At 71.0% G+C, this 57671-nt stretch carries 51 protein-coding genes, 1 tRNA gene and 1 pseudogene (2 of these 53 only partly in view); 20 read left to right on the top strand and 33 right to left on the bottom strand.

The window, feature by feature from the left end; all coding sequences use genetic code 11:
- Window positions 1–1846, bottom strand: partial view of an excinuclease ABC subunit UvrB gene (gene uvrB / locus GA0070561_RS29715; RefSeq protein ID WP_091407946.1) — the 5' portion only. Its footprint begins 263 nt before the window's first position; the window shows 1846 of its 2109 coding nt (coding positions 1–1846); the start codon lies at window positions 1844–1846; the stop codon falls past the left edge of the window.
- A 206-nt stretch (window positions 1847–2052) separates the two neighbouring features.
- On the opposite strand from uvrB, the gene GA0070561_RS29710 reads away from it, so the two are divergent.
- Window positions 2053–4008, top strand: a complete 1956-nt coding sequence (locus tag GA0070561_RS29710; protein ID WP_091407943.1) for a hypothetical protein — start codon at window positions 2053–2055, stop codon at window positions 4006–4008.
- Window positions 4009–4016: 8 nt separating this feature from the next.
- On the opposite strand, the gene coaE is transcribed toward GA0070561_RS29710, so the two are convergent.
- Window positions 4017–5198, bottom strand: a complete 1182-nt coding sequence (gene coaE, locus GA0070561_RS29705) for a dephospho-CoA kinase (protein WP_091407941.1) — start codon at window positions 5196–5198, stop codon at window positions 4017–4019.
- A 598-nt stretch (window positions 5199–5796) separates the two neighbouring features.
- Window positions 5797–7308: a 30S ribosomal protein S1 gene (gene rpsA / locus GA0070561_RS29700; protein ID WP_091407939.1), complete on the bottom strand. Its 1512-nt coding sequence runs from the start codon at window positions 7306–7308 to the stop codon at window positions 5797–5799.
- A 483-nt stretch (window positions 7309–7791) separates the two neighbouring features.
- On the opposite strand from rpsA, the gene GA0070561_RS29695 reads away from it, so the two are divergent.
- The 4 genes and pseudogenes from GA0070561_RS29695 to GA0070561_RS29680 form a co-directional block, all read left to right on the top strand.
- The gene (locus GA0070561_RS29695; protein WP_091407936.1) at window positions 7792–8598 is read left to right on the top strand and encodes a class I SAM-dependent methyltransferase; all 807 of its coding nucleotides are present in this window, start codon (window positions 7792–7794) and stop codon (window positions 8596–8598) included.
- Window positions 8599–8652: 54 nt separating this feature from the next.
- Entirely contained in the window at window positions 8653–9258 is a 606-nt protein-coding gene (locus GA0070561_RS29690) for a Uma2 family endonuclease (RefSeq protein ID WP_091407934.1), read from the top strand.
- A 36-nt stretch (window positions 9259–9294) separates the two neighbouring features.
- Entirely contained in the window at window positions 9295–9513 is a 219-nt protein-coding gene (locus GA0070561_RS29685) for a hypervirulence associated TUDOR domain-containing protein (protein ID WP_091407932.1), read from the top strand.
- Window positions 9500–9844: pseudogene (locus GA0070561_RS29680) on the top strand (DUF3140 domain-containing protein); the annotation flags it as partial. The gene GA0070561_RS29685 and the pseudogene GA0070561_RS29680, both read left to right, overlap by 14 nt.
- 167 nt (window positions 9845–10011) lie before the next feature.
- Here the strand turns inward: GA0070561_RS29680 and polA are convergent.
- Entirely contained in the window at window positions 10012–12711 is a 2700-nt protein-coding gene (polA, locus tag GA0070561_RS29675; protein ID WP_091407926.1) for a DNA polymerase I, read from the bottom strand.
- A 218-nt stretch (window positions 12712–12929) separates the two neighbouring features.
- Here polA and GA0070561_RS29670 point away from each other — a divergent pair, with 218 nt between their 5' ends.
- On the top strand, window positions 12930–13241 hold the full coding sequence (locus GA0070561_RS29670; protein WP_091407924.1) for a hypothetical protein: 312 nt from the start codon (window positions 12930–12932) through the stop codon (window positions 13239–13241).
- 229 nt (window positions 13242–13470) lie between these two features.
- Here the strand turns inward: GA0070561_RS29670 and GA0070561_RS29665 are convergent, their stop codons facing one another.
- The 10 genes from GA0070561_RS29665 to GA0070561_RS29620 all read right to left on the bottom strand — a co-directional run bounded on the left by GA0070561_RS29665 (window position 13471) and on the right by GA0070561_RS29620 (window position 23132).
- Window positions 13471–14277: an amino acid ABC transporter ATP-binding protein gene (locus GA0070561_RS29665; RefSeq protein WP_091407922.1), complete on the bottom strand. Its 807-nt coding sequence runs from the start codon at window positions 14275–14277 to the stop codon at window positions 13471–13473.
- Window positions 14277–15254 (bottom strand): amino acid ABC transporter permease, encoded by a 978-nt coding sequence (locus tag GA0070561_RS29660; RefSeq protein ID WP_091407919.1) that lies wholly within the window; start codon window positions 15252–15254, stop codon window positions 14277–14279. Before GA0070561_RS29660 ends, GA0070561_RS29665 begins: the two co-directional genes overlap by 1 nt.
- 3 nt (window positions 15255–15257) lie before the next feature.
- A complete protein-coding gene (locus GA0070561_RS29655) occupies window positions 15258–16169 on the bottom strand; it encodes an ABC transporter substrate-binding protein (RefSeq protein ID WP_091407917.1) in 912 nt (303 codons plus the stop codon).
- Between the two features lie 37 nt (window positions 16170–16206).
- Window positions 16207–16917, bottom strand: coding sequence for an ABC transporter ATP-binding protein (locus GA0070561_RS29650; RefSeq protein ID WP_091407914.1), 711 nt, complete (start codon window positions 16915–16917; stop codon window positions 16207–16209).
- Complete coding sequence (locus GA0070561_RS29645) at window positions 16907–17698, bottom strand: ABC transporter ATP-binding protein (RefSeq protein WP_167362530.1); 792 nt, start codon at window positions 17696–17698, stop codon at window positions 16907–16909. Before GA0070561_RS29645 ends, GA0070561_RS29650 begins: the two co-directional genes overlap by 11 nt.
- 46 nt (window positions 17699–17744) lie before the next feature.
- Entirely contained in the window at window positions 17745–18854 is a 1110-nt protein-coding gene (locus GA0070561_RS29640) for a branched-chain amino acid ABC transporter permease (RefSeq protein WP_091407909.1), read from the bottom strand.
- Entirely contained in the window at window positions 18851–19801 is a 951-nt protein-coding gene (locus GA0070561_RS29635) for a branched-chain amino acid ABC transporter permease (RefSeq protein ID WP_091407906.1), read from the bottom strand. Before GA0070561_RS29635 ends, GA0070561_RS29640 begins: the two co-directional genes overlap by 4 nt.
- A 109-nt stretch (window positions 19802–19910) precedes the next feature.
- Window positions 19911–21071: a branched-chain amino acid ABC transporter substrate-binding protein gene (locus GA0070561_RS29630; RefSeq protein WP_091407903.1), complete on the bottom strand. Its 1161-nt coding sequence runs from the start codon at window positions 21069–21071 to the stop codon at window positions 19911–19913.
- Window positions 21072–21328: 257 nt separating this feature from the next.
- Entirely contained in the window at window positions 21329–22498 is a 1170-nt protein-coding gene (locus GA0070561_RS29625; RefSeq protein ID WP_244166488.1) for a Kelch repeat-containing protein, read from the bottom strand.
- A 13-nt stretch (window positions 22499–22511) separates the two neighbouring features.
- A complete protein-coding gene (locus tag GA0070561_RS29620; protein WP_091408093.1) occupies window positions 22512–23132 on the bottom strand; it encodes an ANTAR domain-containing response regulator in 621 nt (206 codons plus the stop codon).
- 97 nt (window positions 23133–23229) lie between these two features.
- On the opposite strand from GA0070561_RS29620, the gene GA0070561_RS29615 reads away from it, so the two are divergent.
- The 3 genes from GA0070561_RS29615 to GA0070561_RS29605 all read left to right on the top strand — a co-directional run bounded on the left by GA0070561_RS29615 (window position 23230) and on the right by GA0070561_RS29605 (window position 24840).
- Window positions 23230–23304 (top strand) — tRNA-Leu (locus tag GA0070561_RS29615).
- Between the two features lie 36 nt (window positions 23305–23340).
- Window positions 23341–24090 (top strand): transcriptional regulator, encoded by a 750-nt coding sequence (locus GA0070561_RS29610; RefSeq protein WP_091408091.1) that lies wholly within the window; start codon window positions 23341–23343, stop codon window positions 24088–24090.
- A 99-nt stretch (window positions 24091–24189) separates the two neighbouring features.
- Entirely contained in the window at window positions 24190–24840 is a 651-nt protein-coding gene (locus GA0070561_RS29605; protein ID WP_091408089.1) for an NAD-dependent epimerase/dehydratase family protein, read from the top strand.
- Window positions 24841–24843: 3 nt separating this feature from the next.
- On the opposite strand, the gene GA0070561_RS29600 is transcribed toward GA0070561_RS29605, so the two are convergent.
- On the bottom strand, window positions 24844–26022 hold the full coding sequence (locus tag GA0070561_RS29600; RefSeq protein WP_091407898.1) for a trans-sulfuration enzyme family protein: 1179 nt from the start codon (window positions 26020–26022) through the stop codon (window positions 24844–24846).
- Window positions 26023–26105: 83 nt separating this feature from the next.
- On the opposite strand from GA0070561_RS29600, the gene GA0070561_RS29595 reads away from it, so the two are divergent.
- Together GA0070561_RS29595 and GA0070561_RS29590 are read left to right on the top strand one after the other, a co-directional pair.
- A complete protein-coding gene (locus tag GA0070561_RS29595) occupies window positions 26106–26585 on the top strand; it encodes an Lrp/AsnC family transcriptional regulator (protein WP_091407895.1) in 480 nt (159 codons plus the stop codon).
- 72 nt (window positions 26586–26657) lie between these two features.
- Window positions 26658–27668 carry an LLM class flavin-dependent oxidoreductase gene (locus tag GA0070561_RS29590; protein WP_181539494.1) on the top strand — a complete coding sequence of 337 codons (1011 nt, stop codon included), beginning with the start codon at window positions 26658–26660 and terminating at the stop codon, window positions 27666–27668.
- Between the two features lie 200 nt (window positions 27669–27868).
- On the opposite strand, the gene GA0070561_RS29585 is transcribed toward GA0070561_RS29590, so the two are convergent.
- Complete coding sequence (locus GA0070561_RS29585; RefSeq protein WP_091407892.1) at window positions 27869–30115, bottom strand: rhamnogalacturonan lyase family protein; 2247 nt, start codon at window positions 30113–30115, stop codon at window positions 27869–27871.
- Between the two features lie 316 nt (window positions 30116–30431).
- Between GA0070561_RS29585 and GA0070561_RS29580 the strand changes: the two genes are divergently transcribed.
- Window positions 30432–31871: a pyridoxal-dependent decarboxylase gene (locus tag GA0070561_RS29580; protein WP_244166487.1), complete on the top strand. Its 1440-nt coding sequence runs from the start codon at window positions 30432–30434 to the stop codon at window positions 31869–31871.
- Window positions 31872–32400: 529 nt separating this feature from the next.
- On the opposite strand, the gene GA0070561_RS29575 is transcribed toward GA0070561_RS29580, so the two are convergent.
- Both GA0070561_RS29575 and GA0070561_RS29570 read right to left on the bottom strand, forming a co-directional pair.
- Window positions 32401–33393 (bottom strand): sulfite exporter TauE/SafE family protein, encoded by a 993-nt coding sequence (locus GA0070561_RS29575; protein WP_091407887.1) that lies wholly within the window; start codon window positions 33391–33393, stop codon window positions 32401–32403.
- A gap of 365 nt (window positions 33394–33758) precedes the next feature.
- Window positions 33759–34223: an RrF2 family transcriptional regulator gene (locus GA0070561_RS29570; RefSeq protein ID WP_091407884.1), complete on the bottom strand. Its 465-nt coding sequence runs from the start codon at window positions 34221–34223 to the stop codon at window positions 33759–33761.
- 292 nt (window positions 34224–34515) lie between these two features.
- Here GA0070561_RS29570 and GA0070561_RS29565 point away from each other — a divergent pair, with 292 nt between their 5' ends.
- On the top strand, window positions 34516–35184 hold the full coding sequence (locus GA0070561_RS29565; protein ID WP_091407882.1) for a YceI family protein: 669 nt from the start codon (window positions 34516–34518) through the stop codon (window positions 35182–35184).
- Window positions 35185–35300: 116 nt separating this feature from the next.
- Here GA0070561_RS29565 and GA0070561_RS29560 read toward each other — a convergent pair whose 3' ends face one another.
- The 4 genes from GA0070561_RS29560 to GA0070561_RS29545 form a co-directional block, all read right to left on the bottom strand.
- On the bottom strand, window positions 35301–36185 hold the full coding sequence (locus GA0070561_RS29560; RefSeq protein WP_091407879.1) for an acyl-CoA thioesterase: 885 nt from the start codon (window positions 36183–36185) through the stop codon (window positions 35301–35303).
- Window positions 36182–37630 (bottom strand): pyruvate kinase, encoded by a 1449-nt coding sequence (gene pyk, locus GA0070561_RS29555; protein WP_091407877.1) that lies wholly within the window; start codon window positions 37628–37630, stop codon window positions 36182–36184. Before pyk ends, GA0070561_RS29560 begins: the two co-directional genes overlap by 4 nt.
- A gap of 270 nt (window positions 37631–37900) precedes the next feature.
- A complete protein-coding gene (locus GA0070561_RS29550) occupies window positions 37901–39283 on the bottom strand; it encodes an FAD-binding oxidoreductase (protein ID WP_167362526.1) in 1383 nt (460 codons plus the stop codon).
- Window positions 39284–39415: 132 nt separating this feature from the next.
- Entirely contained in the window at window positions 39416–39778 is a 363-nt protein-coding gene (locus GA0070561_RS29545) for a YciI family protein (RefSeq protein ID WP_091407872.1), read from the bottom strand.
- A 242-nt stretch (window positions 39779–40020) separates the two neighbouring features.
- On the opposite strand from GA0070561_RS29545, the gene GA0070561_RS29540 reads away from it, so the two are divergent.
- Window positions 40021–40893, top strand: a complete 873-nt coding sequence (locus GA0070561_RS29540; RefSeq protein ID WP_091407870.1) for an aldo/keto reductase — start codon at window positions 40021–40023, stop codon at window positions 40891–40893.
- 109 nt (window positions 40894–41002) lie between these two features.
- Here the strand turns inward: GA0070561_RS29540 and GA0070561_RS29535 are convergent, their stop codons facing one another.
- The 3 genes from GA0070561_RS29535 to GA0070561_RS29525 all read right to left on the bottom strand — a co-directional run bounded on the left by GA0070561_RS29535 (window position 41003) and on the right by GA0070561_RS29525 (window position 44583).
- Window positions 41003–41395, bottom strand: coding sequence for an effector-associated constant component EACC1 (locus GA0070561_RS29535; protein WP_091407867.1), 393 nt, complete (start codon window positions 41393–41395; stop codon window positions 41003–41005).
- Window positions 41396–41409: 14 nt separating this feature from the next.
- Window positions 41410–43614, bottom strand: a complete 2205-nt coding sequence (locus GA0070561_RS29530; RefSeq protein WP_091407865.1) for a M48 family metalloprotease — start codon at window positions 43612–43614, stop codon at window positions 41410–41412.
- A gap of 174 nt (window positions 43615–43788) precedes the next feature.
- Window positions 43789–44583, bottom strand: a complete 795-nt coding sequence (locus GA0070561_RS29525) for an esterase/lipase family protein (protein ID WP_091407862.1) — start codon at window positions 44581–44583, stop codon at window positions 43789–43791.
- A gap of 204 nt (window positions 44584–44787) precedes the next feature.
- On the opposite strand from GA0070561_RS29525, the gene GA0070561_RS29520 reads away from it, so the two are divergent.
- Window positions 44788–46146, top strand: a complete 1359-nt coding sequence (locus tag GA0070561_RS29520) for a pentapeptide repeat-containing protein (protein WP_141710488.1) — start codon at window positions 44788–44790, stop codon at window positions 46144–46146.
- Window positions 46147–46213: 67 nt separating this feature from the next.
- Here the strand turns inward: GA0070561_RS29520 and GA0070561_RS29515 are convergent, their stop codons facing one another.
- Window positions 46214–46795: a TetR/AcrR family transcriptional regulator gene (locus GA0070561_RS29515; RefSeq protein WP_181541376.1), complete on the bottom strand. Its 582-nt coding sequence runs from the start codon at window positions 46793–46795 to the stop codon at window positions 46214–46216.
- 220 nt (window positions 46796–47015) lie between these two features.
- Between GA0070561_RS29515 and GA0070561_RS29510 the strand changes: the two genes are divergently transcribed.
- From GA0070561_RS29510 to GA0070561_RS29495, 4 genes are all read left to right on the top strand, one after another.
- A complete protein-coding gene (locus GA0070561_RS29510; RefSeq protein ID WP_091407855.1) occupies window positions 47016–48482 on the top strand; it encodes an MFS transporter in 1467 nt (488 codons plus the stop codon).
- A gap of 105 nt (window positions 48483–48587) precedes the next feature.
- Window positions 48588–49574 (top strand): SEC-C metal-binding domain-containing protein, encoded by a 987-nt coding sequence (locus tag GA0070561_RS29505; protein ID WP_091407851.1) that lies wholly within the window; start codon window positions 48588–48590, stop codon window positions 49572–49574.
- 69 nt (window positions 49575–49643) lie between these two features.
- Window positions 49644–50111, top strand: coding sequence for a nitroreductase family deazaflavin-dependent oxidoreductase (locus tag GA0070561_RS29500; protein ID WP_244166486.1), 468 nt, complete (start codon window positions 49644–49646; stop codon window positions 50109–50111).
- 68 nt (window positions 50112–50179) lie between these two features.
- On the top strand, window positions 50180–50587 hold the full coding sequence (locus GA0070561_RS29495) for a hypothetical protein (RefSeq protein ID WP_091407846.1): 408 nt from the start codon (window positions 50180–50182) through the stop codon (window positions 50585–50587).
- 142 nt (window positions 50588–50729) lie between these two features.
- Here the strand turns inward: GA0070561_RS29495 and GA0070561_RS33835 are convergent, their stop codons facing one another.
- The 3 genes from GA0070561_RS33835 to GA0070561_RS29480 form a co-directional block, all read right to left on the bottom strand.
- Window positions 50730–50888: a hypothetical protein gene (locus tag GA0070561_RS33835; RefSeq protein ID WP_167362525.1), complete on the bottom strand. Its 159-nt coding sequence runs from the start codon at window positions 50886–50888 to the stop codon at window positions 50730–50732.
- 205 nt (window positions 50889–51093) lie between these two features.
- The gene (locus GA0070561_RS29490; protein WP_030489032.1) at window positions 51094–51357 is read right to left on the bottom strand and encodes a DUF6244 family protein; all 264 of its coding nucleotides are present in this window, start codon (window positions 51355–51357) and stop codon (window positions 51094–51096) included.
- Between the two features lie 658 nt (window positions 51358–52015).
- A complete protein-coding gene (locus GA0070561_RS29480; protein WP_141710487.1) occupies window positions 52016–52666 on the bottom strand; it encodes a hypothetical protein in 651 nt (216 codons plus the stop codon).
- 306 nt (window positions 52667–52972) lie between these two features.
- Between GA0070561_RS29480 and GA0070561_RS29475 the strand changes: the two genes are divergently transcribed.
- Window positions 52973–53530, top strand: coding sequence for a hypothetical protein (locus GA0070561_RS29475; protein WP_091407838.1), 558 nt, complete (start codon window positions 52973–52975; stop codon window positions 53528–53530).
- Here GA0070561_RS29475 and GA0070561_RS29470 read toward each other — a convergent pair.
- The 4 genes from GA0070561_RS29470 to GA0070561_RS34405 form a co-directional block, all read right to left on the bottom strand.
- On the bottom strand, window positions 53511–53972 hold the full coding sequence (locus GA0070561_RS29470) for a hypothetical protein (RefSeq protein WP_091407835.1): 462 nt from the start codon (window positions 53970–53972) through the stop codon (window positions 53511–53513). The genes GA0070561_RS29475 and GA0070561_RS29470 overlap by 20 nt on opposite strands.
- Window positions 53972–54868 carry a hypothetical protein gene (locus GA0070561_RS34410; protein WP_244166485.1) on the bottom strand — a complete coding sequence of 299 codons (897 nt, stop codon included), beginning with the start codon at window positions 54866–54868 and terminating at the stop codon, window positions 53972–53974. Before GA0070561_RS34410 ends, GA0070561_RS29470 begins: the two co-directional genes overlap by 1 nt.
- Complete coding sequence (locus GA0070561_RS29460; protein ID WP_091407830.1) at window positions 54865–57411, bottom strand: FtsK/SpoIIIE domain-containing protein; 2547 nt, start codon at window positions 57409–57411, stop codon at window positions 54865–54867. Before GA0070561_RS29460 ends, GA0070561_RS34410 begins: the two co-directional genes overlap by 4 nt.
- 97 nt (window positions 57412–57508) lie before the next feature.
- Window positions 57509–57671, bottom strand: partial view of a hypothetical protein gene (locus tag GA0070561_RS34405; protein ID WP_244166484.1) — the 3' portion only. 146 nt of this gene lie beyond the right edge of the window; 163 of the gene's 309 nt are visible here — the last part of the coding sequence; its start codon lies beyond the right edge, outside the window; the stop codon is at window positions 57509–57511.

Genomic DNA, 57671 nt, shown 5'->3' with positions numbered 1-57671 from the left:
AGTTCTCGGTGTCCTCCGCCTCGCGGTAGATGTCGTCCAGGATGTCGTGGATCTTCTTACGCAGCGGCTCCGGGCTGATGCCGTGTGCCTCGTTGTGCGCGATCTGCTTGGCCCGACGCCGATCGGTCTCGTCGATCGCCGCCGCCATCGACGGGGTGATCTTGTCGGCGTACATGTGCACCTGGCCGGAGACGTTACGGGCCGCCCGCCCGATGGTCTGGATCAGCGACCGACCGCTGCGCAGGAAGCCCTCCTTGTCGGCGTCGAGAATCGCCACCAGCGACACCTCGGGCAGGTCCAGACCTTCGCGGAGCAGGTTGATGCCGACGAGCACGTCGTAGTCGCCCTTGCGCAGCTCGCGCAGCAGCTCCACCCGGCGCAGCGTGTCGACCTCCGAGTGCAGGTAGCGCACCCGGATGCCGTTCTCCAGGAGGTAGTCGGACAGGTCCTCGGCCATCTTCTTGGTCAGCGTGGTGACCAGCACCCGCTCGTCCCGGTCGGTCCGCAGCTTGATCTCGTGCATCAGGTCGTCGATCTGGCCCTTGGTCGGCTTGATCACGACCTCCGGGTCGACCAGACCGGTGGGTCGGATCACCTGCTCGACGAACTCGCCCTGGGCCTGCTCCATCTCCCAGGTGCCGGGGGTCGCGGAGAGGTAGACCATCTGGCCGACCCGCTCCAGGAACTCGTCGAAGCGCAGCGGCCGGTTGTCGGCCGCGCTGGGCAGCCGGAAGCCGTGGTCGATGAGCATCCGCTTCCGGGACGCGTCGCCCTCGTACATGCCGCCGATCTGCGGGATGGTCACGTGCGACTCGTCGACCACGGTGAGGAAGTCGTCGGGGAAGTAGTCGAGCAGGGCGTGCGGTGGGCTGCCGGGCAGCCGCCCGTCCATGTGCATCGAGTAGTTCTCGATGCCGGAGCAGAAGCCCACCTGCCGCATCATCTCGATGTCGTAGGTGGTGCGCATCCGCAGCCGCTGCGCCTCCAGCAGCTTGCCCTGCCGCTCCAGCTCGGCGAGACGCTCGGCCAGCTCCACCTCGATGTCACGGATCGCCCGTTCCATCCGCTCCGGACCGGCCGCGTAGTGGGTGGCCGGGAAGATCACCAGCTGGTCGACCTCGCGGACCACGTCACCGGTCAACGGGTTGAGGTAGTAGAGCTTCTCCACCTCGTCACCGAACAGCTCGATCCGGATCGCCAGCTCCTCGTACGCCGGGATGATCTCCAGCGTGTCGCCGCGGACCCGGAAGGTGCCCCGCTGGAAGGCCATGTCGTTGCGGGTGTACTGGATGTCGACCAGCCGGCGCAGCAACTGGTCGCGGTCGAGCTCCTGCCCGATCTGCACCTTCACCGCCCGGTTGAGGTACTCCTCCGGAGTGCCCAGGCCGTAGATCGCCGAGACGGTCGCCACCACGATCACGTCGCGGCGGGTGAGCAGCGACATCGTCGCCGAGTGCCGCAGCCGCTCCACCTCCTCGTTGATCGAGGAGTCCTTCTCGATGTAGGTGTCGGTCTGCGGGATGTAGGCCTCGGGCTGGTAGTAGTCGTAGTACGACACGAAGTATTCGACCGCGTTGTGCGGCAGCAGCTCGCTGAACTCCTTGGCCAGCTGCGCGCAGAGCGTCTTGTTCGGGGCGAGCACCAGGGTGGGGCGTTGCAGCCGCTCGATCAGCCACGCCGTGGTGGCGCTCTTGCCGGTGCCGGTCGCGCCGAGCAGCACGGTGTTGCGGTCGCCGCGCCGAACCCGACGCTCAAGCTCATCGATGGCCGCCGGTTGGTCGCCGGCCGGCTGAAAATCACTGACGACCTGGAAGCGGCTGTCCAGCCGGGGAATGTCGAGCGCCATGCCATCAACGGTACGCCGGAGGTCCGACAGGAACGGCCGTCACGGGAGGTACGTGATCAGCTTCAATATTCCCATTGTGTGGCCCATGTCACCGGGACTACCCTCTTCATGTAGGCCGCTCGCGGCGGCCGACCGGGCCGGTGGCCAGGCCGACATCACGGCCAGTCACCCCCGGCACAGCGGTCGCAGCACCCGGCTCGTCCGGCGTGCGCACCCGTGTGGTCGCGCTCGAGGCGCAGACCGGCCGCCGCGAGCGCCCCTGCTCGTCACCCCGGTGCCTCCCCGCCCGTTTCATCTCCGTGGACACCTCTCCGACCCCGGCGCCCGACACCGCCCGCACCGCCACACCCCCGCCGGACGACCCGGGCACCGCCCGCACCGCCACACCCCCGCCGGACGACCCGGGCACCGCCCGCACCGCCACACCCCGGCCGGACGACCCGGGCACCGCCCGCAGCGGGCGGCACCGCACCGGCCCGGCCGGCAGCGCCTCGGCGGCCAGCCGGACCCCCAGCGACACCGGAGGTAGGCCCACGGCCGGCCGGACCAGCGGCGGCGCGCGCCGGGCCACCGCCGGCCGCAAGACCGACGACACGCGGCGGGCCGCCGCCGATCGAAGCCTCGCGGGAAACCGCGCGACCATCCGCCGCGACGACACCCCGGAGACCGCCGACACCACCGAGGCCGCCGACACCACCGGGCCGTCCTCGGCCCGCCGTCGTCGACGTACGGTGCTGCTGTTGCTCGGCCTGACGGCGGTGACGTCCGCGACGGCGCTGGTGCTCGGGCTGTTGAGCTGGGCGCCCGACCCGCCCGAGCCGGCCCGGCCGCTGACCCTGACGGAGGGCGAGCGGCTGGCCGCCGTGCGGGTCACCAACCTGCGCGACCTTCGCGCCGGCGTACGGGTCACGGCCGGCACCGGCGCCGCCCGCATCGAGCTGGTGGGCTGGGTGGACTGGTCCCGGTCACTGCTCTACCTCGACGTGGGCGGGCCGGGAGCGGGTGCCGAACGCGGGCTCTTGCAGAAGAGCGGTCCGGTGCTGGTGATCCGGCCCGATCCGGCGGCGGTGCCCACTCCCGCCGCCCCACCACTGATGCCCCCGACGGACCAGTGGCGGCTGCACCGACTGGCACCCGGGGCGCATCTGGCGCCGGTGCTCGACCTGCTCCTCGATCTCGCCGCCGACCGCCCCGACACCACCACCCGGACGGCACCGCCCGACGGGGCGCGTTGGATCACCCGGGAGACCGTGCCGGCCGGCCCACGGGACGTCATACAGGCGCCACTGCCCGCCGGCGCGCCAGCCGCCAGCACGGCCATCGGCGCCCCCAGCGCCGTGACGCCCGCCCCGGAGGGACAGACCCGGTACTGGCTCGATCAGGACGCCCGGCTGCACAAGCTGGTGACAGTGCTGCCCGGCACCGGTCCGGTCACGATGATCTTCAACCGCGCGGACCGGCCGACACTACGGCCGGTGGACGCACTCGGCGGCCGCCCCGGTCTGCCCCGCGCGCTGACCGACGCCGAGCAGCGTCGGCTCGACCGGCTGCCGGCCCGGCTCCGCACCCACGGCGGTGCCACCGTGACGCTGACCGCGCCGATGGGCACGGACACGAACCTGCGGGGCGCCGGCTGGTTGAGCTGGACCGCGCGTACCGCGTATCTCGCGGTCGCCGACCTGGGCGTACCGAATCGCCGGACCCTGCTGCGACGCGACGCCGCCGGGATGGCCCGGGCGGACCTGCCGGCGGCGGACGCCGGCGGCGGCACCGCGGAGGCGCCGGCCCGGCCGCCGCTGCCACCCCCGGCCGGAGGATGGCGGATCTCCCGGCCCGGCCGGGACGACCTGAGCGTGCTGGTCGACGCCGCAGTAGCCGCCGGGTCGATCGGGCAGCGCGGCGCGGCCGTGCGGGTACGCGAGGACGTTGCCGCCGGACGGACCGTGGACGTCATCGAGTCCGGTCCGGCAGACGCGCGGCTGCGGTACTGGCTCGACCGGGACGGGTCGCTCCGCCGGCTCGAGTTGCAGACCGACGCCGGCGCGTGGGCACACCTGGATCTCCAGCCCGCCGTCGTGCCCCGACTGGCTGCCAACCCTCGGCCCACCGCCCCTCGACCTTCGGCGCCTCGGTCTCCGACCCCTCGGCCCCGTGCCCGCTGACCGATGCCTCAGGGGCGCCAGCCGGTCTGCGCGGCCCACTGCTCGGCCCGCAGGTACTCCTCGTCGAACCACGGGTTGCGAGCCGTGCCGGAATCACCGGCCTCCGGTGCCGCGTCGACCAGATCACGCTTGAGCAGTAGGTACGTGGCCCGCTGATCCGGGTCGGCACGCAGGTGATCACGCATCAGCAACGCGTACCGCCAACCCGGCGAATCCGCCACCCGCACGTGCAGACGAACCGGGCGGGCCGGATCCGCACTGCCGTGCAGCCGCTTCTCCCACCGGCCCCTACCGGCCGGGCGCGGGTCGTCCCACCACTGCCCCGGCACCCGCGGAAACCCGGCGCTCGCCAGCCGATCGGTCAACGGCCCGTCGGCGTCGGCAAGGCTGGCGACCGCAACCTGAACGTCGATGACGTTCTGGGCGGCCAGGCCGGGCACCGCCGTCGAACCGATGTGATCGATCCGTAGGGCATCCGAGCCGAGCGCATGCTGGATCCGGGCGGCCAGCCGCGCGTACTGCTCCGGCCAACTCGCGTCGGCCCCGGCCGGCTCGGCCGCGTCCGGCGGGACCACCCGCCGCTGACGCAGGTTGTCCTCGTAGGGCACCAGCCGCTGCTTCCAGAGCCTGTCGACGGCGTCGTGCAACGCCGTCAGGCTCCCGTCGTTGGTCAGCACCACGTCCGCCGCCGCCCGGCGGCGGGCGTCGTCGGCCTGGGCGGCGATCCTCCGCTCCGCCTCCGCGCGACCCATCCCCCGGTCGCGCGCCAGCCGCTCCAGTCGGGTCGACACGGCCGTCTGCACCACGACCACCAGGTGGTACGTCGGCGCGAGACCCACCTCGACCAGCAGCGGTACGTCGTTGACGACTATCGCGTCGGGTGCCGCCGCGGCGGCCAGCTCCGCGGTGCGGGCCCGGACCCGGGGATGGGTGATCGCCTCCAGCCGACGGCGGGCGGTCTCGTCGGCGAACACCACCGCTCCCAGTGCGGCACGGTCCAGTGCGCCGTCGGCATCCACCACCGCGTCGGAGAAGGCGGCGACGATCTCGGCCAGCCCCTCCGTACCCGGCGCCACCACCTCCCGGGCCACCCGGTCGGCGTCAATCAGCACCGCGCCCCGCTCGACGAGCCGCGCGGCCACCGCGCTCTTGCCTGACCCGATCCCGCCGGTCAACCCCACCCTCAGCACCCGAACAGTCAACCGGATCGACAAGCCCGCCGCCAAACCCACCCACGGCCCGGCGACCTCCCAACCATCCCGCCCCGGCCGCAACCCGCTCGCGCCCCGACGCCCAGCATCCGGCCCCGGTCGCGGTCCCGGCTCCGCGCCCCAGTCCCGGCTCCGCGCCCCGCGCCCCGCGCCCCAGTCCCGGCTCCGCGACCCGCGACCCGCGCCCCGCGCCCCGCGCCCCGCGCCCCGCGCCCCGCGCCCCGCGCCCCGCGCCCCGCGCCCCGCGCCCCGCGCCCCGCGCCAAGATCGTGCTCGAAGCAGGATTTAGTGGTGTGCGGCGCGCCCGGGAGGCCACTACAACATGGATCGAGCACGATCTTGGAGGCCCGCACCAGCCGCCGGGCTCACCGCGGCCGCCACAGCGCCCCGGCCCCCGGCGCACCACGCCAGCAACTCGCCTGGGGCACGCCGCGCCCGCAACTCGCGCCCCCCGCACCTCGCGCCCCCGGGCACGCGCCGCCCACGGCGAGTGCGGGGCACGGCCGGTACGGCGAGGGCCCCGCCCCCAGCGATCCGGAGATCGCGGGGACGGGGCCCGTCGTCGTCGTTCAGCGGGTCACTTACCGCCGGCGAGCTTCTCCCGCAGTGCGGCGAGCGCCTCGTCGGTGGCCAGCGTGCCGGCCGGCTCCTCGGCCTGCCGGCTCGGGGCCGGGCTGGACGAGGAGGTGGTGCCACCGCCACCGCCACCGGCAGCGGCCGGAACGGCCGGAGTCGGGTTGGCGGCAGCCTCGGCGTCGGCGGCCCGAGAGGTCTGCACCTGCTTGGTGTGGGCCTCCCAGCGCAGACGAGCCTCGGCGTACTGGTTCTCCCAGGTCTCGCGCTGCTTGTCGTACCCCTCGAGCCACTCGCCCGTCTCCGGGTCGAAGCCCTCGGGGTAGATGTAGTTGCCCTCGGTGTCGTACGTCGCGGCCATGCCGTAGAGGGTCGGGTCGAAGTGCTCCTCGCCCTCGACGAAGCCCTCGTTGGCCTGCTTGAGCGACAGCGAGATCCGGCGGCGCTCCAGGTCGATGTCGATGACCTTGACCATGACCTCGGAGCCAACCTGGACGACCTGCTCCGGGATCTCCACGTGGCGCTCGGCCAGCTCGGAGATGTGGACCAGGCCCTCGATGCCGTCGTCCACGCGGACGAACGCACCGAACGGAACCAGCTTGGTGACCTTACCCGGCACGATCTGCTGGATCGCGTGGGTGCGGGCGAACTGCCGCCACGGGTCTTCCTGGGTCGCCTTCAGCGACAGCGAGACCCGCTCGCGGTCCAGGTCGACGTCCAGGACCTCGACCTCGACCTCCTGGCCAACCTCGACGACCTCGGACGGGTGGTCGATGTGCTTCCAGGACAGCTCGGAGACGTGCACCAGACCGTCGACGCCGCCCAGGTCCACGAAGGCGCCGAAGTTGACGATCGAGGACACGACGCCCTTGCGGACCTGGCCCTTCTGCAGCTTGTTGAGGAACTCGGTGCGCACCTCGGACTGCGTCTGCTCCAGCCAGGCCCGGCGGGACAGGACCACGTTGTTGCGGTTCTTGTCCAGCTCGATGATCTTGGCCTCGAGCTCCCGCCCGACGTACGGCTGCAGGTCGCGCACACGACGCATCTCGACCAGGGACGCGGGCAGGAAGCCGCGCAGCCCGATGTCGAGGATGAGGCCGCCCTTGACCACCTCGATGACCGAACCGCGGACGACGCCGTCCTCGTCCTTGATCTTCTCGATCGTGCCCCAGGCCCGCTCGTACTGCGCCCGCTTCTTGGAGAGGATCAGACGACCCTCCTTGTCCTCCTTCTGGAGGACCAGGGCCTCGATGTGGTCGCCAACCGTCACAACCTCGGCGGGGTCCACGTCGTGCTTGATCGACAACTCCCGAGAGGGGATGACACCCTCGGTCTTGTAGCCGATGTCGAGCAGGACCTCGTCCCGATCGACCTTGACGACGGTGCCTTCGACAATGTCGCCGTCGTTGAAGTACTTGATGGTCTCGTCGATCGCGGCGAGGAATGCCTCCTCGGAACCGAGATCGTCGTGGGTGACCCGGGTGGCGCTCGAGGGGGCCTCGATGCTGCTCGTCATGTGGGCGGTTGCTCCGGTCGGTGGGTTGTCACAGCAGGCTGGTGTGTCGCAGTGACCTGTTCGCGCCAGCGGATCCGTCGCCGGGCACACCGAACGATCGCCTAGTGAGATCATGATGTGGCTCCGTCGACCGCGCACCTGCTCCCTGCCGAGGCAACGCGATCCGCGAGCGCATCGTCTAGCCTACCGTGCGCATTACCACAGCGTGCAAGCCCTCCCGGGTTCTCTTCATGCGATGACCTGCGAAAGCCGAACAATCGCCCGGAAAAGACCCCTGCTGTCTCCTGCGTCACAGCAGCCCCTCCCGCCCCGCCGGCGCGCACCGGCTTGATCGACCCGGCTTCCTGGATGTGGTGCGGCCCGCCCGCTCGGACACCGCGACCTCACCGAAGACGAATCGATCAAGCCCGCCGGGCGAGGAGTCGCGCAGATCGTGGACGCGCCGCCGTACCCGATGGGGCGGGTGGGGCCTAGCGTGAGCGCGTGGATGACGACAGCCGGGTTACCCGGCGCCGGGTGGGTGACGCCGAGGCCCGGCGCGCCAACCGCGGCTGGTGGGACACCGACGCCGACGACTACCAGGCCGAACACGGCGCGTTCCTCGGCGACGTGGACTTCGTGTGGTGCCCCGAGGGCCTACGCGAGGCCGACGCCCGGCTGCTCGGCGACGTGTCGGGGCGGCGGGTGCTGGAGGTGGGCGCCGGCGCCGCGGCCGCCGCCCGCTGGCTCGCCACCCAGGGCGCCCGGCCGGTCGCCTTCGACCTGTCCGCCGGCATGTTGCGGCACGCCGCCGAGGCCGCCGACCGCACCGGGGTACGCGTACCGCTGGTGCAGGCCGACGCGCTCGCCCTGCCGTTCGCCGACCGGTCGTTCGACGTCGCCTGCACCGCCTTCGGCGCGATCCCGTTCGTGGACGACTCGGCGGCGCTGCTCGCCGAGGTGCACCGGGTGCTGCGCCCAGGCGGTCGGTGGGTGTTCTCGGTGACCCACCCGATGCGGTGGATCTTCCTCGACGACCCCGGCGAGGGCGGCCTGACGGCTGTGCACTCGTACTTCGACCGCTCCCCGTACGTGGAGCAGGACGAGAGCGGCGTGGCCACCTACGTCGAGCAGCACCGCACCCTCGGCGACCGGATCCGCGAGCTGGTCGGCGCCGGGTTCCGGCTGCTGGACCTGGTGGAGCCGGAGTGGCCGGAAGGACACGAGGGGATCTGGGGGCAGTGGAGCCCGCTGCGCGGACGACTCTTCCCCGGCACCGCCATCTTCGTCACCGAGAAGCCCGCCGGGTGAGCGCCGCACGCGGGGTGCGACGGACCCACACGTCACCGGCGCTACGGTCCCCCGGTGAGCGCATGGCCGAATCCGACATCACCGGACCGCTGGCGTCCGCACCCGGCACGTCAACAGCGCGCCGGTTATCAGCTCGCCGACCTACGGAACCTGCCGGACGACGACTCCAGGCGCGTCGAACTCGTCGACGGAGCCCTTCAGGTGGCGCCCTTCCCGACCCTGGTTCACCAGGACATCTGCGGCCTGCTCTGGGCGTGGCTGCGAGGCCACGCACCGGCGGACGTGCGGGCCACCCAGGCCGTCGCGGTCGAGCTCAGTCACGACACCAGCCGGTGCCCGGATGTCCTGTTGTGCCGCTCCGACGTACCGTCCGACCGGTCCTCGCTACGGCCGCAGGATGTCGTGCTCGCCGTGGAGATCGTTTCGCCCGGCACGCGACGGATCGACCGATTCGCGAAGCCCTGTGAGTACGCCGCCGTCGGCATCCCGTTCTACTGGCGCATCGAGCAGGACCCGGTGCACGTGTACGCGTACCGGATCGGCGACCGGGTGGGGCCGGGCGGTGAGCGGCAGTACGAACTGGTCGCCGACGGGCCCGACGTGATCGAGTTGACCGAGCCGTTCGACCTCAAGCTGCCGGTCGCCGAGATCACCCCATAGTCGTTTCGCCCTGGCCGCCTCGGGTAGCCGACGACCATGGCCGAACAGAGATTCCACAAGGGCGACCATGTCTCCTGGTCGGCCCACGGCAGCCGCGCGTACGGCGTGGTGCGGGGGACGATCACCGAGCGGACGCGGATCCGCGGGCGGGCCGTGAACGCGGACCCCGACGACCCGCAGTACCGGGTCCGCAGTGACGGCACGGGCCGCGACGTGGCCCACCGCCCCGAGGCGCTGCGTCATGAGCAGAAGTGACGACGGCCGGGACACCTACCGGGAGTTCACCGAAGCGGTGAACATGAAGCCCGGTGAGCTGTCCACGTGGCTGGAGACCGACGAGTCGAAGCAGGTCGGCTGGCACAAGGGCGGTCGTGCTGGTGGTGGCGAGTCCGTCGGGCACGAATCCGGGCGGAAGATCATCAACCTGCTCCGTCGCAAACGCGGTGACCTGTCCGACGGCGACTACAAGCACATGCGCAAGGTCGTCGGCTACGTACGCCGGCACATGGCGCAGCGCCCCTCCGGCAATGTCCGCGACACCAAGTGGCGCTGGTCCCTCATGAACTGGGGCCACGACCCCCTGAAGTAGCCGGTCACCCGCCGCGAGATCCGCGCAACGTCGATGACACGCCAGCGGCCACGACCAGGACGACCGAGTCAGGGGTTCCGGGGCAGCCCGACCCACGCAGGGATCAAGCCTGACCGCCCGGAGTACGTCGGGCCGCCCCGGAACCCCCCACCCGCAACCCAGAATCAGTGATCGGCGCTGTTCCAGTCCCGGCCCAGACCGACCGACACCTCCAGCGGCACCGACAACGGGTAAGCCTCGCCCATCTCCCGCCGGACCAGGGCCTCCAACGACTCCCGCTCACCCGGGGCGACCTCGAAGACCAACTCGTCGTGCACCTGCAACAGCATCCGTGAGCCCAGCCCAGCCTCGCGCAGCGCGGTGTCGACGTGCAGCATCGCCACCTTGATGATGTCGGCGGCCGAGCCCTGGATGGGGGCGTTGAGGGCCATCCGCTCCGCGATGTCACGGCGCTGCCGGTTGTCGCTGACCAGGTCGGGCAGGTAGCGGCGTCGGCCGAGGATGGTGGAGGTGTAGCCGTCCTGGCGGGCCCGGGCGACCACCTGCTGGAGGTAGTCGCGCACCCCACCGAAGCCGGCGAAGTAGTTCTCCATCAGCCCGCGCGCCTCTTCGGTGCTGATGGTGAGCTGTTGGGACAGGCCGAAGGCGCTCAGGCCGTACGCCAGGCCGTAGTTCATGGCCTTGATCTTGCGGCGTTGGTCGGGGGTGACCTCGTCGAGTGGCACCCCGAAGACCGACGAGGCGGTGGCGGCGTGGAAGTCGGCGCCGGAGTTGAACGCCTCGATCAGCGCGTCGTCCGAGCTGAGGTGCGCCATGATGCGCATCTCGATCTGGCTGTAGTCGGCGGTGAGCAGACACTCGTAGCCCTCCCCCACCACGAAGGCCCGACGGATCCGACGGCCCTCCTCGGTGCGGATCGGGATGTTCTGCAGGTTGGGCTCGGTGGAGGAGAGCCGACCGGTGGCCGCCACGGTCTGGTTGAAGGTGGTGTGGATCCGGCCGTCGTCGGAAACCGACTTCAGCAGCCCGTCGACTGTCGACTTGAGCTTGGCCACGTCCCGGTGACGCAGCAGGTGGGCCAGCACCGGGTGCGGTTGCTGCGCGTAGAGCCACTGCAGGGCGTCGGCGTCGGTGGTGTAGCCCGTCTTGATCTTCTTGGTCTTCGGCAGACCCAGCTCGGTGAAGAGGATCTCCTGCAACTGCTTGGGCGAGCCGAGGTTGAACTCCCGACCCACCGCCTCGTACGCGCCCTGCGCGGCGGCCTTCACCTCGGCGGCGAAGTGGGCCTCCAACTCGGAGAGATAGTGGGTGTCGGCGGCGATGCCGGTGCTCTCCATGGTGGCCAGCACCCGCATCAGCGGCAGCTCCACGCCGGCCATCAGCCGGGCGGACTGCTCGCCGTCGCGGGACAACTCGGCGTCGATCGCGTCGGCCAGGTCGAGGGTGGCACGGGCCTGGAGCATCAGGTTCTGCTCGACCACCCCTTCGTCGCCGAGGCCGTCGAGGGTGAGCTGACCGGACTCCGGGACGTCCACCCGCAGCTCCCGGTGCAGGTAGCGCAGCGCCAGGTCGGTCAGGTCGTAGGACCGCTGGTCGGGGCGGGCCAGGTACGCGGCGATCTGGGTGTCCCGGACGATTCCGGCGAGCCGCCAGCCGTGCGCGGCGCAGGCCAGCACGGCCGGCTTGCTGTCGTGCAGCACCTTGGGGCGCTGCTCGTCGGCCAACCAGCTGGCCAGGGCGCCCTCGTCGGTCGGGTCGAGCGTTGCCGGGTCGACCCAGGCCGCCGCGCCGCCGGCGGTGGCCAGCGCGAGACCGGTGATCGAGGCGGTGTGCCGGCGGTTGGGGCCGGTGTCGAGCTTGACCGCCAACCCGACCGGGGTGCCGGTCGGAACGTGCGTGGTCAGCCACCCGGCCAGCGCACCGGGCTCGGTGAGCACCTCGCCGGTGAGGTCGAAGCCGGACTCGGCCTCCGGCTCGACCGCCTCCAGGTACTGGTAGAGACGGTCGCGCAGGATGCGGAACTCCAGGGTGTCGAAGACCTGGTGCACCGCCTCCCGGTCCCAACCCGTCCAGCGGCTGTCCTCCGGGCGCAGCGGCAGCTCCAGGTCGGAGACGAGGCAGTTGATCTCGTAGTTGCGGATCACGTCGGCGAGCCGTTCCCGCAGGCTGTCGCCGGCCTTGCCCTTGATCTCGTCGGCCCGGGCGATCACGCCCTCCACCCCGCCGTACGTGGTGATCCACTTGGCCGCGGTCTTCGGGCCGACGCCCGGGATGCCGGGGAGGTTGTCACTGGTCTCGCCGACCAGCGCGGCGAGGTCCCGGTACTGCTGTGGCGGAACGCCGTACTTCGCCTCGATCGCCGCCGGGTCCATCCGGGCCAGGTCGGAGACGCCCTTGCGCGGGTAGAGGACGGTGATCTGATCGTCGACCAGCTGGAACGCGTCGCGGTCACCGCTGCTGATCAACACCGACATGCCCTGGTCGCGGGCCTGGCAGGCGAGCGTGGCGATGACGTCGTCGGCCTCGAATCCCTCTTTCTCCACCACCGGGATCTGCAGCGCGGCCAGGACCTCCTTGACCAGGCTGACCTGGCCCTTGAAGTCGGTCGGGGTCTCGCTGCGGCCGGCCTTGTACTCCGCGTACTTGTCGGTGCGGAAGGAGTGGCGGGAGACGTCGAAGGCCACCACGATGTGGGTGGGCTGCTCGTCGCGCAGCACGTTGATCAGCATCGAGGTGAAGCCGTACACCGCGTTGGTCGGCTGACCCGTCGTGGTGGAGAAGTTTTCCACAGGCAGGGCGAAGAACGCCCGGTATGCCATGGAATGTCCGTCGACGAGGAGCAGGCGCGGTGTCGTAGCTGTCACGGCAGCGACTCTAGTCCGTAGCCCTGACAGATCCGCCGACCACCTCGCGCAGAGGGGTCACCACCTCAACCACTCCGCGAGCTGAGGTCGGCGGTGCGGCCGGGAGGACCTCTACTGGCCGCATGCCCGTCGTCGGCGACGACCCTGCCGCCGACGGGGCAGCGATGATTGTGTCCATCGATTAGGTTGATTGCAACTTCGATCAACGGGGGTTGCGAATGCGTAAGACGATCATGCAAGTCGTCGTGGCGATGCTTGTCGCGGCGGGTGGGCTCACGGCCACGGCCGCCCCGGCTCAGGCGGGCGGCTGGATCACGATGTCCTTCTACTATCCCTCGGAGCTGCCCCAATGCGAGGCCGACGGCCAAGCGAAGGTGGCCGCCGGTTACACCACCTACTGGTGCGCACCGGGGTTCAGCGGTAGCCGTCCAGTCGCGGCTGAGCGCATCGCCGGTTCGGCAACCACCCAGGCCGTGGCCTGCGATCGGTGCGGTACGCGCGGCTTCTGGCTCCGGCTCTACATCAGCTAGCCCGATTCGCCAAGATGGCGAAACGCCTGGCGGTTCCTCCGCCGGAGCGCGTGTACGCGCTCCGGATCCAACAGACCGACAGGGCGCAGATCCCGGTCTGATGGACTGCGAGCCGGCCGGTGAGGGCACCCCTCACCGGCCGGCTCGTTCGTCCCGCATTGGCTGTCAGGCCACGTCGAGGTAGGCCTCCTTGACCGCAGGGTCATGCAGGAGTTCCTGACCCCCGGGCTCAGAGCACCTTGGCCAGGAACGCCTTCGTCCGGTCGTGCCGGGGGTTGGCGATCACCTCGCGCGGGGCGCCGGACTCCACCACCACACCGTCGTCCATGAAGATCAGCGAGTCGCCGACCTCCCGGGCGAAGCCGATCTCGTGGGTCACCACGATCATCGTCATGCCGTCGCGGGCCAGGTCCTTCATCACGTCGAGCACCTCGCCGACGAGCTCCGGGTCGAGCGCGCTGGTGGGCTCGTCGAAGAGCATCAGCTTCGGCTGCATCGCCAACGCCCGGGCGATGGCCACCCGCTGCTGCTGCCCGCCGGAGAGCTGCCCAGGGTAGTTGCCCAGCTTGTCGCCGAGCCCGACCCGCTGGAGCAGCGCGGCGGCCCGGTCCCGGGCGGCGGCCTTGCGCTCCCGGCCCGACAGCACCGGCGCCTCGGCGACGTTCTGCAGGGCGGTCATGTGCGGAAAGAGGTTGAACCGCTGGAACACCATGCCGATCGCGCGGCGCTGGGTGGCGATCTCCTTTTCCCGCATCTCGTGCAGCTTGCCGCCGCGCTCCCGGTAGCCGATCAGCTCGCCGTCCACCCGGATCCGGCCGGCGTTGATCTTCTCCAGATGGTTGATGCAGCGCAGGAACGTCGACTTGCCCGAGCCGGAGGGTCCGAGCAGACAGCAGACCTCTCCGCTGCGGACCTCCAGGTCGATGCCCTTGAGCACCTCCACCGACCCGAACGACTTGTGCACCTGCTCAGCGCGGACCATCACGCCGTCGCCAGCCGTTCCCGCGGCCCCCGCCGGTGTCGTCACCTGTGTCATCACCGACCCGCCTCGCTCGCGCTACCGCCGGCCTCCGCGGTGATCCCGCGCAGTCTGATCTTCGCCTGGGCGCTCTTGCCGAACCCCTTGGAGAAGTGCCGCTCCAGGTAGTACTGCCCGACGAGCAGCACGCTGGTCAGCAGCAAGTACCACAGGCAGGCCGCCACGTACATCGGGAAGACCTGGAAGGTCCGGTTACCCACGGCCTTGAGCTGGAAGAACAGCTCGGTGGAGACCGGCACGAAGGCCACCAGCGAGGTGTCCTTGAGCATCGCGATGGTCTCGTTGCCGGTCGGCGGGATGATCACCCGCATCGCCTGCGGCAGCACGATGCGGCGCAGGATCTGGGTACGGCTCAGGCCCAGCGCCTGTGCCGCCTCGGTCTGCCCCTCGTCCACCGACTGGATCCCGGCCCGAACGATCTCGGCCATGTACGCCGCCTCGGAGAGCCCGAGCGCCAGCATGCCGGCGACGAATCCCGTGAGGATCTCCAGCGCGGAGAAACCGAACAGACGTGCCTCGAAGTCGTTGACGCCGAAGAGCGCGCCGATCTGCCGATCGAACGGGAGCCCGAACTCGATCCGGGCCCAGAGGATGCCGAGGTTGCCGAAGAGGATCGCCAGCACCAGCCGGGGCACCGCTCGGAAGAACCAGGTGTACGCCCAGGAGACGCCCCGCAGGATCGGGTTCTCCGACAACCGCATGATGGCGACGACGACGCCGAGGCTGACGCCGATCACCATGGCGAGCACGGTCAGCGCGAGCGTGCCGCGCAGACCCTCCATGATCGGCGGCCGGAACATCTCGTCGACCATGAACGCCCAGTTGAACGCCTTGTTCGTCACCAGCAGGTGGACGAACATGGCCACCAGCACCCCGATCACGGCGACCGCTACCCAACGCCCGGGATGCCGGACGGGCACGGCCTGGATGGGTTCCGGCCGTGCCCGTTCGGTTGTGTCCGTTTCCGACGACATGCGTCAGCTGGCGGGGTTCAGCGCCGAGGAGGTGATGGCGCCGCCCTCGACGCCCCACTTCTTCAACGCGGTCTGGTACGAGCCGTCAGCGATGACCGCTTGGACGGCCTCCTTGAGCACCTCGGCGAAGGCGGTCTGGTCCTTCTTGACGGCGTAGCCGTACGGGGCGGACTCGTAGATCTCGCCGACCAGTTCCAGCGAGCCGTTGCTCTGCTTCACCGCGTACGCCCCAACCGGCGAGTCGGCGAGCATGGCGTCGTTCTTGCCGCTGAACACGGCGGCCGTGGCGTCGCTCTGCGCCTGGTACTGGTCGATGGTGATCGCCGGCTTGCCGCCGGTGGTGCACTTCTTCGACCGGGCGGTGATGTCGTCGAACTGCACGGTGCCGGTCTGCACGGCGATCTTCTTGCCGCAGGCGTTCTCAATGTCGATCTTGGCCGCGTTGCCGGCCTTGGTCACCCACTGGGTGCCGGCGGAGAAGTAGCTCACCATGTTGACGCTCTTGAGCCGCTCGGCGTTGATCGTGAACGACGACACGCCGATCTCGTACTTGGCGGAGTCGACACCGGGCAGGATCGCGTCGAAGGGCGCCGACTCGTACTCGGCCTTGAGACCGAGCTTCTGCGCCACCGCGTTGAACAGCTCGACGTCGAAGCCGACGACCGTCTTGCCGTCGGCGTCGAGGAACTCCGCCGGGGCGTACGTCGAGTCGGTGCCGACCTTGATCACACCGTCGGACTTGATGGCGTCGGGCACCTTCCCGGCCAGCGCCGAGTCGGCCGCCGCCGTGACGGTCGGACCGGCGCCGGGCGAGCCGCTGTTCTCCTTCTCCCCACACGCCGTCAGCGAGAGGGCGATCAGCGCCGCACTGGCGGCACCGAGCGCCGCCCGACGGGCACCGTTGGTATTGAACATGTCTCTGCACTCCTTGCGTGAGGGGTGTGACGGCCGCTCAGGCCACGCCGAGGTAGGCCTCTTTGACCGCCGGGTCGTGCAGCAGCTCGGCGCCGGTTCCGGTCTTGACGATCTTGCCGGTCTCGAGCACGTACGCCCGGTGCGCTCGGGCCAGCGCCTGCTGCGCGTTCTGCTCCACCAGCAGGACGGTGGTGCCCTGCTCGTTGATCTCCTTGATGATGTCGAAGATCTGTTGGATCAGCATTGGCGCCAACCCCATCGAGGGCTCGTCGAGCAACAGCAGCTTGGGCCGGCTCATCAGCGCCCTACCGACCGCCAGCATCTGCTGCTCGCCGCCGGAAAGGGTACCTCCGGCCTGCTTACGTCGCTCCGCCAGCCTGGGGAAGAGGTCGAGCACCCGGGCCAGGTCCTCGGCGATCCCGGCGCGGTCGCGCCGGGTGTACGCCCCCATGTCGAGATTCTCGAGCACCGACATGCCGGGGAAGATCCCCCGACCCTCGGGCGCCTGGCAGAGCCCTCGCCGGACCCGCAGGTCCGCCCGGAGCTTGGAGATGTCCTCGCCCTCGAAGCGGATGCTGCCGGTGGCGATGGGCCGAATCCCGGAGATCGCCCGCATGGTGGTCGACTTCCCGGCGCCGTTGGCGCCGATCAGCGCGACGATCTCACCCTCGGCCACGGTCAGGCTGATGCCGTGCAACGCCTGGATCCGCCCGTAGAGCAGGCTCACATCGTCGATCTCAAGCAACATCGTCCGGCACCCCCAGGTACGCCGCGACCACCTTCGGGTTGTCCCGCACCTCGGCGGGCAGCCCCTCGGCGATCTTCTTTCCGAACTCCAGCACGACGATCCGGTCAGTGACGCCCATGACCAGGCGCATGTCGTGCTCGATCAGCAGCACGGTCACGCCGGTGTCCCGGACCTGCCGGATGAGCTGGAGCAGCTCCTCCTTCTCCGCCGGGTTGAAGCCGGCGGCCGGCTCGTCCAGGCAGAGCAGCACCGGATCGGTGGCCAGCGCCCGGGCGATCTCCAACCGCCGCTGCTCCCCGTAGGAGAGGTTGCGGGCGAACTCGTGCAGCCGGTGCCGGATGCCGACGAACTCCAGCAGCCGCTCGGCCTTCTCCCGTCCCTCGCGCTCCTCGCGCCGGTGCCGAGGCAACCGGAAGAGGGCGGAGAGCACGCTGGTCTTGTGGTGCGCGTCCGCGCCGACCTGGACGTTCTCCAGGGCGGTCATCTCCGGGAACAGGCGGATGTTCTGGAACGTCCGGGCCATACCCATCTGGGTGATCTGGTGGCGCTTCTTCCCGCTGATCTTGCCGCCACGGAACCGGATCTCACCGTTGGTGGGCTGGTAGATGCCGGTCATCGCGTTGAAGCAGGTGGTCTTACCGGCGCCGTTCGGGCCGATCAGCCCGAGGATCTCCCCCTTGTAGAGGGTGAAGTTGACGTTGTCGAGCGCGACCACGCCGCCGAAGCGCAGCGTGACGTTGTCGACCTCCAGCAGCGGCTCCCGGCTGGGGACCGCCTCCATCGCCGGCGCGCCGGCCTGCGCCGGAACAGCCGGCGTCTGATCGGTGTCACTCACCGACGATCACCTCCTTGCGACGGTCTTTGAACTCCGCCGCCCGTCGTCGGTTCGGAATCAGGCCCTCCGGCCGGAAGATCATCATCACCACGAGGACCAGACCGAAGATCAGGAACCGGTACTCGTACAGCTCCACGCCGAACAGCTCGATGCCACGGAACCGCTCGATCATGTACGCCACCAGGCCACCGCCGACGATCGCGCCGACGATGTTGCCCGAACCACCGAAGATCACCGCCGCCAGGATGATGATCGAGTTGAGCAGCTCGAAGTTCTGCGAGTTGACGAAGTTCTGCTTACCCGCGAAGAGCGCGCCGGCCAGGCCGGCGATCGCGGCACCCGAGGCGAACGCCCAGAGCTTGAACTTGAACGTCGGCACACCCATCAGCTGCGCGGCGTCCTCGTCCTCCCGGATCGAGATCCAGGCCCGACCGACCCGACTGTGCGTCAGGTTCCGCACACCGATCACCACCAGGATGATCAGCGTGAGCACCAGCCAGTAGTACGGCCGGGCGTCCAGCACGCCGAAGAACGGCTTGCCGTCGGCGTACTTGCCGGGCGGGTGCGGGATCTGGTTGAAACCCCGCTGGCCCTTGAGGAACTCCGAGCTGACCGCGGCGATCCGGATCATCTCGGCGAAGCCGAGCGTCACGATCGCCAGGTAGTCACCGCGCAGACGCAGCGTCGGCGTACCGAGCATGACACCCGAGAGCATGGTCAGCCCGATCGCCAGAGGCACCACGAGCAGCCACGGCCAGAGCGTCTTGAGGTTGCTGCTCGGCGAGGTCAGCACCGCGACGGTGTACGCGCCGACGGCGAAGAAGCCGAAGTAGCCCAGGTCGAGCAGGCCGGCGAAACCGACCACGATGTTCAACCCGACGGCCAGCAGCACGTAGATCGAGACGGTGAACAGCACCTGCGTGAAGTTCGCACCGGGGGTCGGGATCGGCCCGAGATACTGGTAGAACTCCCTGTTCGGCAGCGCGTAGAAGAACGCGATCACCGCGACCAGCAGCGCCCAGCGCACCCAGCGCGGCGCGCCACGCCACCGTTCTCCGGCCGCCTCGCGGCCGGAACGCACCCTCTCCAGGACGGTCGTCATGCCCGTGCCCTCCCCAGCGATTCGCCCAGCAGACCGGTCGGCCGGAACATCAGCAGCACCACCAACACCGCGAAGGCAGCGAAGTCCTTCCACTGACTGCCGAACAGACCTGCCGCGTAGTTCTCCACGACGCCCAGCAGCAGGCCACCGATCAGCGCGCCGCGCAGGTTGCCGATACCACCCAGCACCGCGGCGGTGAAGGCCTTGAGCCCCAGCAGGAAGCCGACGCTGTAGGTGAGGGTCTGGATCCGCACGTCGTAGAGCAGACCGGCCACGCCGGCCATGGCACCACCGGTGATGAAGACCATCAGGATGATCCGGTCCTTGTTCACACCCATCAGCGCGGCGGTGTTGGCGTCCTGGGCCACGGCCCGGATGCCCCGGCCGGTACGGCTGCGGTTGATGAAGAGGTCCAGCAGGACCATCATCAGCAGCGCCGCGCCGATCGTCAGCAGTTGCACCGAGTCGATCGGCACGCCGAAGAGATGGAACAGCGGCTTGCTGCTCACCAGACTGGGCGCGCCCTCCGGCAGTCGGCGGGTCCAGATGCCGAAGGCCTCGGAGATCGCGATCGAGGCGCCGATCGCGGTGATCAGGAAGGCCAGCGGCGGGGCGTTGCGCTTACGCAACGGTCGGTACGCCACCCGCTCGATCACCGTCGCGGTGCCCGCCGAAGCGATGGCGGCGACGATCATCGCCACCAGCAGGTAGAACAGGATCGATCCAATTCCGCTGACCTGGGAGTTCTGGTCGAGTCCAAAGCCGTTCCAGGTCCAGATCGCCGCGAACGCGCCGGCGATGAAGACCTCGGAGTGAGCGAAGTTGATGAGTCTCAGCACGCCGTAGACCAGCGTGTAGCCGAGCGCGACCAGGGCGTAGATCGCGCCCTGGGTCAGGCCGGTCGTGGTGAGTTCCCCGAAGTTGGAGAACAGTCCATTGAAGTCCAAGGGAGGGACGCTCCATCACGTCTGGAGAGAAAATTGGGGTGCGGCCGGGAGCGAGCAGCTCCCGGCCGCACCCGCGATCACAACTCAATCGCCGAAGCAGCGACCAACATCAGGACTTCGGGATCTCCTGGTCCGGGACAACCTTGCCGCCGGTGACCTTGAAGGCCCAGACCTTGACCTGAGCCGGGTCCAGCTCGCCGTTCTCGGTGAACTTGTAGCTCGCCGCGACACCCTCGCCGCTGTAGCCCTTCACGAACTCCAGCAGGCCCTCACGGGTGGTCTTGCCAGCCTTGATACCGGCCAGCAGGATGTTCGCCGCGTCGTAGGCGGTGTCGCTGTAGGTGCCCGGGTCGGTGCCGTTGAGCGCCTTGAACTCCTGCACGAAGGTGCCCCGGGCCTCAGCGGCCGGCTGGCACGGGCAGGTGAGGATGGTGCCCTCGGCCGCCGCCTGACCAGCGGAGGTGATGTACGCACCGTCGTTGACGCCGTCGCCGGCGACCAGCGGCGCGGTGACCCCGGCAGCGGTGAGCTGCTTACGGATCAGGCCAGCCTCCTGGTAGTAACCGCCGTAGAAGATCGCCTTCACGTTGGCGGCCTTGACCTTGGTGACCACGCCGGAGAACTCGGTCTGCTTGCCCTCGCCCTGGACCTTGTCCGAGCCGACAACCGCCGAGCCGAGCAGCTTCTTGACCTCGTCGGCCAGGCCGGCGCCGTACGCGGACTGGTCGTCGATGACGTAGACCTTGTCGGCCTTCATCACGTTCTTCATGTAGTTGCCGGCCGCCGGGCCCTGGCTGAAGTCGTTGCCGACCGCGCGGAAGAAGGTCTTCCACTTCTGGTCGGCCAGGCTCGGCCGGGTGGCGGACGGGGTGATGGTGACCAGGCCGGCCTCGCTGAACAGCGGGCCTGCGGCCTCGGACTCACCCGAGTAGGCCGGGCCGACGACGCCAAGGATCTTGGTGTCGTCGATCGCCTTCTGCGCCAGACCAGGTGCCTGGTCGGGGCTGCCCTGCGAGTCCAGGGAGGCCAGCTCGACCTTGCAGTCGGCGTTTTCCTTGTTGTACTTGTCGACGGCGAGCTTGACACCGTTGTTCTCGTTGATGCCGAGCGCGGCCGAGCTGCCGGTCAGCGCGCCGAAGAATGCGATCTTGCTGCCGCAGGCGTCACCGCCCCCGCCTGCCGCATCGTCGCCACTGGAGCATGCGGTTCCGCCGGCGACGAGCGCCACCATGGCGACCCCACCGATAACGCGCGCGAGCTTTTGCCTCAAGGCCCGAACCCTCCTCGTCCCATGGTCCGAACCACCCGCTGGCTATTGGCCCTTGCGGGGGCGGACGAACCAGACCGTCGTCGCCGGTCTGGGGCCGGACGTTATCCCACCGTGGAGCTGTGACGTAAGCCCCAAGCGAGCGGGTTGACCGAACCGTTACACGCCGTGGCGGATTGGAAACGATCCCTGTAAGAACCTTCGGTCGTGAAGGGTTTTCACCTTTGTTTCGTCGGCGCCGGCCAGCGGGCTTCCGTCAGCTACCGATCGAGGTCTGACACCCCTGCCCACCAGGCACGCGACGTTTTCCCATCGTCCGCCACCAGCAGCAGTCGATCTCCCGTCGAGGTCACCGCGACAGCGGTGTCTCCGCTGTCCGGTACCGGCTGCGGCATGATCATCGGCCGCCATGACTCGCCCACATCGACCGAGAGCCACAGTCCGTGACGGTCCCCGTCCCTCGTCACCGCCACCAACCTCTGCCCGACGGCCACCAGCCCGGCCGCCGACGCCACACCTGGTCCGGCCGCCCCGAATCCGCCCGCCGGCCGCCAGCCCTGCGTGGTCAGTCGCCAACTGCCGAATCCAGCCCGCACCGACCCGACCGCCACCGGCACGTCGCCAAGCACCGCCACCCGTTGCGCCTGCCCCCGCCCGTCCACCACCGGCAGGGCGGCCCGTTGCCAGCTCCGGCCGTCAGTCGAGGACCAGGCCAGCGGCGCCAGCGCGGTACCCCCGGGTGGCAGCAGCGAACCCACCATCAGCCAGCCCGACGGCACGGCGACCGCGTCGTACGCCGCCGTCCGCCCCCGCTCGTCACCAGCCAGCTCTGGTGCGCCCTCCACCAGCGTGAACCCGGCCGCGTCCGGGGAGATCCAGGCCGCCGCACCATCGATCCGACTACCGGCGATCAACCAGCCCTGCGGCCCCGCCGCCAGTCGGGCCACGTTGACCGCGCGCGGCCCGGCGTACCGCTCGAAGGGCGCATCCACCTCGTGCAGCGTGCCGTCCGACGCCTGCCTCCAGGTGCCGGTGCGGGGATTGCCGTGCGCGCCCCCGCTCTTCGCCCCGACCGCCGCCAGCCGTCCGTCCCGGCAGGCCGCCGCGGAGAGCACGTGCTGCCGGCCGTAGAACGTCACTGGCGCAGTCGGCAGCGGCACCCAGGAATTGGCGTCCGAGCTGCTCCAGGCGGCAGGACGGGTCTCCCCGGCCAGATCGATGACGCCGCCGACCACGTACCACCGGCCGGCACAGGCGGTGGCGTCGCGCAGCACCGCTCGGCCTGGCACACCCGGCGTGTCCGGCAGGACCACCGACTGCCAGGCCGGCCGGACCGGTAGCGGCTCCGCACAGTCGGGACAGGCCGAGGCCTCACAGGCAGCCACCAGCACGGCGAGAACGCCGAGCACCGCCCCCATCCGCCTCGACACGGGTCGATGCCGGTCAGGGTGCCGGGAGGGTCACCTCGCCGCCGGCGGTCTCCGCGAGGATCCGCTCGGCGACCTCTTTCATGGTCATCCGGTGGTCCATCGCCGTGCGCTGGATCCACTTGAACGCCTGCGGCTCGGTCATCCCGTACGTGGTCATCAGCGCGCCCTTGGCGCGCTCCACCGACTTACGGATCTCCAGGCGGTCGGTCAGGCTCGCGACCTCCGCCTCCAGGGCCGCGACCTCCGAGTAACGCGACAGCGCGATCTCCACCGCCGGGACCAGGTCGCTCTTCTGGAAGGGCTTCACCAGGTACGCCATGGCGCCCGCCGCCCGCGCCCGCTCCACCAGATCACGCTGGCTGAACGCGGTCAGGATGATCACCGGGGCGATCCGGGCACCGGCGATGCGCTCGGCGGCGGCCAGCCCGTCCATGATCGGCATCTTGATGTCGAGGATGACGAGGTCGGGCTTCAGCTCCTCGGCGAGGCGTACGGCTGTCTCGCCGTCACCGGCCTCCCCCACCACCTCGTAACCCTCTTCGACCAGCATCTCGGCGAGGTCCAGCCGGATCAGCGCCTCGTCCTCGGCGATCAGTACGCGCCTACGCTCGGCATCCGTCGGCGTCTCAGCCACCAGCCCTACCCCCACCAGTTCGAACGAGGCACCCGCCCAGCCGGGTGTCACCGCCTTCAGCGTAGTGGGTATCCTGTCAGGGCTGAATCAGGGAAGCGCCCTCGTAGCCCAACTGGCAGCAGGCAATGGTCTCAAACTCCATACAGTGTGGGTTCGAATCCCACCGAGGGCACAAATTTATGTCGTACGGGTGTTCGAGGATGGCCTCGTGCATCCACCTGAGATCCGTGCCCGTGCACGGCAGTTCTTCCTCGCGGGCAGCACGGTCGCGGACACCGCCCGAGCTGTCGGGCTGCCCTATCTGACGGTCTGGCATTGGTGCAACGACCGGCCGGAGGCGAAGTTCCAGGGCACACAGGACCGGTGTTTCCGCTGCCGCGAAGGTGTCGACAGTCCGACAAACCCCGAGGCCTACGCCTACCTTCTGGGTCTCTACCTGGGCGACGGCCACCTGGTGACGACGGCCCGGGTGCCGGTACTACGCATCTACTGCTCCGATACCTGGCCAGGGCTGATCGAGGCGTGCGACGTGGCCATGCGGGCCGTGCTGGCATCGAAGGTGCAACGGGTCCAGAAACAGGGTTGCGTCGGCGTGCAGAGCTACGGCACCCACTGGCCCTGTCTGCTCCCCCAGCACGGCCCAGGTAAGAAGCACGAGCGACCGATCGTCCTGGCCGACTGGCAGCGACCGATCCTCGAACGACACCCAGGTGACTTCCTGCGTGGACTGTTCCACTCCGACGGCTGTCGCATCGCCAACCGGGTAACAGTGCGCGGCAAGGCGTACGTCTACCCGCGCTACATGTTCGTCAACGAGTCGGCCGACATCATGCGGCTCTGCCAGTGGAGCCTCGACCTGCTCGGCGTCGCCTGGCGGATGAACCGACGCAACTCGCTGTCGGTGGCGCGACGCGACGCCGTCGCCACGCTGGACCGGCACGTCGGCCCCAAGTCCTGACCGGTGCGGCGCGGATCACGCCAGCCGTGGCAGCCTGGCTGACGCGCGGCCGGGTGGCCGGGTGGCCGGTGGCAGTGGTTGGCGACAGGGGTGGATCTGATGCGGGTGGTTGTCTTCGGTGCGACCGGGATGGTCGGTCAGGGCGTGTTGCGCGAGTGCCTGCTTGCCGATGACGTGCGGGAGGTGCTGACGGTCGGTCGGCGGCCGACCGGCGCGCGGGATCCGAAGCTGCGGGAGTTGACGGTCGCGGACGTGGGCGAGTTGGACGCGGTGCGGGCCGAGCTGACCGATGTGGACGCGTGTTTCTACTGCCTGGGGGTGTCCTCACTGGGTCTGGATGAGGCCGCGTACACGCGGGTCAGCTACGACTACCCGATGGCGGCGGCGCGGTTGTTCGCGCAGGTGAGCCCGCAGGTCACCTTCGTCTACGTCTCGGGTCAGGGGACCGATTCGTCGGGTCAGGGTCGGGTGATGTGGGCGCGGGTCAAGGGGCGTGCCGAGAACGCGATCATGGATCTGCTGCCCAACGGTTACGCGGCGCGGCCGGGGTTCATCCAGCCGACGTACGGGGCCGTGTCGAAGACGCGGTGGTACCGGTTCGGGTACGCGGTCACCCGTCCGCTGTTTCCGGTGCTGCGCCGGTTGCTGCCGAATCAGGTCACCACGACCGACGGGATCGGTCGGGCGATGGTGCGGGTGGCCCGGGAGGGTTCGCCGGTGCGGGTGTTGGGCAACCGCGAGCTGCGCTGAGGGTCAGGCGATCGTGTCGAGGGCGTGGGCCAGGTCGGCGCGCAGGTCTTCGGGATCTTCGAGGCCGACCGAGAGGCGCAGCAGGGCGGCAGCGGGTTTGGCGTCGCCCTCGACCGGCCGGTGGGTGAGTGAGGCGGGGTGCTGGATGAGGGTGTCCACGCCGCCGAGGGACACCGCGTGGGTGATGAGGCGGCAGGCGCCGGCGACGGCGGCCGCGGCGGGCGCGCCGCCGCGTACCTCGAAGGCGAGCAGGCTGCCGGGTCCGGACATCTGCCGCCCGACCAGCGCCGCCGGGTCGTACACCGAGGGGTGGTGCACCCGGTGTACGGCGGGGTGGTCGGCGAGCCAGCCGGCGAGTTTCTCGGCGGTGGCCTGTTGGGCGCGGACGCGCAGCGGCAGGGTTTGCAGGCCGCGGTGCAGCAGGTAGCCGCCGAGGGGGTGCAGGATCGCGCCGGTGACCGCGCGGACCTGGCGTAGGCGTACGGCCCAGGTGTCGTCGCAGGCGACGACGCCGGCGAGGACGTCGCCGTGTCCGCCGATGCTCTTGGTGGCGCTGTGCAGGACGAGGGTGGCGCCGTGGCGGGCGGGTTGTTGCAGTACGGGGGTGGCGACGGTGTTGTCGACCAGCAGTGGGATGTCGCCGGCCGCGGCGGCGAGGGCGGCGATGTCGACCAGGTCGAGGGTGGGGTTGGCGGGTGTCTCGACGATGACGAGTGCGGTGTCGGGGCGGATGGCGGCGGCGACTTCGTCGGGGCGCGTCCAGGTGACTGTGGTGCCGAGCAGGCCGGTGGCGAGGACGTGGTCGGTGCCGCCGTAGAGGGGTCGGACGGCGACGACGTGTCGGCGGTCGTCGCGGGCGGCGGCGAGCAGGGTGGCGGTGAGGGCTGCCATTCCGCTGGCGAAGGCGACGGCCTGGGTGGTGCCTTCCAACTCGGCGAGGGCGGTTTCGAAGCGGGCGACGGTGGGGTTCCAGAGCCGTTGGTAGACGGCGCCGCCGTCGGCGGGGAGCGTGCCGCCGGTGGCGAGTTGCTCGTACGCGGCGCCGCCGTCGTCGACGGAGGGCAGCGGGTTGGTGGTCGACAGGTCGATGGGTGGTACGTGCACGCCGAGGGTGCGCAGGTCGTCGCGGCCGGCGTGGACGGCCCGGGTGTCCATCGTTGTCATGGCGGTAGCGTCGAACATCTGGCGGCTGAAGGGCAACGGTTCGGCAGATGATTCTGTGAATCGGGTTTGTTTCCGTGCTGGGTTCGGGCGAGGATGGTGCAATGCCCCCTGAGCCGAATGATCTGCGGCCGCACCCGGCCCTGGATGAGGTGGACCGCGCGATCCTGACCGAGCTGGCGGCGGACGGACGGCTGCCGAACAATGCCCTCGCCGAGCGGGTGGGTGTGGCGCCGTCGACGTGCCTGACGCGTACCCGGGCGTTGCGCGAGCGCGGTGCGATCCGTGGTTTTCACGCCGAGGTGGATCCGGCGGCGCTCGGTCTGCCGTTGCAGGCGTTGGTGTCGGTGCGGTTGACAGCGCACGAGCGGGCCGCGGTGGACGCGTTCCGGGCCCGGTCGGTGCGGCTGCCGGGGGTGGTGTCGGTGTTCCACGTGGCCGGTGCGGAGGACTACGTGCTGCATGTGCGGGCGGCGTCCGGCGACGCGTTGCGGGACTTCGTGCTGGACCATCTGGCGGTGGACCCGGTGGTGCAGCACACGCAGACCAGTCTGATCTTCGAGCAGGCGCGCGGGATGGGCTGAGCGGCGGGTGAGGTGGCCGACGAAAACCCGTATGCCGGAACAAAGCCGGCCGGTGTCGGGTTGGCTGACCGTGTGATCACCGTACCGTTGTCTGTTCTTGATCTTGCCCCGGTCGCCAAGGGCACCACCGCTGGCGCGGCGCTGCAGGCCACCACCGAGTTGGCCCGCCGCACCGAGGAGTTGGGCTACCACCGGTTCTGGGTGGCCGAGCACCACAACATGCCGGCGATCGCCAGCTCCGCCCCCGCGGTGCTGCTGGCACACCTGGCGGCGAACACCTCGACGATCCGGCTGGGGTCGGGTGGGGTGATGCTGCCCAACCACGCGCCGCTGGTGGTGGCCGAGCAGTTCGGCACCCTGGAGGCGCTGCACCCGGGTCGGATCGACCTGGGCATCGGGCGGGCGCCGGGCACCGATCAGGTGACCGCGCTGGCGTTGCGGCGCACCATGGAGGGCCTGTCGGCGGAGGGTTTCCCGCGCGAGCTGACCGACTTGATGAACTACTTCAGCGGGGAGAAGCCGGGGCAGATCATCGCCACGCCGGGCCGCGGTGAGCAGCCGGCCGTGTGGCTGTTGGGCTCCAGCGGTTTCAGCGCCCAGCTCGCCGGCCTGCTCGGTCTGCCGTTCTCCTTCGCGCACCACTTCAGCTCGCAGAACACCCTGCCGGCGTTGGCCCTGTACCGGCAGAACTTCCGGCCGTCGCAGTGGCTGGACAAGCCGTACGCGATGGTGGCGGTCAACGCCGTGTGCGCGGAGACCGACGAGCGGGCCGAGTGGTTGGCCGGGCCGAGCGCCCTGTCGTTCTTGAAGTTGCGCTCCGGGCGGCCGGAGCCGCTGTCCACCCCCGACGAGGCGGCGGCCTACCCGTACTCGGAGATCGAGCGGGAGTTCATCGTGGCGCGCCGTGACGGCCAGGCGATGGGCTCGCCGGAGACGGTGCGTCGGCAGCTGACCGACCTGGTGGAGCGCACCGGCGCGGACGAGCTGATGCTGACCACGCTGGTGTACGACGTACAGGACCGGGTGCGGTCGTACGAATTGATCGCCGAGCAGGTGGCGGGCGGTCTACGCCGGAGCGCGTGAAACACGATCTTCACGTCAGCGTCACCCCGCCGACCCGGACGGTGCCTAATGTTGGTGCCGGTGGTGGTACGGCATTCCCGGTCGGGACGGGTTGGGAATGCCGCGGTGTGGCGCACCGGGCCGGAGCTGAGCGGATTCCGCGGCTGCGGCCCGGTGCCTGCCACCTTAAGCGACCCCACTCGGGACCGCCAGAGGTTGCATCAACGTAGGTGGATGTCTGGCGTGGGTGGGGTGCCCATTCCGTTGCCGATGAAGAACCCCGGGTGCGGCGGTTGGTTGTAGGCGGTGTTCTGCCACGCGATCGCCACCCGGTACTGCGGGTCGTGCATCAGGGTGTAGATCCGGGTGCTGGTCAGGGTGGGTGTGCTGTAGATGCGCAGCGCCCGGCTGTCGGTGGTTCGCCAGATCACCTCCTCGCGCCAGTCGCCCAGGATGTCGCCGGAGAGCGCCGGCGTGGACTTGGTGCCGTTGTTGGATGCCACCCCGCTGCCGTCGAGCAGCCGGGTCTCACCGCCGGTGCCGTACTTGTCGATCTTCGTGCCGTCGAGCAGTTCCCGCACCGGGTCGCCGTCCCACCAGGCGAGGAAGTTGGCCGAGGACGGCTTGCGCCCGACGTTCTGCCCCCTGGTGTTGGCCAGTCCGGCGACCGCTGACGACCACGACTCCGCACCGGGGCTACCCGCCCAGATGTCCGCGGAGACACCCCGGCCGTTGTCGCCGGACGCCGTCGTGGACCAGAGGACCTGACCGGTACGGGCGTCGGCGAAGTAGGAGCTGGGCTTGCTGGCGTCCTCGTCGACCTTGAACACCTCCAGGCCGGCGCGGCCCGGGTCCAGGTCCCCGACGTGCAGGGCGTCGCCGTGGCCGTTGCCCGTCGAGTGGAGCAGCCGGCCGTTGTCGTCGATGGTGGCGGCCCCGTACACGATCTCCTGGCGACCGTCGGCGTCGACGTCGGCCACGGAGAGCTGGTGGTTGCCCTGTCCGGCGGCGGCGCCGTTGCCGGAGGAGTTCGAGTCGAACGTCCAGCGCCTGGTGAGCGTGCCGTTGCGGAAGTCCCAGGCGGCGATCACCGCGCGGGTGTAGTAACCCCGGGCCATGATCAGCGAGGGGCGCTGCCCGTCCAGGTACGCGGTGCCGGCGAGGAAACGGTCCACCCGGTTGCCGTACGAGTCGCCCCAGGACGACACGGTGCCGCGCGGCGGGTCGTAGTTGACGGTGGAGGCGACCGCGCCGGTCTGCCCGTTGAACATGGTCAGGTACTCCGGGCCGGAGAGCACGTAGCCGCTGGAGTTGCGGTGGTCCGCCGACGACGAACCGATGAGCTGACCGGTGCCGGAGCGGGTGCCGTCGGCGGTCTTCATGGCCACCTCGGCGCGGCCGTCGCCGTCGTAGTCGTACACCTGGAACTGGGTGTAGTGGGCACCGGCCCGGATGTTGCGGCCCAGGTCGACCCGCCACAACCGGGTGCCGGTCAGTGTGTACGCGTCGACGTAGACGTTGCCGGTGTAGCCGGACTGCGAGTTGTCCTTGGCGTTCGACGGTTCCCACTTGAGCACGATCTCGTAGTTGCCGTCGCCGTTGAGGTCACCGACTGAGGCGTCACTGGCGCTGTACGAGTAGCTCTCGCCGCTGGGGGTGCTGCCCCCGGCCGGGACCTGCAACGGCACATCCAGGTAGCCCGCGCCGAACTGCAACGCCGGTGGTGACGCCGCCTGCTCGGCGCCGCCCACCACGGCCCGCACGGTGTACGCCGAGCCGGCCGCCGCGCCACTGTCGAGGTAGTTGGTGGCGCCGGTGATCGGGCTGGCGTTGACCCTGGTGGATCCCCGGTAGAGGTTGAACGCCACCCCGGAGGTCTCGGTGCCGAGCAGCCGCCAGGAGACCAGGTTGCCGCTGCCGGAGCGGACGCTGACCAGCCCTCGGTCCAGCTTCTCCATCTGCACCAACCCGGCCGACGGCGGAGGCGTGGTCGGAGGTGGCGTGGTCGGTGGCGGGGTGGTGGGTGGCGGGGTGGTCGGCTCGTCGGTGGGTGGGGCGCCGGTGCAGGTGGTGCCGTTGAGCGCGAAGCTGCCCGGCACCGGGTTGCTGCCGGTCCACGAACCGTTGAAGCCGAACGAGGCGCTGCCGTTCGTGGCGATGGCGGTGTTGTGGTCGACGTTGCGCGCGGTGACCTGGGCGCCGGACTGGGTGACGGCGGCGTTCCACGCCTGGGTCACCTGCTGGCCCGCGGCGTACGACCAGGTGACGGCCCACCCATTGAGCGGGTCGCCGAGGTTGGTGACTGTGACGTTGGCGCCGAAGCCACCCTGCCACTGGTTGGTGATCTGATAGTCGACCCGGCAGCCGACGGCGGCGGCCGAGGCGACGACCGTGCCGAGGGTGCCGGCCACGACGGTGGCCGCTGTCGTGGCGGCGAGCAGGATCAGCCGATGTCTGGACGGGTGCATGCACTGCCTCCGGGGATCCGGTGATGATCGCTACGACCCACCGGCCCTGCCCGGGAAGCACAGTGGACCAACCCACCGCGACGGCGGCGGACGGCGATCTGATCGGGGTGAAACGCCCTGGAACTCACGGATCCGACTCACCGCGCATCGTAAGGCAAGCGCTTTCCACCACGCAACATCGATCACCGTCGCTTTGATTGCGCGTCTCGCTCTTGCCTCGGTGGCTCTCGCTCTTGCTCGGTGGGGTCACGCTCGCTCTTGCCTCGGTGGCGTCTCGCTCTTGCCTCGGTGACCGATGCCTGATCAACTCGTCCAGGTGAGCGCTCACCACATGGATCCCGCCGAATTCCGTCGCGCCGGCCACGCCGTCGTCGACTGGATCGCCGACTACTGGGCGACAGTGGAGCAGCGACCGGTCGCCCCGGCCGACCCACCGGGCACAGTGGCCGCCGCACTGCCCAGCGAGCCACCCACCACCGGCGGCGAACCGGTCGAGGCGATCCTGGCCGACCTGGACTCGATCGTCGTACCGGGGCTGACCCACTGGCAGCACCCGGGCTTCTTCGGCTACTTCCCCGGCAACACCTCCGGCCCGAGCGTGCTCGGCGACCTGGTCAGCTCCGGGCTCGGCGTCCAGGGCATGCTCTGGGCCTCCAGCCCGGCCTGCACCGAGCTGGAGACGGTGATGATGGACTGGTTGGCCCACCTGATGGACCTGCCACAGCGGTTCCGCTCCACCGGCGCCGGCGGTGGGGTCATCCAGGACTCGGCGTCCTCGGCGACGCTGGTGGCCACCCTGACCGCACTGCACCGGGCCAGCGGCGGCCGCTGGCGGCAGACCGGCATCGACCGGCGCTACCGCGCCTACACCTCCGTCCACGGTCACTCGTCCATCGAGAAGGCGGTACGGATCGCCGGGCTGGGCAGCGACGGAATCCGTTCGATCGAGGTGGACCCGGACACCCAGGCGATGCTCCCCGGCGCGCTGCGGGCCGCCATCGAAGCCGACCTGGCCGCCGGTGACGTACCGGCCATCGTGGTGGCGACCATCGGCACCACCTCCACCACCGCCGTCGACCCGCTGCCGGAGATCGGGGCCATCTGCGCCGAGTACGGAATCTGGCTGCACGTGGACGCCGCGTACGCGGGAGCCGCCGCCGTCTGCCCCGAACTGCGGTGGACGCACGCAGGCCTGGAGTACGCCGACTCCTACTGCTTCGACCCGCACAAGTGGCTGCTCACCGGCTTCGACTGCGACGCGTTCTGGGTGGCCGACCGCGCCGAACTGATCGAGGCGCTGACCGTACTGCCGGAGTTCCTGCGCAACGCGGCCTCCGAATCCGGCGCGGTGATCGACTACCGGGACTGGCAGGTGCCGCTGGGCCGGCGGTTCCGGTCCCTCAAGCTGTGGTTCGTGCTGCGCTGGTACGGCGCCGAAGGGCTGCGGGCGCACATCCGCTCCGGGGTGGCGCTGGCCGAACGGTTCGCCGAGCGGGTCCGCACCGACGGCCGGTTCGAGCTGGCCGCGGCGCACCCGTTCTCGCTGGTCTGCTTCCGACTACGCGCCGACGACGACACCAACGCGGCGTTGCTGGCCTCGGTGAACGCCACCGGACGGGTGCACCTCACGCACACCCGCGTCGCCGGCCGCTACACGCTGCGGCTGGCGGTCGGTTCACCCCAGACCACCGAAGCGCACATCGACGAAGCCTGGACCCTGCTCTCCGAGGCAGCCAACACCCTGCTCACCCGCTAACCCGCCGTAGCCCCGCCCGCTCCCCCACACCTCCGCACCTCACGTTCCCCACGCCCCCGCGCCCCCGCGCCCCGCGCCCCGCGCCCCGCGCCAAGATCTGAGCAACTTCCCGGATGTTGCTGCCTCCGAGGCGCGAGAAACAGCAATATCCCTGATGTTGCGCGGATCTTGACGACGAACACCATGCCCGGCCGACCAGGGGCAGGGTTCAGGGCGCCCACCGCCGCCAAGGTCGCGCTCGAACCTGGATGTAGTGGCCACGAAGCACCAGGAAACCACTACATCCAGGATGTTGCGCGATCCTGACGGCGGTGGACACGACGCAAGGCACGCCACGAGGCATGACGTATCTGGACGGGACCGGAATGGGCGACGCCCGCAGCCATCAAGATCACGCTCGAACCTGGATGTAGTGGCCACGGAACACCAGGAAGCCACTACATCCAGGATGTTGCGCGATCTTGGTGACTCGACCTCGGCGATGACGACGTTTGACCGGGCATCGGCTGGTGGGTGGGCCAACGGGGGTTCAGCGTGGGGTGGGCGTACCCGTTGCGGCCAGATCGGCCGGGACCTCGCCGGCGGATGCAGCGTCGGAGGCCTCGGTGGGCACACCGCCAGCGGTGGCGGGAGCAGCGGTGGCGGCTTCGGCGCGGGCGCGGGCGCGGCGGGTCCGGCGTAGGGCGCGTACGGCCAACACCAGGGCGGCCAGCCAGCCGGCGGCGAGCAGGGCGTACAGGGCGGGGCGGGCCGGACCGTCCAGTTCGGCGGAGCGCATCAGGGTGCGGGCGTTGGTCAGCAGGATCACGCCGCCGACTGCCGCGCCGAGCAGTTGGGCGGGCACGATTCGCACCAGCCAGGCGGCCAGCGGGGCGGCGATGAGCCCGCCGATGAGCAGTGCGGCGACGGTGGGGAGCAGGAATCCCTCCGAGCCCAGCCCGATCAGGAAGCCGACGCTGGCCGCGCCGGCCACGACGAACTCGGAGGTGTCCACGGAGCCGATCACCTTGCGGGGTTCCATGCGACCGGAGACCAGCAGCGCGGGGGTGGCCACCGGGCCCCATCCGCCGCCGCCGGTCGCGTCGACGAAGCCGGCGACCAGGCCCAGGGGGCCGAGGAAACGACCGCGGAGCCGTCCGCCGACCCGGTCGGTGCGCAGTGGTCGGGCGAAGCGGATCAGGAGGTACGCGCCGAGCGTGAAGAGGATGCCGGCCATCCACGGTGCGGCGGCCTCGGTGGAGATAGAGCTGAGCAGTGTGGCGCCGGCGAAGGCGCCGACAGCGCCGGGTAGGGCGATGCGGGTCACCACCCGCCAGTCGACGTTGCCGAACCGCCAGTGCGCGACCCCGGCGGCGAGCGTGGTGCCGATCTCGGCCAGGTGCACCGAGGCCGAGGCGGCGGCCGGGGCGACTCCGGCGACCAGCAGCAGAGTGGACGAGGTCAAGCCGTATGCCATGCCGAGCGAACCATCGATCAGTTGCGCGACGAGCCCGACCAGAGCGAGGACCAACAGCTTGCGCACGAGCGCCCCCAGACTTTTCGGCATCTCCTATCGACTTGGTCGACAATGCGGGATGGGGCAGCCAGGGTCAAGCCCCCGATCGGTGGATGGGACGCGGCCGGCGGTGCGCCGGCTCAGCGGCCCGTGGCGCAGGGCCGCGAACCGAGCGGCGGCAATCCAGGCACGCAGGGGCAGGAGCCAAGTGACGCCCAGCCGGATAACGAGCCGGGCCGCAGGGACAGGGACCAGATGACGCCAGGCCGGAGAACCAGCCGGCACGCAAGGGACAGGGACCAGATGACGCCAGACCAGAGGACCAGCCGGCAGCCAGGGACAGGAGCCCGGGTCAGCGACAGGTGATGTGGGGCCGGGAGGCGAGCCGGCGCTCAGATCCAGGCGCGCGGGTCGGCGGCCAGCTCGGTGACCCGCGCGGGCAGGGTGCCGGCGGCCACGTCGGCGACGCTGACCAGTTCCAGGATTTCGCGCTCGCTTGCCCGTAGCGCGATCCAGACTTCCTGGAGGGCGTGCGCCGGGCCGTGGTACCCGAGCTGCTCGGGGCGTTGCCCGCGTACGTGGGCGAGGGGCCCGTCGATCACCCGGATGACCTCGGCGAGGGAGATCTCCTCGGCGGGGCGGGCCAGCCAGTAGCCGCCCTCCGGGCCACGCTGGGCGTGCACGATGCCGCCCCGGCGCAGCTGGAGAAGGATGCTCTCCAGGAACTTCGGCGGGATCTCCTGGGCGCGGGCGATCTGGTCGGCCGTCACCGGCCGGCCGCGCCCTGGGCCGCTGGCCGTCGCGGCAAGCTCGGCGGCCGCGCGGAGGGCATAGTCGACCCGGGCGGAGAGGCGCATGTCGGCAAGGTTAGTCGCTGGTCAACCGGGCGGGCGGGCGACCCTCGGCCGATCAGCCACGCGTCGATGGGAAACGGCCCCGCTGGCACCGGTCCGGGCCGCCGGGCGGGACCAATGAGCGGCCGCCGGTAGGGACCGGTGAAGTACGTCATGATCCACCGCACGGTGGCGGCCGAAATGCCGTTCCGGAGCGTCCCTATGCTGGGCGTGACTACGAATGTCTGGCCGTTTACCGGGCCGCCAGCAACATATTGATAAACACCCGGGTGCCGCTCGGGGGGAAGGCAACACGATGACCGATATCGCGACACGCACCTGGGACGGCATGACCATCCCGGCGGCCGGCACCTATCTTCTCGATCAGGCGCACAAGCGGATCGGTTTCCTGTCCCGGCACATGATGGTGAGTCCGGTGCGCGGCGAGTTCGCCGAGGCCACGGCGGAGATCTTCGTGGCGGAGGACCCGCTGCTCTCCTCGGTGACGGCTACCATCATGTCGGCCAGCATCACCACCGGGAGTGTCGACCGGGACACGCATCTGAAGAGTGCCGACTTCCTCGATGTGGAGCGTTTTCCCACCCTCGAATATCGAAGCACCGGTATCAAATGGCGGGGCAACGAGGACCCCATATTCCAGTGGGCGCGTCTGCGCAACCATCGGTTGGGTGGACGAGGCCGAAGTCACATTGTTCCGCCGCAGTCCGACGGTATTCCCGGACGATTCGTCCTCACCGGTGAGTTGACCGTGAAGGGGATCACCCGGGCCGTCGACCTGGAGGTGAATTTTGGTGGTGCTCGTCAGGATCCGTACGGGCAGAACATCTTCGGATTCAGCGCGACGGCCGAGATGAACCGTGAGGACTACGGCCTGCTCTGGAATGTCGTCCTGGAGAGCGGCGGGGTGCTGGTCGGCAAGTCGGTGCAGATCGAGATCGCCGGCGAAGCCATCCACCAGGCCTGAAGCACATCATCCCCGCCAGTTGCCTGGCGGGGACGAGCGACACTGGCTGGCGTAGACGAGAGACACCTGGCTGGTGGGGACGAGCGACGACTACCTGGCGGAGATGAGCCGGAGCGTCAGGCGCCGACGCGACGCAGCAGACCCTCCTGGACGGCGCTGGCGATCTGCCGGCCGTCCGTGGTGAACATCCGGCCGGTGGCCAGCCCGCGGGCGCCGGACGCCGACGGGCTCAGGCAGTCGTAGAGGAACCACTCATCGGCCCGGAACGGGCGGTGGAACCACAGCGCGTGGTCCAGGCTCGCGCCGACCAACCCGCCCGGCCCCCACACCTCGCCGTGCGCGGAGAGCACCGAGTCCAGCAGGGTGAGGTCCGAGGCGTAGGTGAGCGCGCAGGCGTGCAGCAGGGGATCGTCGGGCAGTTTGCCGTCGATGCGCATCCAGACGCGCTGGTGCGGGTCGGCGGGCCGGTCGCCGGGGCGGACCCAGCCGGGCTCGCCCACGTAGCGCACGTCGATCGGTCGTGGGATCTGACCCCAGATGCCCAGCCGCTCCGGGTAGCGGGAGAGCCGGTCGGTCATCGTCGGCACCTCCTGCGGCGGGGGCACGTCCAGCGGGGCCGGGGCCTGGTGGTCCAGCCCCTCCTCGGCCCGCTGGAACGACGCCGACATGAAGAAGATCGGCTTACCGTGCTGGAGGGCGACCGCGCGGCGGACCGAGAAGGACCGGCCGTCGCGGATGTTCTCCACCTCGTACGCGATCGGTTCGACCGGGTCGCCGGGGCGGACGAAGTAGCCGTGCAGCGAGTGCACGAACCGCTCCGGGTCGACGGTGCGGCCGGCGGCGACCAGGGCCTGACCGGCGACCTGGCCGCCGTACACCCGTTGTGGGCCGACCGGGGGGCTCATCCCCCGGAAGGTCATCTCCCCGGTCGGGTCGAGGTCCAGCACTTCCAGCAGTTGGTCCACCGCCGCCTGGCCGACCGCGACCCGACCGTCGCTCACTGCAGGGCCCGCGCCGACGCGGCGTCGACCAGCGAGCCGAGCTGGTGTACGCGCAGCGTGTTGGTCGAGCCGGGGGTGCCGGGCGGGCTACCCGCCACGATCACCACGTAGTCACCGGGGTTGGCCCGGTCGAGGCCGAGCAGCGCCTGGTCGACCTGGCGGAACATGTCGTCGGTGTGCTGCACGAACGGCATCAGGAAGGTCTCCACGCCCCAGGTGAGGGCGAGCTGGTCGCGCACCTCGGGGACCGGCGTGAAGGCCAGCAGCGGCAGGTCGCAGTGCAGGCGGGACAGCCGTCGCACGGTGTCACCGGTCTGCGAGAACGCGACGAGCGCCTTGGCGTTGATGGCCCGGGCGATCGACGAGGCCGCGACGGTGAGGGCGCCACCGTGGGTACGCGGGTCGTGCTGCAACCGCGGCACCCCGATGGAACCGGCCTCGGTGGTCGTCACGATCTTGGCCATGGTGCTGACGGTGAGCACCGGATACTTGCCGACGCTGGTCTCGCCGGAGAGCATCACCGCGTCGGCGCCGTCGAGCACCGCGTTGGCGACGTCGGAGGCCTCCGCCCGGGTCGGGCGGGAGTTCTCGATCATGGAGTCGAGCATCTGGGTGGCGACGATGACGGGCTTGGCGTTCTCCCGGCACAGCTGCACGGCGCGCTTCTGCACCAGCGGGACCTCGTCCAGCGGCATCTCGACACCGAGGTCACCGCGGGCGACCATGACGCCGTCGAAGGCCAGCACGATGGCCTCCAGGTGCTCCACCGCCTCCGGCTTCTCGACCTTGGCGAGCACCGGCCGGAAGACGCCCTCCTCGGCCATGATGTTGTGGACGAGCTTGATGTCCTCGGCGGAGCGGACGAAGGAGAGCGCCACCAGGTCGACGCCGAGACCCAGGGAGAAGCGCAGGTCCTCGGCGTCCTTGTCCGACATGGCGGGCACGCTGACCGCCACGTTGGGCAGCGACACGCCCTTGTTGTTGGAGACCGGGCCGCCCTCGGTGACGAGGCAGCGGATGTCGTTGCCGGTGACGTCGGTGACCTCGACGGCGACCCGACCGTCGTCGATCAGCAGTCGGTCGCCGGGCTTCACCTCCTGCGGCAGCTTCGTGTAGGTGCAGGAGACCCGCTCCTTGGTGCCGATGACGTCGTCCCCGGTGATCACGACGGAGTCACCGGTGCGCCACTCGTGCGGGCCGTCGGCGAACCGACCGAGACGGATCTTGGGGCCTTGCAGGTCGGCGAGGACGGCGACCGGCTTACCTGTTGCCTCCGACGCCTCCCGGACCAGTCGGTAGACCGCCTCGTGGTCGGCGTGACTGCCGTGGCTGAAGTTGAGCCTCGCCACGTTCATGCCGGCCTCGACGAGACCCCGGATGCGCTCCGGGGACGAGGTGGCGGGACCAAGAGTGCAGACGATCTTCGCGCGGCGTGTCACGCCCATCAGGCTAGTCTCTCCTTCAGGTCGGACTCGGGGCCGACCCCTTGCAGGCAGCGGAACAGGTGTCCAACGACGCGCGGTGCGCGTCGGGCCGGCGGGCGGAACCGCACCGGGAACGTTGTGGCGACGGGCATCAGCGACCGCGCGCCGGGAATCGTACGCCTCCGTCGGCGTGCGCTGTCGGGGTGCTCCCGGCGGCGGCTCACTCCGGGTGCCCCGAGGGCGGCAGGCGACGCCGCATTTCGGGTGCCCCGGGGGGCCGCAGGCGACGGCTCATTCCTGGTGCTCCGGTGGCGGCAGGGTGGGCACCGCGTGCAGCAGGTCGCGGGGGTCGTAGCGGCGCTTGGCCCGGCGCAGCCGCGCCCAGTTCGGGCCGTAGGCGAGCCGGACCCGGTCGGTCTCCTCGGGGGCGAGCAGGTTGGGGTAACCACCGGGCAGGGCGTGCGGGGCGAGCGCCGCAGAGGTCCGCTCGGCCCACTGGCGGTGCGGACCGGCCTGGTCGCCGGGAGCCCACACCGCGATGATCTCGGCCATCAGGTGATCGGTGCGCAGCCCGAACGCCGTGTCGCCGGGTCGGACCCGGGTGGCCGCGCCGTGGAAGTGGTGCACGGCCAACGCGGAGAACGGTGAGGTGACCTGCCGGGCCGCGTCGACGAGCGTGTCCACCGCGCCGTCGGTGAGCGCGGGCAACCACCGGGTACGCAGCAGATAGTGGTTGCCGTCGACCATCCCACCGTCGAACATCCGCAGCGCGTCCGCGTACGGCATCGGGCCGATCTGGTCGACCAGCGGGGTGCCCAACGCGCGCAGCCGGTCCATCCACGGCGCCCCGGCGTCCAGGTCGGGGCCGCTGTAGAACGGGCAGACGAAGATCACCGGCTCGCCGGCCGGGCCGGGCAGGAAACCGGCCATCACGGTCAGCTCGTCCGGTGCCTCGGCGACCAGCGCGCCGTAGCCGCGCAGCACGGCCGGTGCCTCGGAGAGCGCGAACATGATCATGCCGGCCAGCACGCCGGGCAGCCGGTGCGCGCGGAAGCGCAGCTCGGTGACGATGCCGAGGTTGCCACCACCGCCGCGCAGCGCCCAGTACAGCTTGGCGTCGTGCCGGGGGTCGGCGGTGACCCGGCGGCCGTCGGCGAGAACCACCTCCGCGCCGAGCAGGCTGTCCACTGCCAGACCGAACCGGCCGCACAGCGGGCCGTACCCGCCGGCGAGGGTGAGCCCGGCCATCCCCACGGCTCCGACCACGCCGGTGGGGACAACCAGGTCGTACGGGCGGGCGGCGGCGAGCAACTCGGCCGCCGTGGCGCCGCCGCCGATAATCACCGTGGCCGCGTCCGGGTCGACCCGAACGGTGCGCAGCCCGGTCAGATCGAGCGCCAGAGCGCCGTCGCGCAGGGCCCGGCCGGCCCAGTCGTGTCCTCCGGAGCGGACCGAGAGGGGCAGGTGGCAGCGGGTGGCGATGCGGACCGCCTCGGCCACCTCGTCGGAGTCCTGGCACCTGGCGACCAGCGCGGGCGTGCGGGCCACCGCGCCGTTCCAGAGCCGGGTGGTGACGGCGTAGCCGGGATCGCCCGGCTCGTGCAGCCGGTCGCCGAGCAGAGCACGCAGTCGGGCGGCGGCCGACGCGACATCGGGGGTGGCGGCGGAGATCATGGCGACTCCTCGACCGGGGCCGACCCACGACACCGGGTACGCCCCGGCGGCGGCCCGCGCAGGGCGCGACCGTAGCACCGGCAGGCGTGCGAGCGCCGTCATCATCACGACAGCCACCGATGGACCGGTGGCTCAGCTGCCCGCCTTGACCAGCGGGAACTCCAGGGAACCGGCCGGGCAGAGGAAGGTCAGCACCTCCACCCGGTAGAGCCCGGCCTGCACCGCCGGGTCGGCCTCCAGCACGCTGCGGACATCGTCGACGCTGCCGGTACGGGCCAGCCCGAAGCCGATCGGCGGATCCGGCTCGCGCGCCGGCCCGTCCACTGAGCCGGCGACCAGGACGATGCCGCGTCGCTGCAACGCCTGCATGTGTTCGGCGTGCTCGGCCTGCAACCGCTGCACGGTCTCCGCGGGCAGGGCCCGCCCGGCCGCGCCGGGATAGATCACGATGCACTCGTACGTGTCGAGCGCGAAGTTGACCTGCGGCACTCCCATGGGTGCTCCCTCCGCCGTCGCGCCGGAACGCACCGGCTCCGGCCAGCGTCGCACGGACACCCCGGTCGTACCGGGTGCTTCCCGGCAACTCGGTTCGGCGCGCTGACGGCGTGTCCGCGCCCACACTCGGCCGACCGGCGGCATGGCGGCGGGGTTCCGGGGGATGATCCTTCGGTGGTGGGTGGGCTCTTCACGCCCGCGCTGTCCACGCCCGCCACGACGAGACGATTGGGGATCGGGCAATGGCGACAAATATCAGTGAGCAGCCCGCGAAGGCGTCCGGCACGTACCGGATCGGTGGCGACGTCACAGTCAACCGGCTCGGCTACGGGGCCATGCAGATCACCGGCCCGGGTGTCTGGGGTGACCCGAAGGACCCGGCCGAAGCGGTTCGCGTGCTGCGCCGTGCGGTCGAGCTGGGCGTGACGTTCATCGACACCGCCGACTCGTACGGGCCGTTCGTCTCGGAGTTGCTGATCCGGGAGGCGCTGCACCCGTACGCCGATGACCTGGTGATCGCGACCAAGGCCGGGCTGAGCCGCTCCGGTCCCGGCGACTGGCGTGCGCTGGGCCGCCCGGAGTACCTGCGCCAGCAGTGCGAGCTGAGCCTGCGTCACCTCGGCCTGGACAGCATCCCGCTGTACCAGTTGCACCGGATCGACCCGAAGGTGCCGCTCGCCGATCAGCTCGGTGAGCTGGCCCTGCTGCGGGAGGAAGGCAAGATCCAGCACATCGGGCTGTCCGAGGTGAGCGTCGCGCAGATCGAGGAGTCCCGGGCGATCACCACGATCGCGTCGGTGCAGAACCTGTACAACCTCGCCAACCGCAGCGCCGAGGACGTGCTGGAGTTCTGCGAGCGCAACGACCTCGCGTTCATCCCGTGGTTCCCGATCGCGACCGGTGAGCTGGCCCGCCCGGGCGGCCCGCTGGACGCCATCTCCACCGCGCACGGCGCGTCGCCCGCGCAGCTCGCGTTGGCCTGGCTGCTGCGTCGCTCGCCGGTGATGCTGCCGATCCCCGGCACGTCCTCGGTGGCGCACCTGGAGGAGAACGTGGGCGCGGCCGACGTGCGGCTCACCGACGACGAGTTCGAGGCGCTCGCCAAGGCGAGCTGACCCGCCGATCCGGACGCCGTCGGCTCAGCCGGCGGCGTCCGAAACCGGCTGCCGGGCGGCGTCGGTCAGCCGGCGGCGGCGCCCGGACCGGGCTCTCGGGTGGCGTCGGTCAGTCGACGGCGTCCGGACCGGGCTCCCGGGCGGCGCGTAGCGCCTCGGTCGCCTGGGCCAGCAGGCGGGCGGAGTCGGTCCGCCCGCTCACCTGCAACTCCACTTCGGTGTCCCCGGTCTGGATCCGGATGCTGGCCTCGGTGCGCTGCTGGTCGACCCAGGACTGCAACAGGTTGAACAGCCCCGGAAGTAGCCCCTGGGCGAGCACCGCGATGATCACCGCGTCGCTGAAACCCGGACGGCCCCCGCCGCTACCGGCCGGGCGGACTCCCGGCCGGTACTCGGGGCGGCGGTGGATCCAGGTCAGCAGGTCGACCGACGGAGGCTGCCGCTGCCGGGGGTTGATGGTCAGCCGGACGGGCAGCCGGGCTGCGGTGTCGCTGTCGGTCACGGTCTGTCTCCCGGTCAGTCGGCGGCGGGTCGGAAGGTCACGTTGTCCCCGTCGGCGGTGGCGACGCCCGCGACGGTGAACGCATTGTCGTCCTTGAACGGTGAGCTGCCGCCGAAGTAGGTGGTCGTGCCACTGGCCTCCACCCTGCCCTGGGTCTCGGTCGGGGTGGAGACCTGGGCGCTGGCCGGGCCGGTGAGTTCGACGGCGAGCTTCGGGTACTCCAGGATCTTCCAGGTGATCTTCTGGACGGAGCCGCCGTAGTAGCGGAACGGGCAGCCCGGCGGGGCGGCGACGGTCTGCTTGGCGCACTCGTCCAACCAGGTGCGTACCCGGGCCTCGACGGCCTCGATCGCCGCCGGCTTGAGCACCGGAGCCAGTTGCAGGACGGCGGCGGTCTCCCCCGGGTCCACCAGCACCGTCGTGCTCGGCGTCTCGCTGAGCGCACTGGACGGGCCGGTCGCGGTGTAGCCGCCGGGCAACAGCACCACTGGCGGGCCCTCGGTGGCGACCGGCAGTTCCACCCCGTTGAGCCGTACTCCGGGGTCGGCGATCGCGGCGTTGAGCTGGGTCGGCCCGCCGCTCAACCGCCAGCCGTGGAACAGCCCGGCGGTGGTCTCGTCCTCGCGGCGCAGGGTGAGGGTGGCGGTCTCCCGCGCGTCACCCAGCCGGTACGCCACAGTGGCGGTGGCGGTGTCGCCGTCGCGCTTCAACGAGCTGATCTCGACGTCGGTCGGCGGTTGGTAGCCCTTGCCGCGCAGCAGTTGCGCGAGCAGCTTGGTGTCGGCGCCGCTGCCCTGGTCGGTCAGGTAACCGAGCGCGGCGTCGCTGTCCCGGTCGGCGAGCGCGGAGAAGTAGCCGTCGATCGCCGCCTGGGGGCGGAAGAACGCCCACTGCACCACGCCGAGCCCGCTGGTGCCGAGACAGGCGACCAGGGTGAGGGCGCCGACCAGCAGCCAGGTGCGGCGGGTGCCGACCGGGCCGGAGGGGTTGAACAGCCCATCGACGGTGACGGGCTGGGTCGCCCCGGCGGGCGCGCCGGCCAGCGACGCCCGCTCCAACGCGTCGAGCCGCAGCTCGTGCGGCGGGTGGGTGGCGCAGACCGCCTCGTCCCAGCCGCTGCGGCCGGTCTCGAAGGACAGCCGCCGTTCCAGGATGCGCCGCAGTCCGTCGACGTGCCCGGTGAGCACGGCGCCGAGGTCGGCCCGGTACTCGGCGGCCCGCACGTCGCGGGCGTGCAGCGGCAGCACCACGTACCGCATGGTGAGCAGCACCGGCCAGAAGAACACGAAGACCACGAAGTTGGTGCCCGGGTGCGGGAACGTCCGCATCAGCCAGGTCGGCAGGGCGTGCGCGAGGGTCAGCGGCAGGCCGACGCCGCGGACGAAGGCGCTGGTGATCTCGTCCCCGGTCCGCCAGTGCACCAGCTCGTGGCTGAGCAGCGCGGCCACCTCGTCATCCGGTTCGGTCAGCACGGCGGTGGTGACCACCACGTGTCGGGCGTACGTGCGGGCGTTGCTCAGGACCGGGTCGTCCTCCATGAGCAGCCGGGGCACGCTGGGCAGACCGAGCCGTCGGGCGCAGTCATCGAGGATGGGGCGCAGCCGCGCGTCCTCGCGGCGGCTGGGCTGGCGCGCACCCGAGACGACCAGCAGCCGCGGTTCGAGCAGTACCCGGTAGAGCGTGTAGAGGACCCCGATCAGCGCCGCCGCGACGACAGTGCCGATCAGGCCGGTGAGCAGCGCGAAGGGCTCGTCGGCGACGCCCAGCCAGGGCAGCGCCAGCACGACGAGGAAGCCGACCAGGAAGCCGATCGCGAAGCCGGCCACGCCGCCGAGCACCCCGCCGGAGCGGGTCAGGAACGCCTCGATCAGAGTGCCGATCAGCGGGGCGTCGCGCAGCACCTGGGGCACCTGGTCGTTGGCGCCGGACCCGATGGCGAAGAGCCCGGCGATGGCGAACGCGAGACCGCCCCAGAACGCGACGAGCAGCGCGATCGGCAGGTAGAACCAGGTGGCGAGGAACGCGCCGAGCACGCCGCGCCAGTCCCGCAGGATTCCGGCCCGCAGCCAGACCAGCGCGCTGGGGTAGCCCGGTGGTCTGGCGGCGAACCCGCCGGTGGGCGGCGGGGTGTCGGCCGACGGCGGTTGGGCGGCCCGGACGTCGAGCTGCGGCACGGTCGGCGGGGTGTTCTCCGGCGGCACGGTGGGCGGCTCGGTCATGAGCGCTGCTCCCTCTCGGAGGATGGTGTCCACTGTCGGGAATGGACAGCCGGAGCAGGCTATCGAGGACCTCTGATGCCTGAAACCCCGTTTCCCACGAACGTCGCGCACCCGACACTCACCGTCGCGGATCCGGTGCGGCGGTCCCCTCCGGGACCACCGCACCGGACCGGATCAGAGCGCGAGGCAGTTGGGTCGCACCGGGCCGTCGACCAGGGCGCCGCGCACGATGGTGTACGCCGTGCCGTCGAGCACCAGACCGAGGTGCCCCACCACCCGCAGCGGGCAGTACGACTGGATCAGCACGTTCGTCGCACCGTCGTTGACGGCGGCGTTCCCGGTCGGCCGGACCAACTCGTCCTGCAAGGTGCGGATGGTGGTGTAGCGGACCGCGCCCGGGGTGTCGTCGCCGGCGTTGAGGTCGGCGAGGAACGCCGAGCCGATGCTCATCTGCTGGCAGGCCACGATGCCGGCGCAGCTGCCCAGGCCCAGGAACGCCACGATGTTGGCGACGTACGTGCCGTACTGCGGTGTGCCCAGGCTGACGTAGCGACCGACGGTGGCGGTGCCGCCGAGCCGCTTGAGGTAGTACCGGCTGACCAGGCCCCCTTCGGAGTGGGCGACGACGTCCACGCTCGCCGCGCCGGTGCTGGCGCGGACCTGGTTGACGTAGCCGGCGAACGCGCGGGCCGAGGTGGGGATGTCGCCGAGGCCCAGCCCGGGTAGCTGGTAGATGAAGGTGCGGTAGCCGTCGGCGCGCAGGCGGGCGGCGATCGGCTCGTACGCGACGGCGACGCCGCTGAGCCCGCCGACCACGATGACGGGGTTGGCCGCCGCGGCGGCGAAGGGTGTCGTGGGGGCGGCGGTGGCCGGGGTGGGATCGGCGGGGGCGGCGGTCGCCGTAGCGGTCGACGCGAGCAGCGCGGCGGTGGCGAGGGCCAGGACGAGGGCGGTCTTTCGGAGCAGCATGGCTGCACCTCCGGGGGGAGGCGCCCGGCGAACCGGGCAGGTGGGTGGGGGTGTCCGGTCGACCGTGCGACGATCATCCCCGTAACAATTCAGAAACGTCAATGACTTGTTACGCGCCGGTAACCCGTTGTTCCGACGGAGGCGTAAACGGTCATACCGTCACGCTCCATATCGGACACCAAATCTGCCTGGCATGCTGTGGCCGTGGCTGTCGACGAACCCACCGAGCGCGAGCTGCGGGTCATGCCGTGGTGGCTGGTCCTGGTCGGCCTGCTGGTCGCCATCGCCCTGGGTTGGCTGGTGCTGGACCTGCTGCTCACCGAGGCCGACCGGGCCAGCCAACCGGACACTCGCGCCACGCTGCGCATCGACGCGATCCGCACCGGCCTGACCGTCGTCGCGGGCACCGGCGGAGGGCTCGCGCTGCTGCTGGCCGCCCGCCGCCAGTGGATCGCCGAACGCGCCCAGCGGCACCAGGAGACCGTCGCCGCACGGGACCAGATGCACCGGGACCGGGTGCAGGCGCACGCCGAGGCGGTGGCCGACGCCGCACAGCGCCACCAGGACCGGCAGTCCGGGGCCGCCGAGCACGACGCGGCGGAGCGCCGACTGACTGAGCTCTACACCCGGGCGGTCGAGCTGCTCGGCAACGACAGCGCGGCGGTACGCCTCGGCGGCCTGCACGCGCTCGAGCGCCTCGGTCAGGACAACCCCGGGCAGCGCCCGACGATCGCGGCGGTGCTCTGCGCGTACCTGCGGATGCCGGCGCCCGACGGCGAGCCGCGCGAGACGGAGGTCCGGCGCAGCGCGCAGCGCGTGCTCACCCGGCACCTGCGCGCGGACGACGCGGCGCACTGGCCGGAACTGAGGCTCGACCTGGCCGGCGCCACGCTCGTCGACTTCGACGCCGCCGGCTGCACGCTCGTCGACGCGAACTTCACCGAAGCGGTGTTCACCGGTACGACCACCTTCGCGGGCGCGACGGCGCGGGGGCGGCTCCTGCTCGGGGCGGCGACATTCGACGAGGCGGTCTTCGAGGGGCTCGCGGCCGACGGCGAGGTCATCCTCGACGACGTTCGCGTCGGCGGTGGGGCCAGCTTCGACGACGCAGCGTTCTCCGACGGCCTGTCCTGTCGGCGAGCCAGCTTCGCCGGCCCGACCTCGTTTCGCCGGGTGACCTTCGGTCAGCCGACCAGCTTCGACGCCACCCGCTTCGAGGACACCGCCACGTTCCGGGAGGCCGTCTTCGACGGCGCCCTGTCGATGGAGCACACCGAGTTCGGCCGGTCGGCCAACTTCCACTCGGTCCGTTTCACGAACATGGCGCTGTTCCGCTGGACGGTATTCGGCGCGGAGGCGCTGTTCGACCGGGCCCGCTTCGTCGACGCCGCGAACTTCGGCCGGGCCCGGTTCCACAGCATGGTCAGCTTCCGCGACACGCAGTTCAGCCGGCCGCCGCAGGTCGAGCAGGCCCGGGCGGTGGCCGATCCCGGCCACCGCTGGCCGGCGGACACGACCGTGGAACGCCTCGACGACGAGTGGCTGCTGCTGGTCGACCGCTGACCGGGCGGACGGGAGTCAGCGCGACGCGGTCGGGACGGTCGTCAGCGTGGCGTGGCCGGCGGGGTCGTCAGCGCGGCGTGGCTGGTGGGCGCAGGCCGTCCAGGGCCACGCCGAGCACCCGGTCGCGCTGCTCGGGGGACGGGAACTGGGCCATGGTGAGGCCACTGATCAGTCGCACCACGTCGTCGAAGCCGATGTCGTCACGGACGACGCCGGCGGACTGCGCGCGGCGCATCAGCGGCTCACCGGCCGAGAAGATCTCCGTCCGGCAACTGGTGAAGATCTCGGAGTCACGCAGCAACTGCTCGGCCAGCGCTCGCTTGGTGGCGACGTACGCGACGAAGCGGTGCAGCCAGGCGACGAGCGCGTCCCACGGTGGCAGCTCGGCCAGACCCTCGGCGGAGTGGCACAGCTCCCGGACCTCCTCGACGTAGACGGCCTCGAACAGATGCCGACGGGTCGGGAAGTTGCGGTAGAGCGTGCCGATGCCCACGCCGGCCCGACGGGCCACGTCCTCCAGCGAGGCGGCGGCCCCGTTCTCGGCGAACGCCTCGCGTGCCGCCGCGATCAGGGCGTCGTAGTTACGCCGCGCGTCGGCCCGCTTGGGCCGCTGGGCGAAGACCTCGGGCGCCTGCCCCGCGCTGGTCATGACGTGCGTCACCTCACCCTGGTTGCATCCGGAGGCACCCCTCCGCTAACTTAGTGGAGGCACCCCTCCGGAATCCCGGAGGCCTGCCTCCGGTTAGCTTACCTCGGGACCCGCCCGATCGCCGCCTGGCCACCCCGATCGCCCGGGCCCGACAAACCACCCGTCGAAGACGACGGACGACAAGCCTTCATTCCCGTACGTAATCAGGGAGTTTTCTCTCGTGGCAGTGACCTCCCGACGCGGCTCGCGTCGGCTCACCTTCACCGTGCTCGCGGCCGGCGCCGGGTTCTTCGCGATGCTCCAGTCGCTGATCACCCCGGTGCTGCCGACCATCCAGCAGGACCTGCACACCTCCCAGAACACAGTGACCTGGGTCCTGACCGCCTACCTGCTCAGCGCGTCGATCTTCACCCCGATCCTCGGACGCGTCGGCGACATGGTCGGCAAGGAGCGGATGCTTGTCGTCTCGCTCGCCGCCCTCGCCCTCGGCTGCCTGCTGGCCGCCATCGCGCCGAACATCGGCGTCCTCATCCTCGCCCGGGTCGTCCAGGGCATCGGCGGAGCGGTCTTCCCGCTCTCGTTCGGCATCATCCGCGACGAGTTCCCGGCCGCACGGGTGTCCACCGCGGTGGCCGCCATCTCGGCCATCGTCGCCGTCGGCGGTGGCCTGGGCATCGTCCTGGCCGGCCCGATCGTCAGCACGCTGGACTACCGCTGGCTGTTCTGGATCCCGATGATCGTGGTCGGGCTGACCGCCGTGGCCGCGCACCTGTTCGTGCCCGAGTCGCCGGTCCGTACGCCCGGTCGCATCGACTGGCGCGCCACAGTGCTGCTCTCCGGCTGGCTGGTCGCGTTGCTGCTGCCGATCAGCCAGGGCGCCACCTGGGGCTGGACCTCCGCCTGGGTGCTCGGTCTGCTGGCTCTGGCCGTGGTGCTGCTGGTCGGCTGGCTGGTCACCGAGCTGCGGTCCAGCAACCCGCTGATCGACATGCGGATGATGCGCCTGCCCGGCGTCTGGACCACCAACCTGGTCGCCCTGCTCTACGGCGCGTCGATGTTCTCCGTGTACGCGTTCCTCCCGCAGTTCCTGCAGACCCCGACCGCCGCCGGTTACGGCTTCGGGGCGAGCATCAGCCAGGCCGGTCTGCTCATGCTCCCGATGGTCAGCGCGATGTTCGTCGCCGGCGTCATCGCCGGGCGACTCCAGGCCGTCTTCAGCGCCAAGGCGCAGCTCGCCACCGGTGCCACCTTCAACGTGGCCGCCTCCGCGATGCTCGCCACCGCGCACGACACCCGCTGGGAGGTCGCCATCGCCGGTGGCCTGGTCGGCCTCGGCATCGGCCTGGCCTTCGCATCGATGGCCAACCTGATCGTCGCCAGCGTGCCGGCCAGCCAGACCGGCGTGGCGACCGGCATGAACGCCAACATCCGCACCATCGGCGGCGCGATCGGCGCGGCCGTGGTCAGCGGCGTGATCACCGCGCACCCGCAGGCCAACGGCCTGCCCCGGGAGGCCGGCTTCACGATGGGGTTTCTCGTCCTCACGGCGATCGCCCTGGCCGCCGCGCTCGCGGCCCTCGCCGTCCCGTCCGCCCGGCGGACGTCGGCCGGTCGCCGGCCGTCCGCCGCGACGATCGTCGAGTCGGAGCTAGCCGGCGAGTTCGCCACCATGCCGGCGACCCGCTGAGGGAACGTGTCGCAGCCCGGGCGGTTCGCCGCCCGGGCTGCTGCATGTCCAGGAGTACGCTGGCCGCTCCCCCACCCACCGACCGTCGTCTTTCAGGATGCGCCCATGTCCGAGTTGCTGACCGCCGACCGCATCGAAGAGATCGGCGCCCTGGGCGTCGAGAGCCCCGACCCGGCCGCGCTCGTCGCCGAACTGGTGGGTGCCGTCGACGAGGGGCGTGTCGCGGACCCCGACGACACCGGGTACGCCCTGCTGGTCGCCGCGGACATTCTGGAACAGGCCGGTGACCTGGCCGACGCGCTCGCCCTGGCCACCCGTGCCATCGCCGAGCAGCCGGACGACAACGCGTACGCGCGAGCGGTGCGCGGCGGTCTGCTGCTGCGCCTCGACCGCTCGGACGAGGGCATGGCCGAGCTGACCGCCCTGCGTCCGCTGTTGGAGACCGACCCCGTGGCCACGTACCTGGTCGACGAGCTGGCCGAGTCCGGCCACGCCGACACGGCGCTGGAATGGCTCACCGGGGCACTGGACGCCATCCTGGAACGGACCCGCACCCAGCAGCACGACTCCGAGGACGCCCAGGACGAGGCCGCGGCCATGATCTACGGCCTGGCCCAGCGGCGGCACGACCTGCGCGAAGAGCAGGGCCTACAGCACGACGAGTACGACAACCTCGCCGACCGGCTGCGTGCCGCGAGCACCCACGCGCTCGACGCCCTCGACGACGGCCCGGCGACACTGCTGTTCTGGCCGCAGGCGGAGTTCACCGCGCTGCTGCTGCGCTGGCCCGCTCTGGTCGACAGCTACCCCGCCACCTGGGACGAGCACCGCGCCCAGATCGAACGCGCCCTCGTCGACGCTTCCGGGATGGGCGGCGCCGACCTGGGCGTGGTCGTCGGCACGGTCGTCGACCTGGCGGCCTTCGCCGAACGCACCGACAGCGACCCCACCAGCGAGGAAACCCTCGACGAGTACGCCGACAGCCTCGACGAGTCGGGCGTGACAGCCTGGCCGCCCGGCCGCAACGACACCTGCTGGTGCGGGTCCGGCGCCAAGTACAAGAAGTGCTGCCTGCCGCGCTCGCGCGGCTGATTGTCTCGGGCGCTCAGACCCCGACGTATGGTCGATGCGTCCGTTCGACTTGACGATGAAGGCGATGGCGTGACCACACACGAGCAGCACGAGACGGTCGAGGACAGCCCGGTCGGCTGGGTCGCCAGCCACATCCGGCGCTACGTGCGGACCGACGGCGCGGACGGGGGCACCTTCCACGGCGTACCCTCGCTGCTGCTCACCACCCGTGGACGCCGATCGGGCACGCTGCGCCGCACGGCCCTGATGTACGGGCGCGACGGCGACAACTATCTGCTGGTGGCGTCCAACGGCGGCGCGGCCAAGCACCCCGCCTGGTACCTGAACCTGAGCGCCGACCCTGCGGTGGAGATCCAGGTCGGAGCGGAGCGGATCACGGGTCAGGCCCGAACCGCCACCGGCGAGGAGCGCGTCCGGCTGTGGCCGGTGATGACGAAGGTCTTCCCGACGTACGCCCGCTACGAGAAGGAGACCGACCGCGAGATCCCGGTCGTCGTCATCGAACGCGAGCCTCGGAAAGAATCTCCTACTGATTGATCTCCGTCACTGTCGGAGAGGGCTATGGTGACGCCAGGTAAGCACCCACTCCGGCAAGGAGAACCGTCGTGCGCCGCATCATCACCACCATCGCACTACTCGGGCTGTCACTGTTCGTGGTGCTGGCGCCCACGCCGGCCAGCGCGGCAAGTGACGGCGAGGTCACGTCCGCGACCCTGGTCGCGCGAGGCGTCGCCGTGGACGTCAGCATCGCCGTGACCTGCCAATCCGGCCTGTCCGGTGGCGTCGAGCTGATCATCCGACAGCGGTCGGGCGACAGGGTCGCGTACGCCTCCGGTTGGGGTCCTGTCCACTGCACCGGCCAGCCGCAGATCGCGACCGGGCGGGCGTGGGTGGAGGGTGGCGGCCTCGTCATCAAGCCCGGTGTGGCCCTGATCAGCGGAGGCTTCGACCTGTGCGGCGATGTGGGCTGTGGCGGACCGCGGTTCGAGCAGACGTTCCGCATCACGCGCTGAACCGGTCGAGGGCTCTAGCCAGGAAAGCGCCCGTCGTGGGCCACCTCGTGGATGGGTTCGGCGACATCAATGGATCCGGCAACGTAGGCAAGCAACGCGGAGCGGTCCAGTATCAGCCGAACCGACGGCGCTTCGGGACTCGTCACGCCGCGGGGGCCCGGCTGCCCGAGCCGTCGAGCATCTCCGCTGCCGCGCGGCGGGAACGGTCCCGCAGTGCGGCACGTCGACCAGGCGACCACTCCTGCTCGACCTGGGCGCGTTGGGCCCTGGCGCGAGCCTGCCCCTCCGCCGTCACGGTCATGCCCCGGCGAGCCAGTTCGGCGCCTCGGGGCTCACCCGCTCTCTGCGCGTTGGACTCGGCGCCTTGGCAGCACTCAGATCGCGGAACGCAGGAGACAAACCACTGGCGCTGGGCGTGGCGGCTGTTGCTTGGCTTGGCACTGCGGGTCGCAAGGTGACACTGACTGCCGCGGGTGGTTGGTGGATTGCGCTGCCACCACCCGTGGTCAGTTTCCCAGCGCTCGGACCTTGGCTATCGTCTCCTGCACATGCTGCTTGGCCGGGTCGCCACCCTGAGACGCCTGCGCGAGCGCCTGACGGTACGAGTCGATCATGCCGACCAGCGGACCGGCGGCTACGCCTTCCAGCGCACCGGCGACGAGTGCCCTCGCCTCGGCCGCGTCCTGTGCTGCCGCTGCGGTCTTGGCTTTCGCCTCGTCCAGCTTCTGTGACGCCGCCGCCAACCTCGCGATGATCTGTGCTGCGCTCACGCGCACCTCCCCGTGGTCGACCATCGCCCCCGCCACCGCACCGGCAGAGACCACATGGGAGCGTACGAGATCCGCGCACCCAGCGCGACCGGCCGCTTGCTCCCGCGTCACCTGATGAGCATCGGTCGCCCCGCCCGAGCAACGATGACGGCGTTGCCCAGCGGACGGCCACCGAGTCCGAACGGCGACCAGATCTTGGACAGTTTCCGTTAGCTCGTAACGGAAACTGTCCAAGATCTGGAGTGACGCCAGCGCAACTTCGCTTTGGCGGGCATTGGTGTCGCCCAGGTCTGCCCTGCCATTCGGGGCAGGATCGCGCGTCGGTGATCCGGTTCGTGGCGTCCGCCCGGGAACGCTAGGCCGCGGCGGCGATCGTCACGCGGACGGTACAACTGCTCGGTCTGCTCGAAGACGAAGGTCTCAATGACCGCGAACTCAACGAAGTCCTCGTGGCCGACGCATACGCCGCCGACGACATGTGGCACGGCGCGGATCTCCAGCAGGTAGGCGCACCAGTCGAGTCCGACCGCCGCCAAGCCAATCCCAGATCGACCCGGGACCACTGAAGTCGGGGTATCCCGCTGGCGCGGACACCCCGACTTCGATGAAACCGAGTGGATCAAGCCCGCCGACGAGCCAGGACAGGCGGGGCAGCGCGCTACGGCGACGGCGTGCCGTTCTGCGCCCGGGTGATCAGATCGTGCAACGGCTTGGTGCCGCTGCCGACCATCACACCGGTCACGACGGCATCGACCCAGACTGCGACTCCGTTCCAGTCGGCGCCGGCGACCGCGTGCAGGACGTAGAACCCTCCGGCGCTGGACGCCACGGTGGCCAACCCGCTGGCGAGACCCCACGCGACGATGGTGCGGTTCGCCTTCGCCCGCGCGACCTTGGCGGTGGCCACGGCGACCGCCTCGCGGTCAACCTCGGTGGGGCCGTCGACCCGGCTGTTCACGTCGGTCACCGTTCGGGACAGCGCGGCCTCGGCGGCGCGACCCGGCAACCACCGCGAGAACGGTTCCAGGATCCGCTCGACGGCTGCGGCGAAGACCAGCAGGGTGAGGAATACACCGGTGGTGTCCTCCGGCTGGATCTTCGCCGCGGACGCGCCGCTGCGCCAGATCAGCCAGCCGCCGACCGCGCCGACGGCGATCAGCCCGAAACCCGCAACCACCGCGCCCGCACCGGCCTGCTGCGATGCGGCGACGACCGACAGCCCCGACTCCTGTTCGGAGCGAGGCGTCGCCGTTGCTGCGGCAGCGTCGGCGTTGCCCGGCGATGCGGCAAGCCCGCCGCTTGGCGGCATCGGCTCAACCTGGGTGGACGTCTGTCCCTGCAATTTCCTGACCAACCTTTCGACCTGCCGTTCGCGAGGCGTCGAGGCGTGATGGTCCAGACCCTCGGCGAGCGGATTGCGCACCGACTGCGCTCGGGGCGCGAGACTACGGCACCGGAGTGGGCACGGTGGACGGCCGGCAGGTGTGACGCTTCGAGGGCGCGCAGAGCACAGCGGAGCAACCAACCGGCAAGCCCGCGACGCCGGGCTCGGGGACCACGCCGGAGCGCGAAGCCTCCTAGACTCGGTGGCACCTGGCTGAGGGAGTGACGTGGCTTGACGGTTCAGAAGACAGACGCGACATCGGCCAATCGTGGGCGCCGGGCTCGCGCCATTGGGCTGTCCGGCGGTCTCATCGGGCTTCTCGCCCTCCTGCTCGTCGTCTCCGTCGCGACCGGTGACGGGCAGAGCATCCTCAGCAGCCTCCAGTCATCGTCGTCGGCAACGGCCGTGCCCAGTCCGACCCCGGAATCTCGGGCACCGTTCTACCGGGCCTGCATCGCCAAGACCAAGGGCCACGACGCGTTGGTCTTCTTCCAACAGGACATCCCCGAGCGCCGGTGGGGAGAACCGCTGCGGGGCACTGCCTCGACGGCCAGTGAGGCGTACGTGCTGTGGCTCTTCGACGCTCAGTGTGAACCGCACCGGGCGATCGAGGTGCCACCGCGAACCAGTCGCACGTTCAAGGCCCAGCTGGGTCAGGTCTGGTACTACGCCGAGGCGTCAGCGGGGCGGCCCGCCGACGGCTGCGCCTGCCGCGTCTTCAGCCCTTCGAACAGCGGCGCCGAGCAGAGGTTCAGCGACGCCGGCAGCATCACCTACCACCTGGATTAGGGCCCTGGAGCAGGCTTCCGTGGGCGGTGACGACCAGTCGCCACTCCGGTGTTCCGAGGGTTCGCAGATCCGGGGCCACGACAGGCTCGCCGCCGGGCGCGCAGACCCCGTACACCTGCGGCGCGACTGCCTCGGTGAGGAGGTGGTCGAAGTGGAACGAGCCTTCGAAGCCGAGCCAGACCACTGTGTCGCCGGCGGCGCAGGCGACCCGCAGGCAGTGGGCGAGGTAGCGGTGCAGGAGCGGTGGCAGTTCGTCGAAGACCAGGTCGTACTCGGTGACGCGGGCGTACGGATCGTCCCGCTCAAGGGGATACGTCTGCACCTCGAGCGGCACGACGCCACCGCCGGCGAATTCCGGCGCCCGGGCCGGGACGCCCGGCACGAACACGCTGACGACCGGCTGCGCGGCGAAGCGCAGACCGGATGCCAGGTCGGCGGTCATCAGCGCAGGCCGCGCACCATCAGCAGGTAGGCGCAGTAGGCCATCGGCACCACCAGGAAACAGATCAGGAACCCGAGCGGCAGGTACCGCGGCGGGGTGCCGGCGACCATGGCCGGCCGCCCCCAGCGGCCCAGCACCAGGTAGCCGCCGAAGAACGCCACCGCCGGCAACCCGGCGCAGATCCACGCGCCGAGGGTGAACCCGTCCACCAGACCGACCCCGGAGGCGAGCACCAGCATCAGCACGAGCACCCCGGCGGCGGCGCCGCACCCGGCGTAGACGGCTACCGCCCGGGCCAGCGGCGACCACGTCGGGAGCAGCGCCGGCCGTTGGGCCAGCAACTCCGCCTGCTGCCCGTGCCGGTCGGCCTCGTCGGCCATCCGCCGGGCCAACTCCAACTCCACCGCCGGGTCGGCCGCCGCCGCACGCTGCGCGGGCACCCCGCCGCCCGCCGGGCTCACCGCCGTCGGCAGCGCCAGCCGCGCCTCCCCCGCCGGCAGCTGGGGGTACGCCCCGACCCCCGCCCGCCCCGGCACGCCGGCTGCGCCGGCGGGTTCCCCGTCCCGGGTTCCGGGCACGGTGGGAGCGCCGGCAGCGAAGGGCGGGCCGGAGCTGGGAGCGGTGGGCGCCCCGGCGCCGGACGGCGGGCCGGGCCATGCGGCGGTCTCACCCGGCGTCCCCGGGCCAGGGGCAGCGGGTGGTTGGTCGACGCCGATAGCTCGGCCGAGCTGGTCGAGGCGCTGCCCCTGGGCGTTCAGCCGCTGCTGGAGGTAGTCGACGGCGGCGTGCAGGTCGCGGCGGCGCGCGGACTCGGCGGCGGCGTGCTGTTCCCCGGCGCGGTGCTGGGCGGAGAGTTGCCGGGCCAGCGCCGCGTACTCCTCGAAGGACACTGTCACCGCTCCCCGTCGGGGTCGTGCCCGTCGCCGACGAACGGGACGATCAGCCGGGTGCGCTGGTCGTGCCGGTCGATCAGCAGCGCCCGGTCGGGGCGGGGCGTGTAGGTCAGGTCGTGCGCTCCGAGGTGCAGGGCCAGCTCGGCCCCGGGCACATTGAGCGCGACCAGGCAGGCGACGTCGTCGCGGTTCTGGGTGCCGCCGAGGTCGTCGGCGAGCCGGCGCAGCCCCCGCCACCAGCCGAGCAGGTGCACACCCTGCCCGGGGCCCTGGCGCAGGACGGTACGCAGGTCGTCCAGGCCGGAGCGGAACGTGTCGGGGTCGGTGGCCCCGAGGACGGACGCGGCGGCGTCCATGCCGAACACCACCAGGTACTCGCGGCCGGTGGGCTCGGCGGCCAGCGCGGCGATCCGGTCGCGCAGCCCGGCCACGTCGAGGCGCTGCACCGGGTGGCCGGCGGCCCGCAGCAGCGTTTCGGTGTCGTCGGCGACCGGGTCGGCGACGGTGACCAGGCAGGCCAGGTGGAAGCGGGCGTCGCCGGGGGTGTGCTGGCGGGCCAGGCTGAGCGTCGCGGCGCGCAGCACGTCCGCACCGGTCGGTGCGGTGCCCACCACGGCGAGGTGCCGGCCGGGGGTGGTGTCCATCAGGAACAGTGCGGTCGTGCCGTGCACGTCGACGGTCCGGCCGACCAGGGCCATCGGGCGTCGACCACCGGGGCGCAGCCCGGCGAAGGTGGGGTCGTCCTCGATCCGCGCGGCTTCGTACCCCTTGAAGACCGCTGGGGCCCGCGAGCCCGGCGGGCGGGCCTGCCACAGGTCGTGGCGCAACGCGGCGAGGTCCGCCGCGGCGGCGTGCGCGTCCGGGAAGCGCAGCAGGGTGTCGGCGCCGACCGCGCCGGCGGCGGTGTTGACCACGGCGGAGCCGACCGGCAGGGCCGCGGCGGCGTCGTTGAGCTGGTCGAGCACCCCACCGCCGCCGGGCAGCGCCACCCGCAACGCGAACTGCCCGAAGATCGCCTCGGCCCGCCCGTAGAGGGCTTCGATGCCGGTCATGCTCTGGCTGGCGAGCACCAGGTGGATGCCGTACGAGCGGCCCTTGCGGGCCAACTCCTCCAGCAGGTCGACCGACTCGCGGGCCAGCGCGTCGTTGCCGGCGAGCAGCACGTGGAACTCGTCGATGACCGTCACGATGCGCGGCAGCGGGTTGTCAGGGGGCAGGTCGGCGAGCTTGGTGACGCCGTGCCGCTTGAGTGCGGTGGCCCGGCGCTGCGCCTCCCGGCGCAGCTCGCGCAGCACGGCGAGACCGTACTCGCGGTCGGACTCGATGCCGACGGCACGGGCGTGCGGCAGCCAGGACGGGTCCCGGCCGGTGGGCACGAACTCGGTGAAGCTCACGCCCTCCTTGAAGTCGAGCAGGTACAGCTGCAACTCGGCCGGCGAGTAGCGGGCGGCCAACCCGTAGAGGACGTCGAGCAGGAAGACCGTCTTACCGGCGCCGGTGCGCCCGCCGACCAGCCAGTGCGGGGTGGCGTCGTCGAAGGCGAGCGTCAGCGCGGTGCCGAAGGCGCCACCGCCGCCGGCCCGGCCGATCACCGTACGCAGGCCGTTGCCGGCGGACTCGGCCCAGCGCTGTTCGGGCAGCAGGTCGGTGAAGGGCAACGCGTCGGCGCGACGGGTGGCGGTGCCGAGGTGCTCGGCGAGCGCGCGTACCGAGGCGGGCGGCGGGTCGCCGTCGAGCAGGACGGGTGCGGCGAGCCCGCTGCCGTCGGCGCTGAACGGGTTGCCGGGCGGGTCGCCGACGTGCGCGTACCCCTGATTGAGCCGTACCGCGGTGGTGCCGCCCAGCGGCGGCGCGGTCTCGCCGGGCAGCCGGGACGGGTGGCCGGCGAGCAGCACGCACACCGCGGCGGCCGGGCCGGCGTGGGTGAGCGCGGCGAGCCGGGCCAGCTCGCGCGGCGGCGGCGCGGCGGTGGCGACCACCACCAACAGGCGACGGGCGGCGGGCTGACCGTGCTGCGCGGCGCGGGCGTGCTGCTCGGCGGCGTCCAACAGCGCGGCCACCTCGGCCTCACCGGTGGCCGGCGGGTCGAGCACCCCGGCGTCGAGCAGTGGTCGCAGCGGGCCGAAGGTGGCGCCGAGCGCGGCGGTGTCGATGCCGGCGACGCGGACCTGACCGGGCGGCGCGGTGGCGACCAGCCGCAGCACCAGCGCCCGCAGCAGCCCCGCGACCTGCGGGTCCCGGGCGTCGGTGTCCAGGGCGAGGTGGTGGCCGCCGCCGAGCGGGACCAGCACCGGAAACGCGCCGTCCGAGGTGGACGCCTCGCCGATCCGCACCGCGGCCGGCTCGTCGGTCAGCGGCGTGACACCCGGGGCGGGGGTTGCCAGGGCACCGCCGAGGCGGGCGAGGCGGGTCACCAGGTCGTCGCCGCCGACCGGCGCGACGGTGGTCGGTGCCGCCCCCAGAACGCTTCGGGCAGTGTCCAGATGCGCGCGAGCCGCCCGGTGGGAGCTGACCGCCTGCCCGTACGCCGACGCGAGCCTGCCCACCCTCTGCCCCCAACGCCACGGCCGTCTGGTCCCAGGAACCCTAACGGACACCGGCGGCACCCGGACAGTCCTGCCAGGACGTGTCACGCCGGCCCGGTCAGGCGGGGCCGCACGCCGCCGGACCGGACGCGTCGGCCGCCCCGCAGCGGAACACCTCCACCGGCGCCCTCGCCACGTCGGGCACCTGCTCCACCCGCATCAGGGCCAGCCGCTTGTCGACCGGCTCCCCCGAGTCGGGCGTGAACCGGATCAGCCCGGCT

It is taken from the genome of Micromonospora saelicesensis, assembly GCF_900091575.1.
GTDB lineage: Bacteria > Actinomycetota > Actinomycetes > Mycobacteriales > Micromonosporaceae > Micromonospora > Micromonospora saelicesensis.
Note: the sequence above shows the minus strand (reverse complement) of the source record. Positions and strands in the feature narration are given on the sequence as shown.

Coding starts and splice junctions, on each gene's coding strand:
- rpsA (WP_091407939.1), bottom strand. CDS start 7,308: ATGACGAGCAGCATCGAGGCCCCCTCGAGCGCCACCCGGGTCACCCAC.
- GA0070561_RS29685 (WP_091407932.1), top strand. CDS start 9,295: ATGGCCGAACAGAGATTCCACAAGGGCGACCATGTCTCCTGGTCGGCC.
- GA0070561_RS29670 (WP_091407924.1), top strand. CDS start 12,930: ATGCGTAAGACGATCATGCAAGTCGTCGTGGCGATGCTTGTCGCGGCG.
- GA0070561_RS29665 (WP_091407922.1), bottom strand. CDS start 14,277: ATGACACAGGTGACGACACCGGCGGGGGCCGCGGGAACGGCTGGCGAC.
- GA0070561_RS29660 (WP_091407919.1), bottom strand. CDS start 15,254: ATGTCGTCGGAAACGGACACAACCGAACGGGCACGGCCGGAACCCATC.
- GA0070561_RS29655 (WP_091407917.1), bottom strand. CDS start 16,169: ATGTTCAATACCAACGGTGCCCGTCGGGCGGCGCTCGGTGCCGCCAGT.
- GA0070561_RS29650 (WP_091407914.1), bottom strand. CDS start 16,917: ATGTTGCTTGAGATCGACGATGTGAGCCTGCTCTACGGGCGGATCCAG.
- GA0070561_RS29645 (WP_167362530.1), bottom strand. CDS start 17,698: ATGGAGGCGGTCCCCAGCCGGGAGCCGCTGCTGGAGGTCGACAACGTC.
- GA0070561_RS29640 (WP_091407909.1), bottom strand. CDS start 18,854: ATGACGACCGTCCTGGAGAGGGTGCGTTCCGGCCGCGAGGCGGCCGGA.
- GA0070561_RS29605 (WP_091408089.1), top strand. CDS start 24,190: ATGCGGGTGGTTGTCTTCGGTGCGACCGGGATGGTCGGTCAGGGCGTG.
- GA0070561_RS29600 (WP_091407898.1), bottom strand. CDS start 26,022: ATGTTCGACGCTACCGCCATGACAACGATGGACACCCGGGCCGTCCAC.
- GA0070561_RS29595 (WP_091407895.1), top strand. CDS start 26,106: ATGCCCCCTGAGCCGAATGATCTGCGGCCGCACCCGGCCCTGGATGAG.
- GA0070561_RS29585 (WP_091407892.1), bottom strand. CDS start 30,115: ATGCACCCGTCCAGACATCGGCTGATCCTGCTCGCCGCCACGACAGCG.
- GA0070561_RS29570 (WP_091407884.1), bottom strand. CDS start 34,223: ATGCGCCTCTCCGCCCGGGTCGACTATGCCCTCCGCGCGGCCGCCGAG.
- GA0070561_RS29565 (WP_091407882.1), top strand. CDS start 34,516: ATGACCGATATCGCGACACGCACCTGGGACGGCATGACCATCCCGGCG.
- pyk (WP_091407877.1), bottom strand. CDS start 37,630: ATGGGCGTGACACGCCGCGCGAAGATCGTCTGCACTCTTGGTCCCGCC.
- GA0070561_RS29550 (WP_167362526.1), bottom strand. CDS start 39,283: ATGATCTCCGCCGCCACCCCCGATGTCGCGTCGGCCGCCGCCCGACTG.
- GA0070561_RS29545 (WP_091407872.1), bottom strand. CDS start 39,778: ATGGGAGTGCCGCAGGTCAACTTCGCGCTCGACACGTACGAGTGCATC.
- GA0070561_RS29540 (WP_091407870.1), top strand. CDS start 40,021: ATGGCGACAAATATCAGTGAGCAGCCCGCGAAGGCGTCCGGCACGTAC.
- GA0070561_RS29530 (WP_091407865.1), bottom strand. CDS start 43,614: ATGACCGAGCCGCCCACCGTGCCGCCGGAGAACACCCCGCCGACCGTG.
- GA0070561_RS29525 (WP_091407862.1), bottom strand. CDS start 44,583: ATGCTGCTCCGAAAGACCGCCCTCGTCCTGGCCCTCGCCACCGCCGCG.
- GA0070561_RS29515 (WP_181541376.1), bottom strand. CDS start 46,795: ATGACCAGCGCGGGGCAGGCGCCCGAGGTCTTCGCCCAGCGGCCCAAG.
- GA0070561_RS29505 (WP_091407851.1), top strand. CDS start 48,588: ATGTCCGAGTTGCTGACCGCCGACCGCATCGAAGAGATCGGCGCCCTG.
- GA0070561_RS33835 (WP_167362525.1), bottom strand. CDS start 50,888: ATGACCGTGACGGCGGAGGGGCAGGCTCGCGCCAGGGCCCAACGCGCC.
- GA0070561_RS29480 (WP_141710487.1), bottom strand. CDS start 52,666: ATGCCGCCAAGCGGCGGGCTTGCCGCATCGCCGGGCAACGCCGACGCT.
- GA0070561_RS29470 (WP_091407835.1), bottom strand. CDS start 53,972: ATGACCGCCGACCTGGCATCCGGTCTGCGCTTCGCCGCGCAGCCGGTC.